This window comes from Clostridium vincentii (assembly GCF_002995745.1).
Taxonomy (GTDB): Bacteria; Bacillota; Clostridia; order Clostridiales; family Clostridiaceae; genus Clostridium; species Clostridium vincentii.
Window position 1 is genome coordinate 1 of record NZ_PVXQ01000030.1, and the last position, 43112, is coordinate 43112.

The 43112-nt window shown below is 30.7% G+C and carries 42 protein-coding genes, 11 tRNA genes and 1 pseudogene; 40 read left to right on the forward strand and 14 right to left on the reverse strand.

Going from position 1 to position 43112, the window contains the following annotated elements; genetic code table 11:
- Window positions 1-462: 462 nt before the first annotated feature.
- The 7 genes from gyrA to dnaA form a co-directional block, all read right to left on the reverse strand.
- The gene (gene gyrA, locus CLVI_RS12355; RefSeq protein ID WP_106060438.1) at window positions 463-3048 is read right to left on the reverse strand and encodes a DNA gyrase subunit A; all 2586 of its coding nucleotides are present in this window, start codon (window positions 3046-3048) and stop codon (window positions 463-465) included.
- Window positions 3049-3069: 21 nt separating this feature from the next.
- A complete protein-coding gene (gene gyrB, locus CLVI_RS12360; protein WP_106060439.1) occupies window positions 3070-4980 on the reverse strand; it encodes a DNA topoisomerase (ATP-hydrolyzing) subunit B in 1911 nt (636 codons plus the stop codon).
- Between the two features lie 52 nt (window positions 4981-5032).
- Window positions 5033-5293 carry an extracellular matrix regulator RemB gene (gene remB, locus CLVI_RS12365; protein ID WP_106060440.1) on the reverse strand — a complete coding sequence of 87 codons (261 nt, stop codon included), beginning with the start codon at window positions 5291-5293 and terminating at the stop codon, window positions 5033-5035.
- A 15-nt stretch (window positions 5294-5308) separates the two neighbouring features.
- On the reverse strand, window positions 5309-6394 hold the full coding sequence (gene recF / locus CLVI_RS12370; RefSeq protein ID WP_106060441.1) for a DNA replication/repair protein RecF: 1086 nt from the start codon (window positions 6392-6394) through the stop codon (window positions 5309-5311).
- A gap of 59 nt (window positions 6395-6453) precedes the next feature.
- Entirely contained in the window at window positions 6454-6660 is a 207-nt protein-coding gene (locus CLVI_RS12375; protein ID WP_106060442.1) for an RNA-binding S4 domain-containing protein, read from the reverse strand.
- 39 nt (window positions 6661-6699) lie between these two features.
- The gene (dnaN, locus tag CLVI_RS12380; protein WP_106060443.1) at window positions 6700-7800 is read right to left on the reverse strand and encodes a DNA polymerase III subunit beta; all 1101 of its coding nucleotides are present in this window, start codon (window positions 7798-7800) and stop codon (window positions 6700-6702) included.
- Between the two features lie 258 nt (window positions 7801-8058).
- Window positions 8059-9411 (reverse strand): chromosomal replication initiator protein DnaA, encoded by a 1353-nt coding sequence (gene dnaA / locus CLVI_RS12385; protein WP_106060444.1) that lies wholly within the window; start codon window positions 9409-9411, stop codon window positions 8059-8061.
- Window positions 9412-9943: 532 nt separating this feature from the next.
- On the opposite strand from dnaA, the gene rpmH reads away from it, so the two are divergent.
- The 12 genes from rpmH to CLVI_RS12445 all read left to right on the forward strand — a co-directional run bounded on the left by rpmH (window position 9944) and on the right by CLVI_RS12445 (window position 19524).
- A complete protein-coding gene (gene rpmH / locus CLVI_RS12390) occupies window positions 9944-10078 on the forward strand; it encodes a 50S ribosomal protein L34 (protein WP_106060445.1) in 135 nt (44 codons plus the stop codon).
- Window positions 10079-10137: 59 nt separating this feature from the next.
- Window positions 10138-10515, forward strand: coding sequence for a ribonuclease P protein component (gene rnpA, locus CLVI_RS12395; RefSeq protein ID WP_106060446.1), 378 nt, complete (start codon window positions 10138-10140; stop codon window positions 10513-10515).
- Window positions 10487-10696, forward strand: coding sequence for a membrane protein insertion efficiency factor YidD (gene yidD / locus CLVI_RS12400; protein WP_106060447.1), 210 nt, complete (start codon window positions 10487-10489; stop codon window positions 10694-10696). Before rnpA ends, yidD begins: the two co-directional genes overlap by 29 nt.
- A 45-nt stretch (window positions 10697-10741) precedes the next feature.
- The gene (gene yidC / locus CLVI_RS12405; RefSeq protein ID WP_423237135.1) at window positions 10742-11509 is read left to right on the forward strand and encodes a membrane protein insertase YidC; all 768 of its coding nucleotides are present in this window, start codon (window positions 10742-10744) and stop codon (window positions 11507-11509) included.
- Between the two features lie 39 nt (window positions 11510-11548).
- A complete protein-coding gene (gene jag, locus CLVI_RS12410) occupies window positions 11549-12169 on the forward strand; it encodes an RNA-binding cell elongation regulator Jag/EloR (protein ID WP_106060449.1) in 621 nt (206 codons plus the stop codon).
- 127 nt (window positions 12170-12296) lie between these two features.
- A complete protein-coding gene (mnmE, locus tag CLVI_RS12415) occupies window positions 12297-13676 on the forward strand; it encodes a tRNA uridine-5-carboxymethylaminomethyl(34) synthesis GTPase MnmE (protein ID WP_106060450.1) in 1380 nt (459 codons plus the stop codon).
- A 10-nt stretch (window positions 13677-13686) separates the two neighbouring features.
- The gene (gene mnmG, locus CLVI_RS12420) at window positions 13687-15567 is read left to right on the forward strand and encodes a tRNA uridine-5-carboxymethylaminomethyl(34) synthesis enzyme MnmG (RefSeq protein WP_207655379.1); all 1881 of its coding nucleotides are present in this window, start codon (window positions 13687-13689) and stop codon (window positions 15565-15567) included.
- A 15-nt stretch (window positions 15568-15582) separates the two neighbouring features.
- Entirely contained in the window at window positions 15583-16302 is a 720-nt protein-coding gene (gene rsmG, locus CLVI_RS12425) for a 16S rRNA (guanine(527)-N(7))-methyltransferase RsmG (RefSeq protein WP_106060452.1), read from the forward strand.
- A 122-nt stretch (window positions 16303-16424) separates the two neighbouring features.
- Complete coding sequence (locus CLVI_RS12430; RefSeq protein WP_106060453.1) at window positions 16425-17207, forward strand: ParB/RepB/Spo0J family partition protein; 783 nt, start codon at window positions 16425-16427, stop codon at window positions 17205-17207.
- 132 nt (window positions 17208-17339) lie between these two features.
- Entirely contained in the window at window positions 17340-18107 is a 768-nt protein-coding gene (locus CLVI_RS12435; RefSeq protein ID WP_106060454.1) for a ParA family protein, read from the forward strand.
- A gap of 10 nt (window positions 18108-18117) precedes the next feature.
- Window positions 18118-18978, forward strand: coding sequence for a ParB/RepB/Spo0J family partition protein (locus tag CLVI_RS12440; protein ID WP_106060455.1), 861 nt, complete (start codon window positions 18118-18120; stop codon window positions 18976-18978).
- A gap of 39 nt (window positions 18979-19017) precedes the next feature.
- Window positions 19018-19524 carry a DUF4446 family protein gene (locus CLVI_RS12445; RefSeq protein WP_106060456.1) on the forward strand — a complete coding sequence of 169 codons (507 nt, stop codon included), beginning with the start codon at window positions 19018-19020 and terminating at the stop codon, window positions 19522-19524.
- Window positions 19525-19653: 129 nt separating this feature from the next.
- Here CLVI_RS12445 and yyaC read toward each other — a convergent pair whose 3' ends face one another.
- The gene (gene yyaC / locus CLVI_RS12450; protein ID WP_106060457.1) at window positions 19654-20256 is read right to left on the reverse strand and encodes a spore protease YyaC; all 603 of its coding nucleotides are present in this window, start codon (window positions 20254-20256) and stop codon (window positions 19654-19656) included.
- 55 nt (window positions 20257-20311) lie between these two features.
- The gene (locus CLVI_RS12455; RefSeq protein WP_106060458.1) at window positions 20312-21463 is read right to left on the reverse strand and encodes an aminotransferase class V-fold PLP-dependent enzyme; all 1152 of its coding nucleotides are present in this window, start codon (window positions 21461-21463) and stop codon (window positions 20312-20314) included.
- A 174-nt stretch (window positions 21464-21637) separates the two neighbouring features.
- On the opposite strand from CLVI_RS12455, the gene CLVI_RS12460 reads away from it, so the two are divergent.
- The 12 genes from CLVI_RS12460 (at window position 21638) to proC (ending at window position 31104) form a co-directional block, all read left to right on the forward strand.
- The gene (locus CLVI_RS12460) at window positions 21638-21886 is read left to right on the forward strand and encodes a putative Se/S carrier protein (RefSeq protein ID WP_106060459.1); all 249 of its coding nucleotides are present in this window, start codon (window positions 21638-21640) and stop codon (window positions 21884-21886) included.
- A 1-nt stretch (window position 21887) separates the two neighbouring features.
- A complete protein-coding gene (locus CLVI_RS12465) occupies window positions 21888-22793 on the forward strand; it encodes a mechanosensitive ion channel family protein (RefSeq protein WP_106060460.1) in 906 nt (301 codons plus the stop codon).
- A complete protein-coding gene (locus CLVI_RS12470; protein ID WP_106060461.1) occupies window positions 22793-22984 on the forward strand; it encodes a DUF951 domain-containing protein in 192 nt (63 codons plus the stop codon). The genes CLVI_RS12465 and CLVI_RS12470 overlap by 1 nt, the downstream gene beginning before the upstream one ends.
- Window positions 22985-23087: 103 nt before the next feature.
- On the forward strand, window positions 23088-23375 hold the full coding sequence (rpsF, locus tag CLVI_RS12475; protein WP_106060462.1) for a 30S ribosomal protein S6: 288 nt from the start codon (window positions 23088-23090) through the stop codon (window positions 23373-23375).
- Window positions 23376-23390: 15 nt separating this feature from the next.
- The gene (locus tag CLVI_RS12480; RefSeq protein WP_106060463.1) at window positions 23391-23843 is read left to right on the forward strand and encodes a single-stranded DNA-binding protein; all 453 of its coding nucleotides are present in this window, start codon (window positions 23391-23393) and stop codon (window positions 23841-23843) included.
- A gap of 57 nt (window positions 23844-23900) precedes the next feature.
- Window positions 23901-24116, forward strand: coding sequence for a 30S ribosomal protein S18 (gene rpsR, locus CLVI_RS12485; RefSeq protein ID WP_106060479.1), 216 nt, complete (start codon window positions 23901-23903; stop codon window positions 24114-24116).
- A gap of 150 nt (window positions 24117-24266) precedes the next feature.
- Entirely contained in the window at window positions 24267-24587 is a 321-nt protein-coding gene (locus CLVI_RS12490; RefSeq protein ID WP_106060464.1) for a MazG-like family protein, read from the forward strand.
- Window positions 24588-24610: 23 nt separating this feature from the next.
- Window positions 24611-26554 carry a DHH family phosphoesterase gene (locus CLVI_RS12495; RefSeq protein ID WP_106060465.1) on the forward strand — a complete coding sequence of 648 codons (1944 nt, stop codon included), beginning with the start codon at window positions 24611-24613 and terminating at the stop codon, window positions 26552-26554.
- Between the two features lie 2 nt (window positions 26555-26556).
- A complete protein-coding gene (gene rplI, locus CLVI_RS12500; RefSeq protein ID WP_106060466.1) occupies window positions 26557-27003 on the forward strand; it encodes a 50S ribosomal protein L9 in 447 nt (148 codons plus the stop codon).
- 12 nt (window positions 27004-27015) lie between these two features.
- On the forward strand, window positions 27016-28917 hold the full coding sequence (gene lonC / locus CLVI_RS12505; RefSeq protein WP_170065663.1) for a Lon family ATP-dependent protease: 1902 nt from the start codon (window positions 27016-27018) through the stop codon (window positions 28915-28917).
- Between the two features lie 30 nt (window positions 28918-28947).
- Complete coding sequence (locus tag CLVI_RS12510; RefSeq protein WP_106060467.1) at window positions 28948-30282, forward strand: replicative DNA helicase; 1335 nt, start codon at window positions 28948-28950, stop codon at window positions 30280-30282.
- A gap of 21 nt (window positions 30283-30303) precedes the next feature.
- Entirely contained in the window at window positions 30304-31104 is an 801-nt protein-coding gene (proC, locus tag CLVI_RS12515; RefSeq protein WP_106060468.1) for a pyrroline-5-carboxylate reductase, read from the forward strand.
- A gap of 92 nt (window positions 31105-31196) precedes the next feature.
- Here proC and CLVI_RS12520 read toward each other — a convergent pair whose 3' ends face one another.
- The 4 genes from CLVI_RS12520 to CLVI_RS12535 all read right to left on the reverse strand — a co-directional run bounded on the left by CLVI_RS12520 (window position 31197) and on the right by CLVI_RS12535 (window position 36341).
- A complete protein-coding gene (locus CLVI_RS12520; protein ID WP_106060469.1) occupies window positions 31197-31544 on the reverse strand; it encodes a hypothetical protein in 348 nt (115 codons plus the stop codon).
- Between the two features lie 134 nt (window positions 31545-31678).
- Entirely contained in the window at window positions 31679-33454 is a 1776-nt protein-coding gene (locus tag CLVI_RS12525) for a methyl-accepting chemotaxis protein (protein WP_106060470.1), read from the reverse strand.
- Between the two features lie 176 nt (window positions 33455-33630).
- Window positions 33631-34089: a GyrI-like domain-containing protein gene (locus tag CLVI_RS12530; protein ID WP_106060471.1), complete on the reverse strand. Its 459-nt coding sequence runs from the start codon at window positions 34087-34089 to the stop codon at window positions 33631-33633.
- A 77-nt stretch (window positions 34090-34166) separates the two neighbouring features.
- Window positions 34167-36341 carry a methyl-accepting chemotaxis protein gene (locus tag CLVI_RS12535; protein WP_106060472.1) on the reverse strand — a complete coding sequence of 725 codons (2175 nt, stop codon included), beginning with the start codon at window positions 36339-36341 and terminating at the stop codon, window positions 34167-34169.
- A 436-nt stretch (window positions 36342-36777) separates the two neighbouring features.
- On the opposite strand from CLVI_RS12535, the gene CLVI_RS12540 reads away from it, so the two are divergent.
- The 3 genes from CLVI_RS12540 to CLVI_RS12550 all read left to right on the forward strand — a co-directional run bounded on the left by CLVI_RS12540 (window position 36778) and on the right by CLVI_RS12550 (window position 39161).
- Window positions 36778-38064, forward strand: coding sequence for an adenylosuccinate synthase (locus tag CLVI_RS12540; RefSeq protein WP_106060473.1), 1287 nt, complete (start codon window positions 36778-36780; stop codon window positions 38062-38064).
- Window positions 38065-38142: 78 nt separating this feature from the next.
- Window positions 38143-38325 carry a DUF1858 domain-containing protein gene (locus CLVI_RS12545; RefSeq protein WP_106060474.1) on the forward strand — a complete coding sequence of 61 codons (183 nt, stop codon included), beginning with the start codon at window positions 38143-38145 and terminating at the stop codon, window positions 38323-38325.
- 86 nt (window positions 38326-38411) lie between these two features.
- Window positions 38412-39161, forward strand: a complete 750-nt coding sequence (locus CLVI_RS12550; RefSeq protein ID WP_106060475.1) for an acyl-[acyl-carrier-protein] thioesterase — start codon at window positions 38412-38414, stop codon at window positions 39159-39161.
- Window positions 39162-39213: 52 nt separating this feature from the next.
- Here the strand turns inward: CLVI_RS12550 and CLVI_RS12555 are convergent, their stop codons facing one another.
- Window positions 39214-40461, reverse strand: a complete 1248-nt coding sequence (locus CLVI_RS12555) for a BaiN/RdsA family NAD(P)/FAD-dependent oxidoreductase (protein ID WP_106060476.1) — start codon at window positions 40459-40461, stop codon at window positions 39214-39216.
- A 205-nt stretch (window positions 40462-40666) separates the two neighbouring features.
- On the opposite strand from CLVI_RS12555, the gene CLVI_RS12560 reads away from it, so the two are divergent.
- From CLVI_RS12560 to CLVI_RS12620, 13 genes and pseudogenes are all read left to right on the forward strand, one after another.
- Complete coding sequence (locus CLVI_RS12560) at window positions 40667-41251, forward strand: hypothetical protein (protein ID WP_106060477.1); 585 nt, start codon at window positions 40667-40669, stop codon at window positions 41249-41251.
- A 132-nt stretch (window positions 41252-41383) separates the two neighbouring features.
- Window positions 41384-41458, forward strand: a tRNA-Glu gene (locus CLVI_RS12565).
- 9 nt (window positions 41459-41467) lie between these two features.
- Window positions 41468-41543: transfer RNA gene (locus CLVI_RS12570), tRNA-Val, on the forward strand.
- 6 nt (window positions 41544-41549) lie between these two features.
- Window positions 41550-41626, forward strand: a tRNA-Asp gene (locus CLVI_RS12575).
- A gap of 8 nt (window positions 41627-41634) precedes the next feature.
- Window positions 41635-41709 (forward strand) — tRNA-Thr (locus tag CLVI_RS12580).
- Window positions 41710-41798: 89 nt separating this feature from the next.
- Window positions 41799-41873: transfer RNA gene (locus CLVI_RS12585), tRNA-Glu, on the forward strand.
- A 9-nt stretch (window positions 41874-41882) separates the two neighbouring features.
- Window positions 41883-41958: transfer RNA gene (locus CLVI_RS12590), tRNA-Val, on the forward strand.
- Window positions 41959-41964: 6 nt separating this feature from the next.
- Window positions 41965-42041, forward strand: a tRNA-Asp gene (locus CLVI_RS12595).
- 8 nt (window positions 42042-42049) lie between these two features.
- Window positions 42050-42124: transfer RNA gene (locus tag CLVI_RS12600), tRNA-Thr, on the forward strand.
- Between the two features lie 89 nt (window positions 42125-42213).
- Window positions 42214-42288, forward strand: a tRNA-Glu gene (locus CLVI_RS12605).
- An 8-nt stretch (window positions 42289-42296) separates the two neighbouring features.
- Window positions 42297-42372, forward strand: a tRNA-Val gene (locus CLVI_RS12610).
- Window positions 42373-42378: 6 nt separating this feature from the next.
- Window positions 42379-42455: transfer RNA gene (locus CLVI_RS12615), tRNA-Asp, on the forward strand.
- A 200-nt stretch (window positions 42456-42655) separates the two neighbouring features.
- Window positions 42656-42979: pseudogene (locus CLVI_RS12620) on the forward strand (PocR ligand-binding domain-containing protein); the annotation flags it as partial.
- Window positions 42980-43112: the final 133 nt, after the last annotated feature.

Sequence of the window (43112 nt, forward strand, 5' to 3'; positions counted from 1 at the left end):
CAGCGTTCGTCCTGAGCCAGGATCAAACTCTCAATAAAAAGTTTAATCTACTCAAAAACTTACTCATAAAAAAGAATTGCTGGTTTTTAACTTAATTAATATCTGTTCAATTTTCAAAGACCAATTTATTTATCACCCTTAAGCGACTTCATTATTATATCATTTTTTCAAAGTACTGTCAACAAGTTTCATCAAAGCTTTTTAGTTTTGTTTTTTCTTGTTTTATGTGTTGTTTTACTGATGAGATTTATCTTACCATAAAATAATAACTTGTATATTGCCATATTAATCATTAATTTAAGTTACAATAATATTACTCCATATATCTAATTTTTTCTTTATAATCCTTATATTGATACACTAGGATGTGAGTTCGATATTATTATAAATATATTGTAATTTATTAGTAATTAAAAAGAGAACTCTAGTATTAATTTATACTAAAGTTCTCTTTGTTTTTAATTAAATGTTATCATCTGGGTTTATTTTTTTAATTAATTCATCAATTTCATTGGTTTCATTGGTTTCATTGGTTTCATTGGTTTCATTATCTAAATTTGTTTCATCAATTAATTCATTATCTTGTGTATCTGGATTTTCTTCATCAATTAATTCATTATTTTGTGTATCTGTTGCTCCAATTTTAGTTATTGCAACTACCTTTTCTTCTTCATTGGTTCTCATTAGTGTAACACCCATAGCAGATCTACTTGTTACAGATATATCTCTAACATTAATTCTAATTGCTACACCACTAGTATTAATAAGCATAAGCTCATCATCTTCATTACACATTGTTGCACCAACAAGTTTTCCTGTCTTCTCACTAATCTTATAAGTAATTAAGCCTACTCCCCCTCTATTTTGTACCTTGTACTCACTTATTGGAGTTCTCTTACCATATCCATTTTTACTTATAACTAATAATTCTTCATTCTCTACAGCTATGTCCATACATACAGCTACATCATCATTCTTAAGTCTTATTGATCTAACTCCAGATGCAGTTCTACCCATAGCCCTAACATCTGACTCATTAAATTTAACAGCATATCCATTTTGAGTAGCTATAATTATATTAGCATCACCACGAGTAACCTTAACCTTAAGAAGTTCATCACCATCTCTTAATGAGATAGCAATTAATCCATTTTTACGTAAATTCTTGAATTGTATCAATGGTGTTTTCTTTACTATTCCTTGCTTTGTTCCCATAAATAAGAATCCTTCTTTATTGTTATCTCTAACAGATAAAGCTGTTTCTATTCTTTCATTAGGCTCAATAGCTATAAGATTTATAATATTAGTCCCCTTAGCTGATCTTCCAGCATCAGGTATCTCATAAGCTCTTAACTTATATACTCTTCCTCTATTAGTAAAGAATAATACATCTGAATGTGTTGAAGTTATAATTACTTGTTCAACAAAATCATCATCCTTGGTAGTCATTGCTTGAATGCCTTTTCCACCTCTTCTTTGAGCAGAATAAGTATCAGCAGATATTCTCTTAATATAACCATTATTAGTAATAGTTATAACTACCTCTTCCTCTTGTATCAGATCTTCAATATCAATTTCATTTACTACTTTTTCAATGACGCTTCTTCTTTCGTCACCGTATTTATTCTTTATCTCTATTAATTCATCTTTTATTACTTGAAGTAATTCTTCTTCACTTCCAAGTATAGAATTTAAATATTCAATTTGTTTCATTAACTCATTATACTCTTCATCAATCTTAGCTCTTTCTAAGCCTGTTAATCTTCTTAATCTCATTTCTAAGATAGCAGCAGCTTGCTTGTCTGAGAACTCAAATCTTTCTATTAATGTATTTCTAGCTATTTCTGAAGTTTTTGAACCTCTAATAATACTAATAACTTCATCAATATTATCTAATGCAATTTTTAAACCATCTAAGATATGAGCTCTTGTCTGAGCCTTATTTAAATCAAATATAGTTCTTCTAGTTACTACTTCCTTCTGGAATGTAATATAGTGGTTTAAAATTTCTTTAATATTTAAAACCTGTGGTTGATTATCTACTAAAGCAAGCATTATTACTCCAAAAGTATCCTGCATCTTAGTATGCTTATAAAGAAGATTTAGAATAATATTAGGATTTGCATCCCTCTTTAATTCTATAACTATTCTCATACCATCTCTATCTGATTCATCTCTTAAGTCTGATATACCAACTATCTTCTTATCCTTAACAAGGTCAGCTATATTTTCTATAAGCTTTGCTTTATTAACTTGGTATGGAAGCTCGTTAACTATAATTTTATTTCTTGAATTTTCTTCTTCTATTAGAACCTTAGCTCTGACAACTACCTTCCCCCTACCAGTCTCATATGCAGCTCTTATTCCAGCTTTACCCATTATGATTCCACCTGTAGGAAAATCTGGTCCTTTAATAACGGTCATTAAATCTAATATTTCAATATCTTGATTCTCCATTAGCATTATTGTTCCATCTATAACTTCACCTAAGTTATGAGGTGGAATGTTAGTTGCCATTCCAACCGCTATACCTGAAGATCCATTAACTAATAGATTAGGATATCTTGAAGGTACTACTGAAGGTTCTTTTTCCTCACCATCAAAGTTTGGTACAAAGTCTACAGTATCCTTATTAATATCACGTAACATTTCTACAGCAATTTTATTCATCTTAGCTTCTGTATATCTCATTGCAGCCGCACTATCTCCGTCTACTGATCCAAAGTTACCATGACCATCAACTAGCATATATCTCATTGAAAAGTCTTGAGCCATTCTAACTAAGGCATCATAAACAGATGTATCACCATGTGGGTGATATTTACCTAAAACATCTCCAACTATTCTTGCACATTTTCTATATCCCTTATCAGGATATAAACCTAATTCATGTGAAGAATATAATATTCTTCTATGAACAGGTTTTAGACCATCTCTTACATCGGGTAATGCACGACCAACTATAACACTCATTGCATAATCGATATAACATTTTTTCATTTCCTGGGTTAAATCCGCAGGTATAATTTTTCCTTCATTAAATTCCATGTATTTCACCTCATATTAGTGTTAGATATCTAAATTACTTACTTTTTTAGCATTTTTTTGTATAAATGCTCTTCTAGGTTCTACTTTATCTCCCATAAGTATAGTGAATATTTCATCAGCAGCCATGGCATCACCCACTGTAGCCTTTAGTAATATTCTCTTTTCTGGATCCATTGTCGTATCCCATAATTGTTCAGCATTCATTTCTCCAAGACCTTTGTATCTTTGGATGTTAACTGAATTATCTTTTCCACCAAACTCAGTAAGTACTTCAGTTAGCTCTTGATCTGTATAAGCATAAGCCTCTTTTTTACCTTTACTTACTTTAAATAGCGGCGGTTGTGCAATATAAACATGTCCTCCATCTACTAAGTCTTTCATATATCTATAGAAGAATGTTAATAATAAAGTTCTTATATGAGCTCCATCAACATCAGCATCTGTCATAATAATTATTCTATTATATCTTATCTTCTCTACATCAAAGTCAGTCCCGATTCCTCCACCAAATGCTGTAATCATTGATCTTATTGAATCTGCGTTTAGAATTCTATCTAACCTTTGTTTCTCAACATTAAGTATTTTACCTCTTAAAGGTAATATAGCTTGGAACCTTCTATTTCTTCCTTGCTTTGCCGAACCACCCGCAGAATCTCCTTCGACTATATATATTTCACATTCCTTAGGATCCTTAGATGAACAATCTGCAAGTTTACCTGGAAGTGTAGACCTCTCTAATACAGATTTCCTTGTTAATTCTCTAGCTTTCCTAGCTGCATCACGAGCCCTAGCTGCCATTAGTGCCTTATCAACTATTATCTTACCTATTGCTGGGTTTTCCTCTAAGAATGTTCTCATACCTTCTCCAACAATTGAATCAACAATTCCTCTAACTTCACTATTACCTAGTTTTGTCTTTGTTTGTCCTTCAAATTGTGGGTCTTCTATTTTTACAGATATTACTGAAGTTAACCCCTCTCTAATATCATCACCAGATAAGTTTTTATCATTTTCTTTTAAATGGCCAAACTTCTTAGAATAATCATTGAATACTCTAGTTAATGCAGTTTTAAATCCGACTAAATGTGTTCCCCCTTCAACTGTATCAATGTTATTAGCAAATGAAAATATATTTTCATTATATCCATCGTTATATTGAAGAGCAACTTCAACTGAAATATTATCCTTAAGTCCTTCTACATAAATAGGTTCCTTATGAAGTGCTTCTTTATTTCTATTTAGATACGAAACAAAGGATTTTATTCCTCCTTCATAATGGAATTCTACTGTATTGTCATCTCTCTTATCAATTAATGTAATGTTTATTCCCTTATTTAAAAAGGCTACTTCTCTTAGTTTTTGTTCAAGTGTATCAAAATCAAATACAATTTCTTCAAATATTTCAGGGTCTGGCTTAAAATAGACTGTAGTTCCCGTTGTATCACAATCTCCAATTGCCTTTAAGTCAGTAAAAACTTTACCCTTTTCATATTCTTGTTGCCAAACATGTCCTTCTCTTTTTACAGTTACAATACACTTTTCTGAAAGAGCATTAACTACTGAAGCACCAACTCCATGTAATCCTCCTGAAACCTTATATCCTCCGCCACCGAATTTTCCACCCGCATGAAGAATTGTCATAATAACCTCTACAGCAGGTCTTTGCATCTTAGTGTGAAGTCCAACTGGCATACCTCTACCATCATCTTCAACCTGTATTGAATTATCTTCATTGATGATTACTTTTATATTATTACAATATCCTGCTAATGCTTCATCAATACTATTATCAACTATTTCATAAACTAGATGATGTAGTCCTGTAGAACTTGTATTTCCAATATACATACCTGGTCTTTTTCTTACAGCTTCTAGTCCTTCTAGAACTTGTATCTGATCTTCACCATATTTATCTTTATTCTTTTCTAACATAGGCTCCTCCTAAAAAATATCAAAATTAAATATCCAAATCTTTAATATTGGATTATGGATTATACTTAAAATTCGTTCTTTTACTTAATGTAGCTGAAGATATAGGAGATAGGTATATCTTGCTTTTTTTATTCACTTCAGCAATAACATAAGATTTAGGTTTGTCTTTTGTTATTCTTTCTACAAATCCATCTTCTTCCGCCATCCGTAAAAATTGATTTGTATCTGAGCCATACATTGTTGTCTCTAAATCAAATATTCCTATTATGTCCTTTATTGGCACAACAACATTTTCTCCTAAATGTAAAAACATAACTTATCCTCCTTACTAAATAGATACTTTTCCATCTTTAACCTTAAAAACCTTAGAACTTGAATCTAAATACTCGTGAATATCTGAAATTCCAGTACAAGTTATAATTGTTTGAATATCTCCAATTGTACTTAATATATATTTTTTACGATTAGAATCAAGCTCAGATAAAACGTCATCTAACAACAAAACTGGATATTCTCCATTTTCCTTTTTTATTATTTTCAATGATGCAAACTTAATTGTTAATACTGCAGTTCTTTGTTGTCCTTGAGATCCATAACTCTTAGTTTCAACATCATTAATAAAAACTGAAAAATCATCTCTATGAGGACCTGAAGTAGAAATTCCTTTTTCTATATCCTTTTTCCTATTTTTTTTTAATTGAATATAGAAATTTTCTTTAATATCATCTAAATTTTTAACAGATGAAAGATACTTAAACTCAATCTTTTCCTTACCTAAAGTAATATCATTATGAATATCTTTACCATAGTAATTGAGCTTTTCTATATAATCTAATCTACTTTTTATTACATATTCACCGAAACTAACTAACTGTTTATCATATATATCTAACATATCTTCACTTAAGCCTCTATTTTTTAGAACAATATTTCTTTGGTTAATTACTTTATTGTATTGAACAAGATTATAGTAATATTTATTATTTAATTGGCAAAGTTCCATATCTATAAATCTTCTTCTTATACTTGGTGACTCCTTAATAATCTTTAAATCTTCTGGAGAAAACATAACAACATTAAATGTTCCAAATAATTCTCCGATTTTACTAATTTTATTAGAATTAACTTTTATGGCCTTTTTACCATCCTTTAAGATATTTATATCTATCTTTTTATCCAATCTATTATTGCCTACCTTAAGACTTACAAAAGAACTATCACTATTCCAATGAATCAATTCTTTATCTCTTGAGGTTCTATGCGATTTTGCAAAGGCACAATAGTAGATTGCTTCGAGGATATTTGTTTTCCCTTGAGCATTATCTCCAATGAAAACATTGACACCATTTTTGAATTCTAAATTCAATTCTTCATAATTTCTATAATTAATTAACATCAAATTTTTAATATACATAAATATACACCTATATAATTATATCATAATAGAGAAATAAACACTCATGTTTATATAATTTATATAATTTTATAATCTTCCCCATCAAATGATACTACATCAGTTACTCTAATTTTTTTACCTCTTTGAATACATACTTCACCATTGACCTTAACTAATTCATCGTAAATATATATTCTAGCTTCGCCACCTGAGGATGCTATGGCACACCACTTTAAAAATGCATCTAATTTTATAAATTCTGTACTAATCTTTATTTCTTTCAAATTTATTTGGTATAAATAATTTTTATTTATACGCTCCTCCTATCTAATTAATCTAACTGGTAATACTAAATATCTATAGGAATCAGTTTCCTTAGCTTTTATTATACACGGGGTAACACTTGATGTCATTTCTAAAACAACAATATCTTCTTCCATATTTTTTAAAACATCTAAAAGATATCTTGAGTTAAATGCAATTTGAATTCCTTCTCCTTGCATAATTATTGCTACTTCTTCTCTGACCTTTCCCAATTGAGAATTGGATGTGATTATTAAGTTATCTTGTTGGACTTCAAGTTTTATTAAATTACTATTTCCATCCTTAGCCATTAATGATGCTCTTTCAATACCATTTTGTAAGTACTGTTTATTAACTTCAACCAGTAATTTATGTTCTTGAGGCAGCAAAGAATTATAATTAACAAATTTTCCATCTAGTAATCTAGAAATTATCCTCGTCTTATTTAAATTAAATAAAATATGATTATTAGAGAATGTTATATTTACTATTGATTCAACATCATCTAATATTTTTGAAACCTCATTTAGAGTTTTTCCTGGAATAACCACTTCTATATCAAAATCACTATCCAAATATTCTGTTTTTATAGCTAATCTATATCCATCAAGAGCAACTAAATTAAGTTTTCTATTTTTCATCTCGAAAAGAATACCTTGCAGTATTGGCCTTGTTTCATCCTGAGCTACAGCAAATGATGTACTCTTTATCATATTTTTCAATATATTTTGTGGAATTTGAATTTGTTTCTCTTCATCTATCTCAGGTAGGGAAGGAAACTCATCAGAGTTCATATATACAACATTAAAGACTGACTTTTCACATGATATCTGTAATGTATCATTTTCTATTCTTTCTATTCTGACTTCTGAATTAGGTAACTTTCTTATTATTTCACCGAAGATCTTAGAATCAATTACGACTGTACCTTCTTGTATTACATTTGCTTCAACCTTTGTTTCTATGGATACGTCCATATCAGAACCAATAAGTGTAACTTCTTTCTTATTAGCCGTTATATAAATACCTTCTAAAATAGGCATTGTTGATTTTCCTGTAATTGCTTTTTGAGTTATTAATATGCCTTCTTGTAATTTATGTTTTTCACATATAAATATCATACTTAATCCTCCTAAATTGTTAACAGTTCAAAGTTACTATATATAGATATAAATATATAATATATTTAGTAATAGTAGTAGTAGGGGCTGTGGATTTGTTAATAAGTGGTTCAACCCCTTTAAAATCAACAAAACTTTGTACAAAATAGTGTTGATAAGTCCGTAACAAAATGGGCACTTTATCCACATTGTTAACTAAAATATAAAATTTTATAGTTATCCACAAGTTATTATAAAGTTATCACATACAGTTGTGGATTAGTTCTGAGTTAGTTTTTTTATTATATCAGCGACAGTATGCTGCAGGCTTTCGTCAGTTTTTAGATTATCAGAAATTTTCTCATAAGCGTGAATTACTGTAGAATGGTCTCTTCCACCAAATTCATCACCTATTTTAGGTAGGGACATATCTGTTAGTTTTCTACTTAAATACATAGCTATTTGCCTAGGATATGAAACGTTTCTAGTTCTCCTTTGAGATTTCAATTCCTCAACTCGTAAATCAAAATAGCTTGAAACTATATCTTGTATGATACTAATAGTAATGTTTTTCCCTTGCTTTTTAGAGATTATATCTTTTAGTGCCTCAGTTGCTAATTCCACTGTAATTTGTCTATTAGTTAGTGAAGAATAGGCAACAATCCTAATAAGAGCTCCCTCGAGTTCTCGTATATTGGATTTAATTTTAGTAGCTATATAAACCATAACTTCATTAGGAACATTTAAATTCTCTACTTCTGCTTTTTTCTTTAAAATAGCCATTCTTGTCTCAAAATCAGGGATTTGAATATCAGCTATTAATCCCCATTCGAATCTAGATCTAAGCCTATCTTCTAATGTTGGAATTTCTTTTGGTGGTCTATCAGATGAAAGAATTATTTGTTTGTTTGCATCATGTAACGCATTAAAGGTATGGAAAAATTCCTCTTGGGTTCTCTCCTTCCCCCCTATAAATTGAATATCATCAATTAAAAGAATATCTACACTTCTATATTTTTGCCTAAATTCTTCATTTTTATCATCTTTAATTGAATTTATTAATTCATTAGTAAATTTTTCTGATGATACATAAACAACCTTTGAGTTTGGGTTGTTTTGTAATATGTAATGTCCTATGGCATGCATCAAGTGAGTTTTACCAAGTCCAACTCCTCCATATATAAAGAGAGGATTATATGCCTTTGCAGGTGATTCGGCAACTGCTAGAGATGCTGCATGAGCAAATCTATTACTATTGCCTATTACAAAAGAATCAAAAGTATATTTTGGGTTTAATGTAGTTGTCATTTCATCATTAACAGTAATGACATTTTGCTTTCTTTTATTTGGAACTTTTATAGTCGGTTCGTCAGGTTGTATGTCAGTGGCTATGAGAAATTCTATAGTATATAATTTAGAACAAATGGCTTGTATTGAATTTGCTAATAAATCCTTATATCTTTTTTCTAAAATATCCTGGGTAAAGGAGTTTGGAACACTAATCTTTATAGTATTTAATGATATAGAGATTGGTTCACAACTTTTAATCCAAGTATTAAAGCTTACTTCGCTCATTTCGCCTTTAATTATATTTAAGGTTTTTTCCCATAATTCATTTAGATTAGTATCCATATACTATCCTCCAAAAAAATTTTTTCATAATAAATATGATAGTGTAGTTTGTTATCAACAAGGTTATCAACTAAAAATGTTAATAATTTTAGTTATGTTGACAATGTTAATGTTTATTATCAACATGTGGATAAGTGTAAAATATATTTAAAACTAATAAAGTTATCAACAACTAGAGAGTAAATAGTTATAAACACCCAATAAACTATATAAATTCCACTGAAAACAGTAAAAACAAAAAAAATAATAGTGAAATTTATAAAAAACTTAACAAGTTATGCACAATGTTGTCCACAGATGTGGATAACTATTTTTTTAATAACATGTTATTAACAGGTTCTTTATCATAATAGCATATAAGAATACAGGTGTTCAATAAGTTATCCACAAAAAATAGGTAAATATAATTAATAATTAACATGTAACTAGGTTCTTGACACTTTCAGGGGTTATATATATAATTAGTGAGTAAATATAAACGATGTATATAGTTTTTACTATAAATACTACAATCAAAGGTGGTGTAACGTTAATGTTCATGACATTCCAACCTAAAAAGAGACAAAGAAAAAGAGAACATGGTTTCAGAAAGAGAATGGCTACTCCAGCAGGAAGAAACATTCTTAGAATGAGAAGACAAAAAGGTAGAAAGAAATTGACAGCATAAGGGCCGCATTTGTGGCCTTTTTTCTGCAAATGCAGAAAAAAAGGAGTTAGGAATTACCTATGGTTTATAGAATAAAGAAAAATATTGAATTTCGTATAATATATAGGAAGGGAAAATCATTTGCAAATGATCTTTTAGTTTTATATATTTTAAAAAATAGAAAAAACAGAGATAATAAGGGAAACCAATATAATAAAATAGGAATTTCTGTTAGCAAAAAAGTAGGTAATAGCGTAGTTAGAAGTAGAAGCAAAAGATTAGTAACTGAAGGCTATAGAATAAAGTTAGATAATATTAAACAAGGATATGATTTTGTTTTTATCGCTAGAACTAAAATTAAGGATAAAAGTTATGAGAAAGTCGATAAGGCCATTGATAACTTATTTAAGAAAGTAGGCTTATATAATAATGAAAAAATTAATGATAAGTCTAATTAAATTCTATAGAAAAAATATATCACCTATGAATCCACCAAGGTGCAAGTATATTCCTACCTGTTCTCAATATGCTATAGAAGTAATTGAGAAACATGGAGCCATTAAGGGTGGGGGTATGGCTGCTTGGCGCATTCTTAGGTGTAATCCTTTTAGCAAAGGCGGATTTGATCCTGTTAAGTAGAAAAAACTATATATTAATTAAGGGGGACTTACTTATATGATGTCTATATTTGCACCTATAACTAACTTTTTTACAACGATGTTTGAAACTCTTCATACTTTTGTAGAAGGAATGGGAGTTACGGGTGGTTTAGCCTATGTAATAGCAATTATAATTTTAACAGTAGTAATAAGAGCTATTTTATTACCATTTAACATCAAAGCTGCGAAATCTACCCAAAGAATGCAGGAAGCACAACCAGAAATAAAAAAAATTCAAGCAAAATATAAAAATGATCCACAAAAATCTAGTGCTGAATTAATGAAATATAATAAAGATAATAACATAAGTATGACGGGTGGATGTTTACCATCATTATTACCTTTACCGATACTTATGGCACTTTATTATACATTTTATAATATGGATATAACTGGTTCATTCCTATGGATTAATGATTTAGGTCAACCTGATCAGTTATTCATTTTACCAGTACTTGCGGCATTATCAACTTATGTACCTTCATATTTAATGTCAAAATCTACTCCACCAGCAGCAGAAGGCGGCATGAATATGGGAACTATGAGTATTGCAATGTCTGCAATGATGGGTTTCATGGCATTAAAATTTAAATCAATACTAGTTATTTATTGGGTTTTAGGTGGAGTTATTCAATTAGCTACGACTTACTTTATAAATTATAAACCAGCAATGAAAAAGAAACAGCAAGTAATTGCAATAGAATCCGAAAAAGAAGCTGCTAGAACTCCAAAATTTGTTATGTCTGATTATGATGAACTGAATAAGTCAAGTAAGAAAAAGAAGAAAAAATAAATTTTTAACTTGAGTATTTAAGAGGTAGGTGAATATGGTATGAAATCAGTTGAAAAAGTTGGGAAAACCATAGATGAGGCATTGAACAAAGCCTTAAGTGAATTAAATCTAAGCAAAGATAAGGTAGATGTTAGCATAATAGATGAACCGTCAAAGGGATTTTTTAATCTCTTTGGTGGAAAGCCAGCTAAGATTAAGGTTACGGTTAAGGAAAATATTCTTGATGATGCTAAAGAATTACTAAGACAAGTATTAGATAATATGAGTTTAGATGCAGATATTGATATTGAAGAAAGTTCAAATGGGATTAATATTGATATTTCAGGATCTAATATGGGGACTATTATTGGATATAGAGGGGAAACCTTAGACTCGCTACAGTATTTAGTATCACTTGTAATAAACAAAAATCATCAGTTACCTTATAGAAGAGTAACTTTGGATACTGAGAACTATAGGAAAAAAAGAGAAGAAACATTAAAGAGGGTAGCAGATAAGACTGCGTATAAAGTAAGAAAAAATAAAAGATCATTTAAGCTTGAGCCAATGAATCCCTATGAGAGAAGAATTATTCACTCAGCTCTCCAGATGTATGATGATATAAGAACCTATAGTGAAGGTGAAGAACCATATAGAAGAATAATTGTTGATATTAAATAGAATTAGTAAAAGAAGGCCTATATGGCTTTCTTTTATTTTTGACTTATTTATTATTATTTTGTAAAATATAAAGTAGTTTAGATAGAAGTATAATAATTATAAGAGGCACTTCTAAGGAGGATAACTAATGAAAGAATTTGATACTATCTGTGGTATCGCTACACCAATAGGTGAAGGTGGTATTTCTATAATAAGAATATCTGGAAGTAACGCTTTGGATATTTTGAATAATATATTTACAGGAATAAATGATTTTAAGGTTTTAGATATGAAGAGCTATACTATGAGATATGGCTATATTCACGATGCTAAATTTAATAATATTATAGATGAAGTTATTGTTAGCTATATGAAAGGACCTAAAAGCTTTACTGCAGAAGATGTTGTTGAGGTTAATTGCCATGGTGGAGTAGTCGCTACTAATAAAGTTTTAGAAGCAATAATTAAATCAGGTTGTCGAATTGGGGAGCCAGGTGAATTTACTAAAAGAGCTTTTCTTAATGGAAGGATAGATTTAACACAAGCAGAAGCAGTTATCGATATTATAAGAGCTAAGACAGATCTTTCAATGAAGTCTGCTGTTATGCAAAGTTCTGGACATCTTTCCCGGGAAATAAATAGATTAAGAGAGTATTTATTAAACACTTTAGCTTTAATTGAATATTCGATTGACTTTACTGAAGATGATGAGGAAGTTGATGAGAGTATTCCAATTAGGGTATCGGAGCAACTAAATACAGCTATTAATGAAATGGAGATATTACTTAAGGGAGCAGATGAAGGAAGAATAATTAGAGATGGATTAAATTTAGCTATAATTGGAAAACCAAATGTAGGAAAGTCATCTTTATTAAATATTCTTCTTAAGGAAAAAAGAGCTATAGTGACTGATGTTCCTGGTACAACTAGAGATGTTATAGAAGAATATATTAACTTAGATGGTGTTCCAGTAAAAATTATGGATACAGCAGGAATTAGAGATACTGAGGATATAGTTGAGAAAATTGGGGTTGAAAAGTCTAGAGAAAAGATGGATCAATCAGATTTGGTTGTTTTAGTTCTTGATTCATCTAGAAAGCTAGATAATGATGATAAGGAAATAATTGAAAAAATAAAAAATAAAAAATATATTGTTATTTTAAACAAAGTTGATTTAGAAACAAAGGTTGATGAAGAAGATTTAAAACATCTGAAAAACATTATTAAAATATCGGCTACATCAGGGTTTGGAATAGATGATTTGAAAATAAAAATCAAAGAATTATTTTTTAGTGGAGAAGTTAATACTGAAAGTTTAATTATTTCTAATAATAGGCATAAACAAGCTCTTAATAGAGCTTTAGAAAATTGTAATGAGGCTGAGAAAAGAGTAAAATTAAATGAGTATTTAGATTTAATTTCAATTTATGTTACTTCAGCTTTAAAGTCTTTAGGAGAAATTACTGGAGCAGAGCTTGAAGTGGACTTAGTTAATAAGATTTTTAGTGAATTTTGTGTAGGAAAGTAGGAGTATTAAGATGGAATATAATGCAGGCGAATTTGATATTATTGTTGTTGGTGCTGGTCATGCTGGATGCGAAGCAGCCTTAGCTGCTTCTAGGATGGGTCTTAAAACATTAGTTTGTACAATTAGTTTAGATGCTATTGGTATGATGCCTTGTAATCCTAATATAGGGGGTACTGCAAAGGGACACCTAGTGAGGGAGATAGATGCGTTAGGTGGCGAGATGGGAATAAATATAGATAATACATTTATTCAATCTAGAATGTTAAATACATCTAAAGGACCGGCTGTTCACTCATTAAGAGCACAAGCTGACAAATCTAAATATCAACATAGAATGAAAAAAGTCTTAGAAGAGCAAGAAAATCTTCAAATAAGACAAATAGAAGTTACTAGATTATTAGTTGAAAATAATAAGATTTATGGAGTAGTGACTAGAAATGGAGCTACATTTAATTGTAAAGCTGTAGTTTTAGCAACTGGTACATATTTAAGGGGTAAAATTATAATAGGCGATATAAGTTATAATGGCGGACCTGATGGATTATTTGCTGCTAATGACCTTTCACAATCCTTATTAGATTTAGATATTACTTTAAGGAGATTTAAGACAGGAACGCCAGCAAGAATAAATAGACGTTCTGTAGATTTTTCTAAAATGAGTGAACAAAGTGGAGATAAAAGTATTATTCCATTTTCTTTTATGAGTGGAGATATATCTAGAGAACAAATTTCTTGTTATTTGACTTATACTAATGAGAAAACTCATAAAATAGTACAAGAAAATATAGGCAGATCACCAATTTATAATGGATCTATAAAGGGTATAGGCCCAAGGTATTGCCCATCTATAGAGGATAAGGTAATGAGATTTCCTGAGAAAACACAGCACCAAATATTTATTGAGCCTGAGGGAGAAGATACTTTAGAAATGTATGTTGGTGGAATGAGTTCATCACTGCCAGAGGATGTTCAAATTAAAATGTTAAGAACTTTAAAAGGCTTAGAAAATGTGGAAATGATGAGAACCGCATATGCTATTGAATATGATTCTATTGATCCTACTCAGTTAAACTCTACCTTAGAATTTAAAAATATTAAGGGATTATATGGTGCTGGACAATTAAATGGAAGTTCTGGATATGAAGAAGCTGGTAGTCAAGGTCTTGTAGCAGCAATTAATGCGGCTTTAAAAATCAAAGGCAAAGAACCTTTAATTTTAACTCGCTCAGATGCTTATATAGGAGTCCTAATAGATGACTTAGTTACAAAGGGAACTAATGAACCTTATAGAATGATGACCTCTAGAGCAGAATATAGACTCCTTTTAAGACAGGATAATGCCGATTTCAGGTTAACAGAAATAGGACATAATATTGGATTAGTTAAGGAAGAAAGATATATAAAGTTTGTTAATAGAAAAAATGATATTGAAAGAGAAATTGATAGAATAAAAAAGCTACAGATTACAAATAAAAAAGAAGTTAATGAGTTCTTAGAAAAACTTGGTTCTTCAGAATTAAGAAAGCCAACTAGTCTTTATGAGTTAATTAAAAGACCTGAAGTAGACTATTTTTCATTAGCCCCATTAGACTTAGAGAGAAAAGAGTTTAGTAAGGATATAGGCGAACAATTAAATATTATTTCTAAGTATGAAGGATATATTGTTAGTCAATTAGAACAAGTTGGTCAATTTAAGAAAATTGAAAAGAAATTAATTCCTGTAGACATTGAATATCTTAATGTTAGAGGATTAAGAACTGAAGCTATTCAAAAGCTTAGTAATATTAGACCAATAAGTATTGGGCAAGCATCAAGAATTTCTGGTGTTTCTCCAGCGGATGTTTCTGTTTTATTAGTTTATTTAGAACATCAATATAGTAAAAATAAATAAAATCAGGGGGTAAATATGAGGTTTCAGGAGTTAATGAAGGAAGCTGCTAAAGATGTAGATATGGATCTAACTGATAAGCAGTATGAACAGTTTATAAAGTATATGAGGCTTGTTCAAGAATGGAATCAAAAAATTAATCTTACAACAATAACGGAAGATGAAGAGTTTATAAAAAAGCATTTTATTGATTCTATTAAAGCATTTAAGAGTAATGAATTAAAGGAAGCTAAAACTTTAATTGATGTAGGAACAGGTGCAGGATTTCCAGGATTACCTATAGCTATAATGAATAAAAACATACAGGTTACATTATTAGATTCTCTAAACAAAAAAATCAACTTTCTTGATTTAGTTGTAAAAGAATTAGATCTTAAAAATGTAAAAACAATACATTCTAGGGCAGAAGATGGAGCTAAAGATAAGAAGTTTAGGGAAAAATTTGATATAGCTGTTTCAAGAGCTGTGGCTAATATGGCAGTATTATCTGAATTTTGTCTTCCCTATGTTAAGCTTAATGGTTCTTTCATTGCTTTAAAAGGTCCTGCAGTTGAGGATGAACTTAAAGATTGTAAAAATGCACTTGGAGTACTTGGTGGTAAATTAAAAGAAGTTATAAAAATAGACATTGAAGATACGGATTTAAAACACAATATAGTAGTGGTTAATAAGATAAAAGAATGCCCCTTGTCATATCCTAGAAAAGCTGGTTCTATAACAAAGAAACCTTTGAAATAAAATGTAAAAACATAAGAAATTAAAATTTTATTAAAATATATTTGTAAAAAGAAGGAAATTAAGCAATGTTATAGAATTTATAATTAGACACATAAGTAGAAAATATAAGGGGATATATTAATATGAGCAATGAAATTGTAAAAGTGAAAATTGAAGATATAATTCCAAATATGTATCAGCCTCGAAAGTACTTCCATGAAGCGGCGTTAGAAGAGTTATCTCAATCAATTATAGAACATGGTATTATACAACCTTTAACTGTAAGGAAACGCGGAAGTATTTTTGAGCTAGTAGCTGGAGAAAGAAGATTAAGAGCTGCAAAATTAGCAAAATTAGTTGAAGTTCCATGTGCTATAGTTGATATTACAGATACTGAGTCAGCTCAAATAGCATTATTAGAAAATTTACAAAGGGAAGACCTTAATTTTATAGAAGAGGCAGAGGCTTATTTCAATTTAATTCAAGATCACCATTTTACTCAAGAAGAAATTGCAGTTAAAATGGGTAAGAAACAGTCTACTATTGCAAATAAGTTAAGACTTTTAAAATTATCTCCAAGGGTTAGAGATTTATGTTTGTATAATCGACTTACAGAGAGACATTCTAGAGCTTTACTTAGTTTACCAGAGGAAGAACTTCAGCTAAAAATAGTCGAGAACATAATTATAAATGATCTAAATGTAAAAAATACTGAAGAATTAATCAATAAAGAATTATTGAAGTTGGCTGGAAAGCAATTGAATGAGAAGACTAAGAAGAAAATAAAAGCAGTATTCCCAGCAAAATTATATGTTAATACAATTAAACAAGTATTTGATAAATTCAACATTCCTGCTACTTATAAATTTGATGATAAGGAAGATTATATTCAGATCACGGTAAAAATTCCTAAATCGAAGAACTAATGTCCAGTGATATTGTATATGTGTATATATTATACAATAATAAAGTTTTTATAAATCTCTTTTAATATGCTATATTTATATATATACTATTATCATGAAAGGTGGTGTATGCTCTATTATTTGGAGCTATATATGAAAGTTATTTGTATATTCAATCAAAAGGGTGGGGTAGGTAAAACAACCACTAATATTAATTTATGTTCCTATTTAGCTATGGAAGGCTATAAAGTTTTAACTTTAGACATTGATCCTCAAGGTAATACTACAAGCGGTCTAGGATTAGATAAAAAAAACTTGGAATTATCTATGTATGATGTTTTAACATCAGTGACACCATTAAATGATGTTATTATAAAAAGTGATTTAATTCAAAATCTTTCAATAGCACCATCAACTATGGAATTAGCAGGTGCTGAAATTGAGATAATCCAAGAAAATGATAGAGAACAAATATTATCAAAGAAAATAAAAGAATTAGAAGTAGAATATGATTTTATTTTTATAGATTGTCCTCCTTCATTAGGATCTTTAACTATTAATGCGTTAACTGCTAGTGATTCTGTTCTTATACCTATACAGTGTGAATTTTATGCTCTAGAAGGTGTAAGTCAGTTAATTAATACTGTACAACTAGTTAAAAAATCATTGAATAAAAATTTAACAGTTGAAGGTGTATTGATGACCATGTATGATTATCGTACTAATCTAAGTAATGAAGTTTTTAAAGAAGTTGAAAAGTACTTTAATGATTTGATGTTTAAAAGTACTATACCAAGAAATATCAGATTAGCTGAATCACCTAGTTTTGGTCTTCCTATAATGTTATATGATGAAAAATGCAAAGGTGCAAAAGCATATCTAAATTTTACGAAAGAATTTTTAGAAAGGCAAAAATCATAGGTGAATTATTATGAGTAAAAAATTTGCTTTAGGTAAGGGGTTAAGTGCACTTATACCTGAAGAAATTCAAAGTGATATTACTAAAGATAATTTATTAATTTCACTGAATAAAATTAAGAATAATATTAATCAACCAAGAAAGGCTTTTGATAATGATAGCTTAGTTGAATTGGCTGAATCTATTAAGAATCATGGTATAATTCAACCTTTAATATTAAAGAAAGATGGATTAGATTATATAATTGTTACTGGAGAAAGAAGATGGCGTGCTGCTAAACTTATAGGATTAAAAGAAGTACCAGCTATTGTGATGGAATTGACTGAAAAAGAGGTTTTAGAAATCTCTATAATAGAAAATATTCAAAGACAAGATTTGAATCCTATAGAAGAAGGTTTAGCTTACATAAGGTTGCTTTCTGAATTTAAGCTTACTCAAGAAGAGTTAAGCAAAAGAATAGGAAAATCAAGAGTTACTATTACTAATGTTATGAGACTTATTAATTTAGATGAAAGGGTACAGCAATATTTAATTGATGGAGTACTTTCAGAAGGTCATGGAAGAACTTTATTAAGAATTCCATATATGGATATTCAGTATGAAATTGCTCAAAAAACTATTGATAATAAACTTTCAGTAAGAGAATTAGAGAATGTCGTTAAGAACATGTTAATTGCTAAAGAAGATACTAGAATGCAATTTAAACAGGAAGAAAAAGAACGAAATCCTTATTATAAGGATGTGAAAAATAAACTACAGGATTACTTTGGAACTAAAGTAAATCTAAGCTCAAAGAAGAATAAGGGCAAAATAGAGATTGAATACTATTCAGAAGAAGATCTTCAAAGGATTTTAGATATAATGAGTTTATAATGTTTCACGTGAAACATTATTAGAAAGGATGTAAGCAACTTGGAAAGTCTTTTTAATAATTTAAATAATTATCTTCCATATATATTAGGAATTATGGCTCTAATTATATTGTTGTTATTTATATTAATTGTAATTTTATTTAAAGCTGTAAATAAAGTTGAACAAAGATATAGAAAACTAATGAGAGGAGTCTCAAACAAGAACTTAGAATCGTTAATCACTAGCCAATTAGAAAATATCGATAAGTCAAATAGTATTTCTCAGGAAACACTAAAGAGATGCAATGAACTAAGCAAGATTATTGAAAAATGTGCTCAAAAAGTGGCCATAATAAGATATAGGGCTTTTGAAGATGTTGGAAGTGATTTAAGCTTTTCCATTGCAATGTTGGATGGTAATAACGATGGCATAGTACTAACCGGACTTTATGGAAGACAACAAAGTACTACCTATGCTAAACCAATTGATAATGGTATTTCTAGATATGATCTATCGGAAGAGGAAATATTAGTTATAAAAGAAGCAATAAATAATAAAGCCAATTAATATAGCTGTTTGGAATAAAACTAAAATTTATTCCAAACAGCTATTTTTATATAATATAAAATTTGAATGTTTCACGTGAAACATATGCAAAATTACTAAATAAAAAAATGTTCCACGTGAAACATTTTTTTATGAGTTAGGAAAAATCAATAAATCCTCTATAAAATCACATGAAGATTTTGTTCTGTCAGAACACTTTAAAACAAAATGATAAATTCCGTTAGAAATTGAATCCGCCAAGCTCATTACCGTAAATAATCTTGTGTTTTGTAATACCATAAATTCAAAGGCTCCACATATATTAACAATTCCGGTAATACTCATATTACCGACTGGTGGGAGTGATTTATTTAAAGCAAGCCCTGGATATAGGGGCTTGTTACTAATGAAAATCTTCCCTACACTATCAAAATGACCTAAACAAGAATCTATAGCAATAATAAATGGATTATCAAAGTTTTCATTTATTCTCTCTAAAACAATAGCTAAATTTTTTGCATGAATAGGATTTGATAGTGTTCCATAGATATAAAAATTTTTTTTCTTTAGATAACGAAGCTTATAACCTATTAAAGGTCCTAAAGAGTCTCCGGTAGACCTATCGGTACCGATACATAAGAAAATAATATTTCTATTTTCTTTAACAATTGGTTTAAGCTCTTTATATAAGTAATCCCTAACTTTGCAATACGAGTTTGTTGAATTAGAATCAATAGAAAAATAATCATCCATAAAAAAACTCCTTTAATGAAATTATTACCAATAAAGGAGTAAAATATGCACAAACTTAAAAATGATATTTTATATTGTTAATTACATCAATCGTATAATCAATTTCTTCTTTAGTGTTAAAAAGACTTAAACTTAATCTAATAGTTCCTCTAGGATAAGTTCCAATTGATTTATGAGCTAATGGAGAACAATGTAATCCGGATCGGGTTTTAATTCCTTTAGAGTCTAAGAAAAAAGCTATCTCTGATGGATCGCAATCTTTATAATTAAAAGATAAACAAGAAGTGGAGTTTAAATTGTTAGGATCACCGTAAATAATTATACCATCAATGTTTTTAAGTCCACATAGAAGCATATTTCTTAAATAAAGAATGTTTTCTTTTATTGAATCTACACCTAAATTATTAATATAATCTATACTAGAAATCAAGCCAATTATTCCAGGCATGTTTAATGTTCCAGATTCAAATTTATCAGGAAGAAATGTAGGCTGGTCTAGTGAATGAGATAGGCTTCCAGTGCCTCCACATATAATTGATAGGCAAATAGAATTAAGGGAATCGTCAATAATAAATCCACCAATACCTTGAGGCCCAAGCAAACTTTTATGACCTGTAAAAGCTATAGCATTAGCATGAATTTTATTCATATCAATATCTATCACTCCAGCGGACTGAGCAGAGTCTATTATAAAGTAAATTTTAGCGTTAAAACATATTAAACCAATCTCTTCAATTTGTTGTATTGATCCTGTAACATTAGAAGCATGAGATAAAATCACTAGTTTTGTGTTTGGTTTAATTAACTTCCTTATATCATCAGGACAGATAAACCCAAATTCATTTCCTTGAACAAGGTCTACCTCAACCCCTAAAGTTCTTTCACAATCCTTTAATGGCCTTAGAACAGAGTTGTGTTCCATTGTAGAGGAAATCACATGGTCTCCGGAAACTAATATTCCTTTAAGTAATATATTTAAAGACAGAGTAACGTTGTTTGTAAATATAACATTCTCAGCCTTAGAGAATTTAAAAAAATTAGCAATGGTCTCTCGAGCAAGTAATAATTTTCTGTTACTATCGAGAGAATTAGAATAGTTTGCCCGATTAGCATTACCACCAACATTGATAAGATAATCATAGATTGAATCGGCAACCACCTTGGGCTTGGGAAAAGTAGTACTAGCATTATCTAAATAAATATTCATAAATACACCTCTATAATTTAATAGTATATAACAATTAACTCTATTTTAAATAATAGTATATTTTACATAAATGAGAAAGTATTATGTACATCTATATAAATTTTAGCAAACTAATTTTTACATAGATAAAAAAACATATATAATAGAAATCAAAACCAGGCTTAGGAGGAAATTATGAAATATTATATTATTGTATATAAAAACACCTTGAATGCAATGCAAGCAGAAAAGGTGTTAAATGAAAAAAAATATCATTTCAAGATAATGCCTACACCAACGTCGATAACTCAAAGCTGTGGAATATGTACAAGATTCCAAAGTAAAGATGAGATAGAGAAAATAATTAATGAAGATATAATAATATATAAAAATATTTATTATAGAAATAGTGAAGGATATAAATTAATTAAAGAGGGAGAATAATATGATTGAAAATAGTTTTTTAAATATAATAGAAGATGGTATTAATATAGGAAGTTTCACTTTAGAGCTGGATCAAATTAATACTATTTTAGATAATACTATTGTACAGAAAGTAATAAAAATAGTAATAACATTAATTGCAATATTAATTGTAATAAAATTAGGAAACTATATAATTGAGAAATTTATACAAAGGCAAATTAAAAGTAATGGAAAATTTTCTATGAATTTAAAAAAAGTTAATACAGTAGGAGCAGTATTAAGGAGTATATTAAAATATACTACTTACTTTATAGGTGGTTCTGCAATACTCTCAAATTTTTTTAATGGATTGACAGTAGGCGCGGCTGGTGTAGGTGGTGTAGCCATATTGGGTCTTGGAGCACAAAGCTTAATAAAAGATGTAATTAATGGGTTTTTTATATTATTTGAAGACCAATATGGGGTAGGAGACCATGTAACTTTGGGAAGTTTTGGAGGCATAGTTGAAAGTATTGGGATTAGGAGTACTGTAATAAGAGGTTTTAATGGAGATGTTCATGTGATTACAAATGGATCTATAGTAGAGGTTACTAATCATTCAAGGGGCAACATAAGATTTCTTGTAGATATTCTTATTCCATATGAAGAGGATGCAGATAAAGCAATAAAAGCAATATCTAAGGTAACGGAAAAATTTAAAGATAAAAACGAAGCTGTAACAGATCCGGTGGAAATACTCGGAATAACTTCTTTAAATCAGTCCAGTGTAACCATAAGAGTAGTTGGAAAGAGTATGCCACTAACTCAATGGAGTATGGAAAATAAATTGAGAAAAGAAATAAAAGAAGCATTAGAAGCGGAAGGAATAAAAGCACCTTATCCTAAAACTGAGTTTATAAATAATTCCAAGGGGGAAGTATTATAGTGGTAGAGAGATTTGATTTAGGTAATATAGTAGAGATGAAAAAAAAACATCCTTGCGGAAGTTATAATTTTGAAGTCATAAGATTAGGAGCAGATATCAAAATTAAATGCACTGGGTGTGGAAGGATAGTTATGATTCCAAGGGCAAAATTTCTTAAAGGAGCTAAAAAAATAATTAAAAGTGAAGAATAAATAAATAATACTTGAAAAATAGAGAGGAAGATGATAGAATAATATATTGTAATCCCTGCTGTGTAAAGCATAGCCGTTAGTCCGGGGGGAGGAGGTGAATTAGATGAGAAAGTACGAAACTATATTCATACAAAGCCCATCATTCGATGAAGAAACTGTTAAAGTTAACATCGAAAAGTTTAAGGGTGTAATAGAAAATGGTGGCGCAACTATTGAAAATGTTGATTTTTGGGGTAAGAGAAAACTTGCTTATGAAATCAAAAAGGTAAGTGAAGGTTATTATACTTTAATACATTTCACTTCTGGTCCAGAATTACCAAAAGAATTAGATAGAATATTTAGAATTACTGATGGAATTTTAAGACACATAATTGTTAAAGAAGAAGCGTAAGATGGAGGTATTGTAATGAATAAGGTTGTTCTTATAGGCAGACTTACAAAGGATCCAGAATTAAGATTTGCTGCAGGAAGTGGAAATGCTGTTAGCAGATTCTCACTTGCTGTAACTAGACAATTCAAAAAAGAAGAAACAGATTTTATTAATTGCGTAGCATTTGGTAAAACTGCAGAAACAATATCACAATACTTAACAAAAGGGAGTCAAATGGCTCTTACTGGAAACATTAGAACTGGTAGCTATGATGCTAAAGATGGAACAAAGAGATATACAACAGATGTTGCTGTAGATAGCTTTGAGTTCATAGGTTCTAGAGGTGGACGGGATAACGCTGATTCATTTAATGGTGGACATAATAATTCAGATTCTAATTATTCAGCTGAGCCAAAGAAGGATTCCTTCAATGGTGGAAGTTTCAATGATGACATAACTCCTGTAGATGACGGAGATATGCCATTTTAAAAAATTCAAGGTAAGGAGGAAAATGTAGTGAGAGATGCAAGAAGACCAGGCGGTAAAATGAGAAGAGCAAGAAAGAAAGTATGTGCTTTCTGTTCAGATAAAGTTGAAACTATAGATTATAAAGATGTTTCTAAGCTAAGGAAGTATGTTACTGAAAAAGGTAAGATATTACCAAGAAGAGTTTCTGGGGCATGCGCTAAGCACCAAAGAAAACTAACTTTAGCAATTAAGAGATCAAGAAACATAGCACTATTACCATTCACAACTGATTAGAAAATATGAACCTCTGATATATATCAGAGGTTTTTTAATATATTAAAATATATTAATTTACAGTATATGTAATAATATCAAGAACTATTCTTGCAATAGTGTATAAAAATAACTACAATATATATACAAGGCAAAATAGGAGTGAATATAATGAAACGTAGGGAACTTAACATAATGGAAAATGTTAAAATGATAGAAAATTTAAAAGCTCAGTTACTTTGTATTATTGGAGAATTTTTTAGATTATTGACCAAGGGTACCAATGTAGCTCAAGATGCAATTTTAGAATGCATTTCCGGGGCAGTAATAATACTTTATTTATTAGGTAGAAAGTTAGGATATTCTTTGCCAGAAATAGACCATACTATGAAGACTAAGTTGGATATGGGGATAAGAGCAGAAGACCAAATTGAAAAAGAAGGAAAAAGTCTTAGTGAATTAAAAAATTATATAGGTAATAGAAAAGAGTAGCAAAATACTCAGGAGGCTATCATATGAAAAATCTTAAAACAATTCATCCATATCTAATACAACTGCTCTTAGTAGTTATATCTATAATGTGCTTTTATTTTGAATATTTACCCCTGGGAGTAGTAATATTAACTATATACTTAGTATATAATCTCTATTTGCTAATTAAATATAAAAAAAGAGATATGGATACTGACAGATTAATCAAGGATATTGATGAAGGAATATCAGAAAATTTTTGCAGTATAGGTATGCCGGTTGTTTTAATAAAGGATACAGGAGATATTGCATGGCATAATGAAAAATTTAAAGAACTACAAAAAGATGAGGACATAATAGGTAAAAATATAGTAAGCATTATAAGAGGGTTAAATATAGATAAAAAATTAAAGTATAGAGATTCCTCACATCAAAGAATAAGACATAATGCAATATTATATGATGTATTTAGTAGTAAGATAGAACAAAGAAAAGAAAAATTCCAACTTATATATTTTAGTGACATAACAGAATTAGTTGGCTTAGAAAATATAGAAGAAAGTGTAGTCTTAATAGAAGTAGACAATCTTAGTGAGGCCTTAGACACAACAGAAGAGGAGAATAAACCTTTAGTAGTAGCAGAGGTAGAGCGTGCAATAAATGCTTATGCTCACAAACTTCGTGCTATGATAAAAAAATATGATACTAATAAATTTGTTTTATCAGTACAGGATAAATATATTCAAGAAGAGATTGAAAAAAAATTCAATATACTAGATGATATATCTAAAATTAATAAAGGAAATAAGCTTGAGTTAACATTAAGTATAGGCGTAGGACGCGGTGGAGTATCACCTAATGAGAATGATAGTTTTGCTGTAGTTGCTAAGGAGCTTGCCCTAGGACGAGGTGGAGATCAGGTTGTTGTGAAAAAAAATGAAGATATAAAATTCTTTGGTGGAAATACTAAGGAAATAGAGAAGAGAACAAGAGTAAGGGCAAGAGTTGTTTCCCACGCTTTAAAGGAATTAATATATGAAAGTAGTAAGGTCTATATTATAGGGCATACAAATCCTGATATGGACTGTTTTGGTTCAGCTGTTGCTTTATCATCCATAGTTAAGCAATTAGGTAAAGACTGTAATATTATTTTAAATAAGGATACTAATGCTATACAATATTTTTTAGATAGATTAAAATCTAATGAGGGATATGATGGAAGGTTTATATCTGTAGAGGAAGCCTATGAAAATCTAGATGATGAAACATTAGTTATAGTTGTGGATGTTCATAATAAAAGCTATATCAGCAATACTGAGTTTGTTGAAAAGGCTAAACGAAAAGTAATAATAGATCACCACAGAAGAAGTCCTGATATAATTGAAGGAACTATGTTAAATTATATTGAGGTATATGCATCATCAACAGCTGAGATGATAACAGAAATAGTACAATATATAATGGATAAACCTAAGTTAGCTAAAGAAGAAGCCGAGGGTCTTTTAGCAGGAATAGTAATGGATACAAAAGGATTTTCATTTAAAACAGGTGTTAGAACATTTGATGCAGCCTCCTTCTTGAAAAATAAAGGAGCAGATACTATTGAAGTCAAAAAGATGTTTACAGATAATTTACAGGATTATCTATTAATAGCAGAAACAATAAAATCTGCAAAGTTAGATAATGAAAATAATACTGCTATAGCCGTATGTCCAAATAACGTTGATACAGTAATTGTAGCTAAATCGGCAGATGAATTACTTAATATATCAGGAATTTTTGCTGCTTTTGTGTTAGCTAATATAGATGGAGACATTTATATTAGTGGTAGATCTGTTGGAGATATAAATGTACAGATTGTACTCGAGGCCCTTGGTGGCGGAGGTCATATGAATATAGCAGGAACTAAGTTAATTGGTGTTACAATAGAAGAAGCATTAAGTAAATTGAAAGAGACTATGACAAAATATTTAAAGGTTGGTGAATAACAATGAAAGTAATTTTATTACAAGATGTTAAGACTATGGGTAAAAAAGGTGATGTTATAAAAACATCAGATGGATATGCGAGAAATTTTTTATTTCCAAGAAAATTAGCTCAGGAAGCTACAGATGTTAGCATGCACATATTAAATAACAAAAATGAACATGAAAGAAAGCAAAAGCTTTTTGAATTAGAAGCAGCGCAAAAGTTAGCAGGAGAACTAAAGGGAAAAGAAGTAAAAATTACAAGTAAAACAGGTGAGAGTGGAAAGCTTTTTGGAGCTGTAACAAATAAAGATGTGGCGGAATTAATAAATGTTCAATATAAAGTTATAATAGATAAGAAAAAAATTGTTATGGATACAATAAAAGTTGCAGGAACATATGAAATAGAAGTTAAGTTATACCCAAAGGTAGCAACTAAGATGAAAGTTATTATTGTGCCAGAAAACTAAGGAGGAAAGACATTGGATTTTAGTGAAGAAGAAAGACTTTTAAAGGGGATGCTAGCAGGTAATCTTTCTAAAGAAGTACAGATAAATGTATTATTTGATATATTAGAAAATGTATTAGAAAAGGGTGCAGTTAGAGCTAGGACAGTAAAGTATAAACTTCAAAAATATGTAGGTTCTACTAATGTATGTGAAAGAATATACGCTTTAAATATGATTGCGTCTGATGGAAAAGGACTAGAAATAGTTCCAAAGGAAGAAGAGTTGGATAAGGTTTTAGAAGATACTGTTGATTGGATATCTGAAAATATAGCTAGAAAATTTATCCAAAGCAAAATTGAATCCAAGGTAGAACAATCAATAGTAGAGAAGCAGGAAAAATATATTGATGATATAAGACTATCTGTTATAAAAAAGCAAAGAGGTAGTGAAAATAATAAAACTAAGAAGAAATATGATGACTTAGTTGATTTAGATAACAAGATTACTAGTAAGAACATAATGAGTCTTTTAAGACCAGAGGAATTATATGAAGTAGTTGGGCAAGAAAGGGCTATTAAGTCTCTTTTATCAAAGCTATCTTCACCTTATCCTCAACATATTATATTATATGGACCGCCAGGAGTAGGGAAGACAACTGCAGCAAGACTAGCTTTAAATGAGTCTAGGGCATTAGCATTTACGCCATTCAATAATGATTCTAAGTTTGTTGAAGTAGATGGAACAACTCTAAGATGGGATCCTAGAGAAATTACTAACCCATTATTAGGATCAGTACACGATCCAATATACCAAGGAAGTAAAAGGGACTTAGCTGATATCGGAGTTCCAGAGCCTAAGCCGGGATTGGTTACAGAAGCTCATGGTGGTATATTATTTATAGATGAAATTGGTGAGCTTGATAATATACTTCAAAATAAATTGTTAAAGGTTCTAGAGGATAAGAGGGTAGAATTTTCATCATCTTATTATGATCCAGATGATGAAAATACACCTAAATATATTAAATATCTTTTTGATAATGGAGCACCAGCTGATTTTGTATTAATTGGAGCTACTACTAGAGAGCCAGGAGATATAAATCCAGCTTTAAGATCAAGATGTACAGAAGTGTTCTTTGAACCTTTATCTTCAGTGGATATCCAAGAGATAGTAGAGAACGCTGCTCAGAAGCTACAGGTTAAGCTAGAAGATGGAGTGGCTGAAATTATAGGCAGATATACTATAGAGGGTAGAAAGGCAGTTAATATATTAACAGATGCCTATGGATTTGCTCTATATAGTGAAAAAGCATCTAATGTTGAAGGCGTAGTAATAAAACTTAAAGATGTTGAAGAGGTTATTTCTATAGGAAGGTATACTCCTTTTGAAAGACAGGACAATGGAAATAAGTTTGAAGTAGGCCATGTTAATGGATTAGGAGTAAGTGGATTCTTAGGTTCTACAATTGAGATAGAAGCAGTGGTGTTTCCATCTAAAAAGAAGGGAGCCGGGACTGTAAGATTTAATGAAACTGCTGGTTCTATGGCGAAGGATTCTGTATTTAATGCAGCCTCAGTTATAAGAAAATTTACAGATAAGGATATTAAGGATTTTGATATTCATGTAAATGTAATTGGTGGAGGGAAAATAGATGGACCTTCAGCAGGAGCTGCTATTACATTATGCTTAATCAGTGCTTTGTTAGATAAACCTTTAAGACAAGATATAGCTATTACCGGGGAAATATCCTTAAGGGGAAATGTTAAACCTGTAGGTGGAATATTCGAAAAGGTATATGGGGCTAGAAGAAAAGGAATAAAATTAGTCCTAATTCCAAAGGATAATGAGAAAGAAATACCAACCGGATTAACTGATATTGAGGTAAGGGTAGTTAATAATATAGAAGAGTTAATGAAAATAGTATTTCAAAAATAGTATTTGAAAAATAGAAATGGAGGGGTACTTTTGGAGGCTTCAGTAATGAGAAGTTTACCTCAGAGTATAGAAGCTGAACAATCTGTAATAGGATCTATGATTATAGATAAGACTGCAATTGCTAAGGTTGCTGAGAAATTACAGGATACTGACTTCTATAGAGATGGGCACAAAATAATATATAGAGCTATATTCGATATGTTTAAAGAGGATATGGCTGTAGATATGTTAACTTTACTTGAACATTTAAAGTCTAGTGAACAATTAGAAAAGGCTGGTGGAGTGACATATATTACCGAAGTAAGCTCATCAGTGCCTACTACGGCTAATTTATCCTCATACATAAAGATAGTTGAAGAAAAATCAACCTTAAGAAAACTTATAAGGGCATCTACTTTAATTATAGAAGATAGCTATAATAAGCAAGGTGATGTGGAAAATGTCCTAGATAATGCAGAAAAGAAGATATTTGATATTGCAGAGAAGAAGAGTTCTAATGATTTCGAACCCTTAAATGTTGTTCTTGAAAGGGGCTTTTTAGAAATAGAAAGACTTTTTAATAACAAGGGAGAGATTTCTGGAGTAGGATCTGGAATAATGGATTTAGATTCTATGACCTCAGGCTTTCAAAAAGGAGATATGGTTCTTATTGCAGCAAGACCATCTATGGGTAAAACAACCTTTGCGTTAAATATTGCAGAACACGCTGCCCTTAGAGAAGGTAAAAGTGTAGTTATATTCTCTTTAGAAATGTCAAAGGAGCAGTTAGCGTATAAGCTACTTTGTTCAGAAGCTAATGTAGATATGCATAAGCTTAGAACCGGGACTCTTGAAGATAGGGATTGGGAGAATATAGCAAGGGCTACAGGTCCTTTATCTAAGGCTAAAATATACATAGATGATAGTGCAGGTGTCTCCGTAATGGAGATGAGATCTAAGTGTAGAAGACTTAAGATGGAGTATGGCATTGATTTAATATTAATCGACTATCTCCAGTTAATGTCGGGATCAAATACTGAAAGCAGACAACAGGAAGTGTCAGAGATATCAAGATCAATTAAGGGTTTAGCAAAAGAAATGGAATGTCCTATCATAGCCTTATCCCAGTTATCTCGTGCTCCAGAGCAAAGAGCTGATCATAGGCCTATGCTTTCAGATTTAAGAGAATCAGGGTCTATAGAGCAGGATGCAGATGTTGTTATGTTCTTATATCGAGATGAATATTATGATGCAGAGACTGAAGATAAGGGAATCGCTGAATGTATTATATCAAAGCAGAGAAATGGTCCTGTTGGGAGTATTAAGATGGCTTGGCTTGCTGAGTTCAGCAAATTTGCTAATTTGGATACTGTTAATTATCAATAAGAAAAATTTGGGGGCTATAAAATGAGTAAAAAAATTGGTTTTATTGGCTGTGGAAACATGGGAAGTGCCATGGTAGGTGGACTAATTAAGTCTGGATTTGTTAACAAGAAAGACATAATAATATCTACTAAAACAGAGACCTCAGCAAAGAGATTAAAAGAAGAACTAGAGGTAAATAGCACATTAGATAATAAGGAAGTTGTTAAGGCTTCTGATGTAATATTTTTAGCTGTAAAACCTTATATGTATAAAGAGGTCATTGAAGAGATAAAAGAGGGTTTATCAACTAATAAGCTTATAGTAACAATAGCTGCAGGTGTTTCTATTAAAGATATAGAAAACTGGCTTGGAGATGGATATAAGGTAATTAGGACAATGCCGAACACACCAGCGCTTGTTGGAGAGGCTATGTCAGCAATCTGTATTAATAAGAATGTATCTAAGGAAGAACTTGAATATGTTTGTAATCTATATAAGAGTTTCGGAGAATATGTAGAATTAGATGAAAAAGACTTTCATGGATTCATTGCATTATGTGGATCATCACCTGCCTATGTTTTTGTGTTTATAGAAGCTATGGCAGATGCTGCAGTTAAACTTGGAATGCCAAGGGCGAAAGCGTATAGAATGGCAGCACAAAGCGTGCTGGGATCAGCTAAAATGGTATTAGAGACAGGCAAGCATCCAGGAGAACTTAAAGATATGGTATGTTCACCTGGAGGTACAACAATATATGCAGTAGCAGAGCTAGAAAAACAAGGTTTTAGAAATGCTGTCATTGAAGCTGTAGTTAAGTGTGCTGATAAGTCAAAATCAATGTAATAAGAAAGCTATCTCATTTTTTTGAGATAGCTTTTAATATTATGTTTTGCAATTAAGACACCCTCTAAGAAGATTGCGTAGTAATTAAATTATTAATTATCCTCACCATCTTCGGGATAGTTATTATTAGAACCAAGTATTTTATAATCATTGTTAAGTAATGTTATGCTATTTGGAACTTTCAAAACGAAATTTTCTTTGATTTTCGCTTGAATATCTTTTAATAATTTAGGAGCTTCTTCCTCAGTAACATTAGTTTTGGTAACGAATGTTTCATTTGTACCTCTATCGTCAACATTAACATTTTCAACATAATATTGATCTTTAAAAAATACTTGGACATTAACTAATGTAAATTCTAATTTCTCAATTTCATTTTGTAATTTTTCATAATCTTGTTGATTTTTCTCAATTATACTAAATATTAATATAAATTTCAAATATTTAACATTAAAATATTCTTAATTTAACTTGGAAAGCGAAAAAAGCTACCTCAAGATAACTGCCTTGAGATAGCTTTTATGTTTTCTATTTTAATGTAAATGAAACTACCATTTAATTTAGTATTAATAAACTATAATTGTATCTTATCTACAAGTTTCCCTAGTCTATTTGCTATATCTTTTAATTCATCACTGTCTGAAGCTATGCTGTCCATACTAACCATCTGTTCTTGCATAGATGCAGAAACTTCTTCCGTCGCAGCGGCAGTTTCTTCCGAAACTGCTGAAATAGATTCAATAGAATGTACAATTCCATTTTTATCTTGATTTACTTTTTCTATGTTTTTAGAAAGTTCATTAATTTTCATTATGGTATTATTAATAGTTACTTCAATTACATTAAAAGACTTATCAGTATCTTCCATAGCACTATTTACTTCATTACCAAGATTTTCTCCAATATTCATGCTAGCTTTAGCTTTTTCAATTTCATTTTGAATTTCTTTAATAACAGTACCAATCTCTTTTGCCGAAATATCAGTTTCCTCAGAAAGTTTTCTTACTTCATCTGCAACTACTGCAAATCCTTTACCTGTTTCTCCTGCCCTTGCCGCCTCTATAGCTGCGTTTAATGCAAGAAGATTTGTTTGGGCAGCAATTCCCTGAATAGAACTTACTATTTTCCCAATTGAGGCTGATTTTTCTAATAGAGTTCCAATATTATTCGAGACCTCTTTAGTTGCAGAATTATTTTCCTCAAGTTTTACTTTTAAAGATTTAAAAGTATCTTTACTTGTTAAATTTACATCTTTAACTTCATGTGAGTATTCTTTTACCATATCTGAACTTTTAGCTGAAAGTTCAATTTCATCTGACAAACTTGATAAACTTTCTGCACCACCCTGTGCATCTGTAGCCTGAGAGACAGATCCTTTTGATAGTTCCTCCAGAGTTTGATTAATAGTGTTAATTGAGATAACTGTCTCACCAGTAGCTGAAGAGAGAGTATTAGCTAATTTTAAAATCTCTGTTGAATCACTCTTTATAAAATCTACAATATTTCTTAATTCTTTTCTTAAATTAATTACTGATATTCCTATCTTTCCTGTCTCATCTTTATATTTATTTATTATCTCAAAACTAGAATCATAGACTAAATCAAATCTTGCTGTTTTGTCTACCAGCTCTGTTATAAGCAGGATTGGCTTAGTTATTTTTTTACTAAAATAATAAGCAATTCCAGAAGATACTATTATTAATAGTATTAAAATTCCTACCATAATCACTAGGCCATTAATAAATGAATCTTGTAATTCTTTCTCTTTTTCAGAAACTACGGTATCTATATCGTCAGTATAATTTCCAGTTCCTATTATCCAATTAAAAGGTTTGAATTCTTGACTGAAACTTCTCTTTGGAAGTGGAATAGTTTCTCCTTTTTTAGGAAATGCATAATCAGAAAATCCACCATTTTCGTTCATACCTTGGCTAATTATTTCTTTTATAAGGAATTTGCCGTTAGCATCCTTACTTTCAAAACGATTTGTTCCTTCAGTTGCAGTACCATTTAAAACAATATTAACCCCATTCTCAGTATCGGCCCAAAAATAGCCATCTTTGCCGAATTTCAGACCCCTTAACTGGTCGGCCCCTTGCTTTTTAGCTTCTTCTATTGTAATTTCACCATTTTCAAACCTTTTATTTACACCGTCTAACATTGATAGAGCATTCTGAACCTGATAATTAATTTCATTATCAAAATTATCACGAATTGTTTTATCCAAGGTAGAAATCATATTAGTATTAGTGTTGTAATTTTGTATACCAACAAATGTACCTATAATTAGTGCTGTGCAAAATACGATAGAAATCGCCATTAAAATTATTTTTGAACTAATCTTCTTCATAAGATATCCCCCTCTTCCTTATATACTTAATGTAAAGGTTTATATTAACTATTATACATAGAAATATCCTATAAAGTAAACTTTTTTACGGTTTACTCTATAGGATATTAATTTAATATTTAATACTTTTGTAATACATATAAATTTACCAAAGTAATAGCGGTAAAAAATATTATCTAAAAAATATTAGGATTAATTGCTATAAAAATGTCAGTATGAAACTTGTCTATTTCTTCTACACATGTTACTTCCATTACATTAACGGAATAAAGTGAAGTAATTGGAATAAGCTTTTTATCTTGGATATATTTTTCCATTTCAATTACAGTATTATCAAAGCCTTGAGGATTACCCTTATGGGTAGACTTAAGTGCATTAATAAGCTTAAGTTCAGGTTTAAATTTAAACTGTTCTGTTTCTTTAAATTCTTTATCTACAGGTATTAATATTTCTAAATCAATTGTAGCTTGAGTTAATGAATAAGTTGTGCTGATTTTAGGACCAGTTATAGTAAGATTATTATCAGTAATAAACTTATACAATTTCTTTATTTTCTTTTGCATATCTTTTTCAGTAAAGTTTCCTCTAAAGCTTAATAGATTTTTATAATGTAGCTCTTGATTTTTTTCTATCATTAAATGAGACCTCCTATCAGTAAAATAAAAATGTTTATAAGAATTATTATAATACAAAAACACATATAAATCTTGTTTTATTTTAATGTAAATGAACCAACCATTTCGTTCAAGTTTTCTGATGAATACTCTAGAACATCCGTAGCTTGTTTTAGTTGCTTAATTTCTGATAAAATATTTTCAACTATCGCTAAGGATTCTTCACTCTTATTGGAGTTATTTTCAGTAGATAATTCAATTTTATCAGCCATGTTGCTAACAGATATCATGACCTGATCAATGCTTGAACTTTGGGAAGCTGTTATTTTAGAGATAGACTTCATTGAATGAGAAATGATATTTATATCCTCATTAATATTACTGAAGGAATCAATAGATACTCTAACACTTTCAGTTGATGTCTCTATCTTGCTATTTATTTCACCAGCATAGTCAAAGGTAGTTTGTGTTTGTTGTTGAATTTCATTGATAACGCTGCTTATAGATTTGGTTGCAGCATCTGTTTCCAATGCTAATTTAGAAATCTCTTGGGCAACCACTGCAAAGCCAAGTCCACTTTCACCTGCTCTTGCTGCTTCAATTGATGCATTTAAGGCTAGTAATTGAGTTTGTTTACTTATGCTACTTATAACAGTAACTACTTCTGTTATTTCTATTGAATGTTCCTGTAAATTACTAATTGCATTTACAGTATTCTTAATAGTTGTAGTTAACTCTTGCATATTATCTAAAACTTGTTTTGAAATATTTTGAGCTTCAGTTGAATTATCATTTGTATTTTCAATTACTCTTGCCACCTCTAATATAAGGCTGTCCATTTCTTGTATGGAGGCAGATATTTCTGAAAAATTGTTTTTTGTATTCTGAAAAACTGAATTTTGGTGTTGAGAGTTTTCTAATAAACTTACAACAGTATTTTCAATTTTATCCATGCCATCTTTAACTTCCTTTGTAATAGAAGAAACTATACTCACGGATTTCTTTGTAGTTTTAGCAGAATGTTTTACTCTATGTAGCATACTCATTTGGTTATTTATAAATTTATTGAACCATCTTGATAACTCACCTATTTCATCTGAGGACATTTTAGTAACTCTTTTTGTTAAATTACCTTCACCTTCTGCAATACCTTGAAGGATGGTTATTGTTCTATTTAAAGGAGATACCACCATTTTTTTACAAACAATAAGACTAGTTATACAAGTCATAATCCATGTTAATAATGATGAAATTATAGCGATATCTGAATTATGTTTAATTAAAAATCCATTTAATATTATAAAAATTGCGGATAAGGAAGATATAACTAGTGGAATTTTTAAATTAATACTTTGAAAATTATATATTTCATCGATATCACCTTCACACATCATTCCCCAGGTCTCATCGCAATTAGGTGGAGTAATTAATATTCCTTTTCCTCCCACCATAATATGTCTATAATCTGGATATCCAGGCCAACAATCTAAATTTTCTCCATTCTTAATGGTATTAGAAACGCCTGGATGTAATGAGTCTGTAGCTGGATCATTAAATATGATTTCAAATTCAGTATAATCTTTAATTTGTACTAAACCCCAACTTTTTGTTTTTATGCCATCTTTAAGGTTCTCACCTAAAGTAAAAGCATTATCTTCGAATCTACTTCTGGAGATAGCAGTCCCTGGTGCAATGCCTCTATTAGAATTTACCATAAACAAATAATTATCTCCTGAGTCTTTATAAATGTGAGTATCTTCATCTTGTATTACATTACTCATATCATCATTTAAAGTCCTGCAGCATATAACTCTTGGAAGTCCATCATGATTTTTACAAGGACTAGAAAACATTAAGGTAACAGCATCAGCAAAAGTTTTGTTGCTTAAATCAGTATCTAAAGTTCTTTTATCTATATATGGACCATACATCAATGAGGCCCCATCTAATCCTCTTTTGAAATTAGCCAAGTCTTTCATGTCTAATCCGATATGTTTTTTGCAAGAAGAAACAGATACAATTCCATTCTCGTCTAAGACAAAGATTTCACAAAAATCCTCATATTTATTCACATTTTCAGCTAAAAAATCATAAACCACAGTATCTTTATTTTCTAGCAATAAAAGAGAATTTTTAATAGTTTCGATTTGAGCCCATTTATCCTTGAACCAATTATCCAAAGCTTTTTTCCTTCCGTTTGAAATCCCCTCAAAAACCTTTTCTGAATGTTGTCTTAGATTTCTGTTTAATAGATATTTTAATTTTAAAGCCATATTAAAGTGCCCCCCAAATTATATTAGATCAATAAAATTGATCTATCAAAAACATGAATATGATAAGTAAAAGGTACATTATTTTTTATTGTGAACAATTTAACAATAAAAAAAGAGCCCCAATAATATTAATTTAATTATTGAAACTCCGTTGTATCAAAATTTAGTTATATTTTATTATCAACATTTATTTGAAATTTGTCAACAAAATGTGAAATAATATAAATTTTAGCAATATTAATTTATATATTTAACTCTAAAATAAAAGATTACATAAGTAGATAAAATAACTTATTTAGTAGATAAAATAAAATAGAAATTGATATTATACGAATTATTTATGTATTTTTAAAAAAAATATTCGACTAATTATTGACCTATCCTATTCACTTTGGTAGTATAAAAGATGGAGATATTTCATAAGGAGGCAGCGTATATGTCAGCATTTATTGTTTTAGGGGCTCAATGGGGCGATGAAGGTAAGGGTAAAATGACAGACTATCTTGCAGAAGAGGCAGAGGTAGTTGTTAGATTCCAAGGAGGTAATAATGCAGGTCATACTGTAGAAGTTGGAGAGAGACAATACAAGCTTCACCTAATACCTTCAGGTATATTATATGATAATAAGTTAAATGTTATTGGAAATGGTGTTGTAGTAGATCCAAAAGCTTTATTTGAAGAAATAGGATACCTAGAAAAAGAAGGCGTTAAGGTTACACCAGAAAAGTTAATAATAAGCGATAGAGCTCATGTAATAATGCCTTATCATAAGTTATTAGATAAGTTAAAAGAAAAGGCAAGAGGCAAGAACGATATAGGAACTACAGGAAAAGGTATAGGTCCTTGTTATACAGATAAAATAGAGAGAAGTGGAATAAGAATTTGTGATCTTTTGCATGAAAAAGTTTTTGAAGAAAAACTAAGAGAATATACGGCTATGAAAAATGCCTATATTACTAAGGTTTATGGTGGAGAAGCACTAGATGTAGAAAGAATATTAAAGGAATATACTGAGTATGCAAAGAGAATAAGACCTTTTGTTCAGGATACCTCAGTTAAGGTATATAATGAAATAAAAGCGAACAAGAACGTTTTATTTGAAGGTGCTCAAGGAATGTTACTAGATATAGATTGTGGAACATATCCATATGTTACATCCTCTAATACAACAGCAGGAGGAGTAAGTAATGGAATTGGTATAGGTCCAAATATGATAACTAATGCAGTTGGAATAGCAAAAGCTTATACAACTAGAGTTGGTAAGGGTCCTTTTCCTACTGAATTATTGGATGAAGTTGGAGAATGGATCAGAGAGACAGGTCATGAATATGGAGTAACTACAGGAAGAAAAAGAAGATGTGGTTGGTTAGACCTTGTTATTGTTAAGTCAGCAGTAAGAGTTAGTGGATTAACATCTCTAGCTGTAACAAAAATTGATACATTAGCAGGCTTAGAAAATATTAAAGTATGTGTAGGATACAAGTTTAATGGAGACGTCATAGACTATTTCCCAGCTAGTTTGGAAGATTTAGCGAATTGTGAACCTGTATATGAAATCTTTGATGGATGGGATAATTCAGTAGCTGATGCTAGAAGATATGAAGATTTACCTGCAAATGCTAAAAAATATTTGGAAAGAATAGCGGAATTTACTGAAACTAAAATATCTATAGTATCAGTTGGGCCAAAGAGAGATCAGACCATGAGGGTAAGCGAGATTTAATTCCGACTAAAACACTTGACATTGATTCTTAAATAAAATATAATTATATTCAAGAAGTAATGATAAGAGGTGAACTATATGATAACTAAAGAAATGACAATAGGTGAAGCAATTAGAGTTGATGCAAGTAAAGCTGAAGTCTTAATGACTTTTGGAATGGGTTGCGTTGGTTGTCCATCAGCACAAGCGGAAACAATTGAAGAAGCTGCTAGGGTACATGGAATTAATGTAGACGAGTTAATGGAAGCATTAAATAAATAGGTAATTAGGATGGATATAGTATCCATCCTTTTTTTTTATATTTTTAGCTAATAATATGAAAAAATAGAAGAAAGAGGTGATTAGAAATGTCCAACAATTTTACTAAAAAGTATGAAATAAATTATCATGATGCTGATTATAGGTTAAAATGTAAATTATCATCTATAGTAAATTTTCTATGTGATGTAGGTAATAATCAATCAGAAGTTTTAGGGGATACAATACAAAATCTCATGGAGAAAAATAGTGCATGGGTATTTTATAAATATGATATAAATATGTTCAAATATCCGAATTATAGGGATGTTATTTCAATAAGAACAGAGCCTATAGGATTCAAAAAGTTTTACGCTTTTAGGAAATATTATATTAGTGGCGAAAATGGAGAGCTTCTAGGAGAAGCGGTAGCTTTATTTTTCATGATTAATTTAGAAAAAAGACGGCCGATGAGAATTCCATCAAGAGAGTATGAATTATATTCAATCGGAAGTGATCTTGAGAAGAACATTGATATGGAAGATATTGTTAAAGTTCAAGGTGAAGATTATTTTAAGGAGTTCAATACTAGATATAGTGATATAGATTCTAATGGACATGTTAATAATGTAAAGTATATACAATGGGCTATAGAATCTGTTCCCCTTGATATTGTAAAGGAATATGAGATAAGGAGAATTAAAGTTGTTTTTGAAAAAGAGACAACCTATGGAGATACGGTTCATGTATCTGCTACAGTTCTTAAGGAAGATGAGAAAAATATAATTACTGTTCATAGTATAAAAAGTAAAGATGGCAGGGAAGTAACTAAGTTAGAAGCAATTTGGACACGGCAATAATGTATTAAACATTAGGTACAATCAAAAAATAACAGACCAATATATTGGTCTGTTATTTTTTTTCATGTGCTGTATTCCCTACTAAGATACCAGAACTCCAAGCCCATTGAAGATTAAAACCTCCACAATCTCCATTAACGTCTAGAATTTCTCCACAAAAATATAAATCATTAACTATTTTTGATTCTAATGTATAAGAATTAACTTCTTTAGTATTAATTCCACCTACAGTAAGCTGGGCATTATTAAAACCATTTGTGCCAGTGCATAAAAAACTCCATTTCTTAAGTCTTTCACATAATAAATTTTTAGATTTCCAGTCTAAGTCACCACAACTTTGGTGAATGTTATAAATTCCAATATTCTTTAATAAAGGAGGAATAAGTTTTTTATTTATTACACCAATAAGAGAATTAGATATACTTCTATGAGAAAAAACAGAAAGATGATCTTGAATAAAATTATTGACACCTTCCTGAGAATTTTCTGGAACCATATCTACTATAAGGGTAACCTTTTGTTTCATTTCTATTGCCTTTGAGGCAATGGAGGATAGTTGTAGAATAGGTGGACCAGATATTCCGTAGTCTGTGAAAAGAACCTCCCCTACGTCCTCTCTAATCAAGTTATCATTAATATATACCCCGACTTTTCCATTGAATTTAACTCCAGATAATGCTTTTAAATGAGGATAGTCTAATTTAAGTTGAACTATTCCTGGCACTGGTTTAATTATAGAATGGCCTAGGGACTTCGCCAATTTATAACCAGATCCATCAGATCCCGTCTTTACAGCGGAACTACCTCCAGTTGCTAAAATAAGTTTTCCACAAGAAAACGAAGGAAATTCTTCGTTAGTTGTGGATAGTTTAAAATCTTTTCCCTTATGGATAGAATTAATTTTGCAGTTTGGGTACAAAGGAATTTCTTTTTCTTCAAGAGCAAATCTAAAAATATCAATAACAGAAGAAGCCTGAAGAGAAACTGGATAAAGCTTTCCATTGTCTAATTCTACTATTGGTAAACCTAAAGATAAAAAGAAATTTTTAGTATCATCTATTGTAAAGTTATCTAAGCAGTCCTTAAAAAAATCATTATTTGAACCATTATATGCAGTATAAGGAGAACAAACATTAAGGTTAGAAATATTACATCTACCATTTCCTGTAGTTAATATCTTTTTACCTATTCTATCAGTTCCTTCTATTATCGCAACATCTTTTCCTAAGTCTTTGGCACGAATGGCTGCCATTAATCCAGAAGCACCGCCACCAACTATTAATATATCATGATGAATCATATTAAATATCTCCTTATTAATTGAAAGTGCAAAAGCGAGAGTTCAAATTTTATATTTAGAAACTCGAAATTTCACACAGTAATTTTATATTCGTTACTTGAACTTACCCAGCGAGTGCATACGAGTCGGGTTTCCTTTAAATAAAGTTTAACATAGTAATATTAGCTATGAAAGAGAGGAATAATAAAAAATGAGGTGATTATTTATGAAGGTTAAAGTTATTGGAGAAATTCAAGAAAAGGGCAGTGAATTTAAGGTTAGAAGAATGACATATAAAGGAGTAATTGTTAATTATCCAACGGGAACAGGTTTAAATAATTATGACTATAAAGATGTCGAATTAATTGCTGAAGGAGAGATAGATGAGTTCATAATTTCAAATAGAGAATTCCTAAAAATAAAATTAAACAGAGGAATTTCAGTATTCTTTTACAAGGCTCTAAAGGATTCATTAGAAGAGGAAATAGATGAAGATTTAGGATCATTTAATCTGCTTAGAGATAGATATATTGTCAATAAGAGAGGAATATGGAATAAGGAATTAATATGCGTAATAAATGATAAATTTCCAGTGAAAGTAAGGGCATCTGGACAAAATTTTAAAAGAGATGGATATAGTTTGGAGGTTAATACTATAGAATTTAATGCTTTCTTAGAATCTTCTGAAATAGAAATAAATAAAATTAATAAGGAAATTAAAGGAAAAGAAAAACTATTAGCGGATTATAAAAAGGCAATAAATGATATTGGCAAATTAGATGTGGATACTTCAAAACAACTAATACAATAGGGTAGAAAAAAGTTGATAAAAACAAAATTACAGACAATTTATAAAAAATGTGTTGACACTCTTAATTAATTTCTGTATTATAGTCTATGTGGTCAAAGCCAAACAAATTCGGTTAAGACATGACAATATTAAGGCTCCTTGGTCAAGCGGTTAAGACACCACCCTTTCACGGTGGTAACAGGGGTTCAATTCCCCTAGGAGTCACCATTATACTTTGGGCGCATAGCTCAGCTGGGAGAGCACCTGCCTTACAAGCAGGGGGTCATAGGTTCGAGCCCTATTGTGCCCACCAAGGTATGACTCAGTAGCTCAGTTGGTTAGAGTGCCAGCCTGTCACGCTGGAAGTCGAGGGTTCGAGTCCCTTCTGGGTCGCCATTTAAATTGCTGGCATGGCTCAACGGTAGAGCAGCTGACTTGTAATCAGCAGGTTGTAGGTTCGATTCCTATTGCCAGCTCCATTTAAGTGATAGTCCAAATCTATGATTTGGATACTAGAACTTACTCAGCAAGCGAAAGCGAGTCGAGTTTCATTTTTAAATTATATTAAGGCTCCTTGGTCAAGCGGTTAAGACACCACCCTTTCACGGTGGTAACAGGGGTTCAATTCCCCTAGGAGTCACCATTATACTTTGGGCGCATAGCTCAGCTGGGAGAGCACCTGCCTTACAAGCAGGGGGTCATAGGTTCGAGCCCTATTGTGCCCACCAAGGTATGACTCAGTAGCTCAGTTGGTTAGAGTGCCAGCCTGTCACGCTGGAAGTCGAGGGTTCGAGTCCCTTCTGGGTCGCCATTTAAATTGCTGGCATGGCTCAACGGTAGAGCAGCTGACTTGTAATCAGCAGGTTGTAGGTTCGATTCCTATTGCCAGCTCCATTTAAGTGATAGTCCAAATCTATGATTTGGATACTAGAACTTACTCAGCAAGCGAAAGCGAGTCGAGTTTCATTTTTAAATTATATTAAGGCTCCTTGGTCAAGCGGTTAAGACACCACCCTTTCACGGTGGTAACAGGGGTTCAATTCCCCTAGGAGTCACCATTTACTTTGGGCGCATAGCTCAGCTGGGAGAGCACCTGCCTTACAAGCAGGGGGTCATAGGTTCGAGCCCTATTGTGCCCACCAAAGTATGACTCAGTAGCTCAGTTGGTTAGAGTGCCAGCCTGTCACGCTGGAAGTCGAGGGTTCGAGTCCCTTCTGGGTCGCCAAAAAAAGCATCAATTAAATTTGATGCTTTTTTTATATATAAAATTATATTTCCAGTAAGACATTATAAGAAAATTAAAGTATATTTGAATATAAGTCGATATATAGGATAATGGCATAAAATGTCGAATTAAAGAAATTAAGATACTTATGCTGCATAAATAGAAAATTAACTAAATCAATATATAAAGTGAGGTAGAATATGAATAATGAAATCGAAAAAAGAAGTATAGTAAATTTATCGAATATTCAGCTCAAAGATGTTTTAGATCTTGATCTTTTACAGAGATTTCAGGATAATTTTGCTGAAAGCATGGATATTGCGAGTGTTACCGTAGATATTAATGGAACTCCAGTCACAAAGCCCAGTTCTTATACTAGTTTCTGTCAAGATTTTACTCATTCTACGACTACTGGTGATAATAGATGTGCTCAATCCCATAAAAAAGGCGGGGAGGAAGCAGCAAGGACTGGCAAACCATACGTTTATACCTGTCATGCGGGACTTATAGATTTCGCAGCTCCTAGTGCGCCAGCATGGGCGTGCACTAATCGGTGAAAGTCCGTAATGGAGGCTGATAGTGCCAACCATTTAGCTTAAGACAAGGGTGTCCATTGTGAGGTGGAATCTGAAGGAAGTCGGCGGCAAACCTTTGGTC

Bases quoted from the DNA above. Each gene is read 5' to 3' on its own strand.
- CLVI_RS12495 (WP_106060465.1), top strand. From the start codon at position 24,611: ATGAAAAATCTTAAAACAATTCATCCATATCTAATACAACTGCTCTTA.
- CLVI_RS12440 (WP_106060455.1), top strand. From the start codon at position 18,118: ATGAGTAAAAAATTTGCTTTAGGTAAGGGGTTAAGTGCACTTATACCT.
- rsmG (WP_106060452.1), top strand. From the start codon at position 15,583: ATGAGGTTTCAGGAGTTAATGAAGGAAGCTGCTAAAGATGTAGATATG.
- CLVI_RS12465 (WP_106060460.1), top strand. From the start codon at position 21,888: ATGATTGAAAATAGTTTTTTAAATATAATAGAAGATGGTATTAATATA.
- yyaC (WP_106060457.1), bottom strand. From the start codon at position 20,256: ATGGATGATTATTTTTCTATTGATTCTAATTCAACAAACTCGTATTGC.
- recF (WP_106060441.1), bottom strand. From the start codon at position 6,394: ATGTATATTAAAAATTTGATGTTAATTAATTATAGAAATTATGAAGAA.
- CLVI_RS12430 (WP_106060453.1), top strand. From the start codon at position 16,425: ATGAGCAATGAAATTGTAAAAGTGAAAATTGAAGATATAATTCCAAAT.
- rpsR (WP_106060479.1), top strand. From the start codon at position 23,901: ATGAGAAGAGCAAGAAAGAAAGTATGTGCTTTCTGTTCAGATAAAGTT.
- CLVI_RS12525 (WP_106060470.1), bottom strand. From the start codon at position 33,454: ATGAAGAAGATTAGTTCAAAAATAATTTTAATGGCGATTTCTATCGTA.
- CLVI_RS12455 (WP_106060458.1), bottom strand. From the start codon at position 21,463: ATGAATATTTATTTAGATAATGCTAGTACTACTTTTCCCAAGCCCAAG.
- proC (WP_106060468.1), top strand. From the start codon at position 30,304: ATGAGTAAAAAAATTGGTTTTATTGGCTGTGGAAACATGGGAAGTGCC.
- gyrA (WP_106060438.1), bottom strand. From the start codon at position 3,048: ATGGAATTTAATGAAGGAAAAATTATACCTGCGGATTTAACCCAGGAA.
- mnmE (WP_106060450.1), top strand. From the start codon at position 12,297: ATGAAAGAATTTGATACTATCTGTGGTATCGCTACACCAATAGGTGAA.
- rplI (WP_106060466.1), top strand. From the start codon at position 26,557: ATGAAAGTAATTTTATTACAAGATGTTAAGACTATGGGTAAAAAAGGT.
- remB (WP_106060440.1), bottom strand. From the start codon at position 5,293: ATGTTTTTACATTTAGGAGAAAATGTTGTTGTGCCAATAAAGGACATA.
- CLVI_RS12550 (WP_106060475.1), top strand. From the start codon at position 38,412: ATGTCCAACAATTTTACTAAAAAGTATGAAATAAATTATCATGATGCT.
- CLVI_RS12560 (WP_106060477.1), top strand. From the start codon at position 40,667: ATGAAGGTTAAAGTTATTGGAGAAATTCAAGAAAAGGGCAGTGAATTT.
- rpmH (WP_106060445.1), top strand. From the start codon at position 9,944: ATGTTCATGACATTCCAACCTAAAAAGAGACAAAGAAAAAGAGAACAT.
- yidD (WP_106060447.1), top strand. From the start codon at position 10,487: ATGAAAAAATTAATGATAAGTCTAATTAAATTCTATAGAAAAAATATA.
- CLVI_RS12545 (WP_106060474.1), top strand. From the start codon at position 38,143: ATGATAACTAAAGAAATGACAATAGGTGAAGCAATTAGAGTTGATGCA.
- CLVI_RS12490 (WP_106060464.1), top strand. From the start codon at position 24,267: ATGAAACGTAGGGAACTTAACATAATGGAAAATGTTAAAATGATAGAA.
- CLVI_RS12460 (WP_106060459.1), top strand. From the start codon at position 21,638: ATGAAATATTATATTATTGTATATAAAAACACCTTGAATGCAATGCAA.
- CLVI_RS12540 (WP_106060473.1), top strand. From the start codon at position 36,778: ATGTCAGCATTTATTGTTTTAGGGGCTCAATGGGGCGATGAAGGTAAG.
- CLVI_RS12555 (WP_106060476.1), bottom strand. From the start codon at position 40,461: ATGATTCATCATGATATATTAATAGTTGGTGGCGGTGCTTCTGGATTA.
- CLVI_RS12535 (WP_106060472.1), bottom strand. From the start codon at position 36,341: ATGGCTTTAAAATTAAAATATCTATTAAACAGAAATCTAAGACAACAT.
- rpsF (WP_106060462.1), top strand. From the start codon at position 23,088: ATGAGAAAGTACGAAACTATATTCATACAAAGCCCATCATTCGATGAA.
- dnaA (WP_106060444.1), bottom strand. From the start codon at position 9,411: ATGGATACTAATCTAAATGAATTATGGGAAAAAACCTTAAATATAATT.
- dnaN (WP_106060443.1), bottom strand. From the start codon at position 7,800: ATGATATTTATATGTGAAAAACATAAATTACAAGAAGGCATATTAATA.
- CLVI_RS12435 (WP_106060454.1), top strand. From the start codon at position 17,340: ATGAAAGTTATTTGTATATTCAATCAAAAGGGTGGGGTAGGTAAAACA.
- gyrB (WP_106060439.1), bottom strand. From the start codon at position 4,980: ATGTTAGAAAAGAATAAAGATAAATATGGTGAAGATCAGATACAAGTT.
- jag (WP_106060449.1), top strand. From the start codon at position 11,549: ATGAAATCAGTTGAAAAAGTTGGGAAAACCATAGATGAGGCATTGAAC.
- CLVI_RS12480 (WP_106060463.1), top strand. From the start codon at position 23,391: ATGAATAAGGTTGTTCTTATAGGCAGACTTACAAAGGATCCAGAATTA.
- mnmG (WP_207655379.1), top strand. From the start codon at position 13,687: ATGGAATATAATGCAGGCGAATTTGATATTATTGTTGTTGGTGCTGGT.
- CLVI_RS12530 (WP_106060471.1), bottom strand. From the start codon at position 34,089: ATGATAGAAAAAAATCAAGAGCTACATTATAAAAATCTATTAAGCTTT.
- rnpA (WP_106060446.1), top strand. From the start codon at position 10,138: ATGGTTTATAGAATAAAGAAAAATATTGAATTTCGTATAATATATAGG.